Genomic DNA, 57239 nt, shown 5'->3' on the forward strand with positions numbered 1-57239 from the left:
ACGGGGAGCACGCGGCAGCCCCGCTCACCCTCGCCGGCTGGGTAACCGCCGGACACCCCCTAGGGCGGGCGCGCCGGGGCCGGCGCGACCGGGCCCGCGACCGGGCCGGGGAAACGTACCGACAACCCGTCGGCAAGATATTGCGCCGACGGAGTCGCACGTGGTGACATGGTACGAAGGGCTGGTTAGGCCTACCTAAGTACGGGCCGGCCCGGGCCAGGAGGCAGCCATGTCCGCAGCAGGAGTGCAGCGCGACCCCCGCCCGTCCGTCGTGTCCATGAGGGCGCTGCTCGCCGCGGGCGCGGCCGCCACCGCCGTCTCGACGCCGCCCGCGCGGGAGCACGCCCCGGACGCTCCCGGGGCCGACGCGACGGCCGCGGGGGACCTACGCGAGCAGGCCGCCCCGGAGTCCGAGGCGGCCTGAGAAACCCGTGTGCGCAGCAGTCCGGCTGCCCGGTGGCCCGCACGCCCGGTAGCCCGTTCGGGTGAATCCGTGGCGGGGTGCCGGTCAGAGGAGGCGGCCCCGGTCAGGGGAGGACGACGACCTTCGAGTTGATCGTCGCGAAGGCCCACATCGCATCGCCGTCGGCCCGCGTCATGCGGATGCCGCCGGTCTTCTTGTTCGGGTCGGGCTCCGGCATCTGGCCGTCCACCCGGGAGCTGAACCCGACCACGACACCGTCCGCCGTGCCGAACCGCACGACGTGCTCGATCGGCACCCCGTCCGAGCCGGTGACCGCGCCCGAGCGCGAGTTCACCAGGTACGTGCCCGGCCTCGGGTGCGCCGTGCTGGGCTTGACCGGGAACGACTTCGGCTCCTGCCCGTTCTCGCCGACCAGCCACACCCGCTTCAGGCCCACCGAGTACACGACGCGCGAGCCCGTGCCCGATTCGGGCGGCACGGCCACCGGCTTCGCCGGGTCGGCCGCGTGGGCGGTCGGGACGGGGGAGGGCGACGCCGTGGCCTGCGGGGCCGCCTGCGCGGGGTGCGCGGGCGCGGTCGCAGAGGCCTGGTAACCGAGGAAGCCGACGGCGGCGAGTGCCGCTACGGTGAGCCCGGCCACGATTCCCGAGCTGCTGCGTGCCACCTTGCTCCACCTCTCCCGTGCTTCCCCTGTGCCGTGGTGGCGACCGGGCACGCCGTGCCCCGGCCCGGACCTCGGCCGATACCTGGGTCGAAGGTAGCAGCCGGGGTGCCCCGCGACCGGCCGCGAGGGCCCGGGGTCCCGGAGTCGTAGGCTGTTCGCGTGCTCTTGCTCGCTGTAGATACCGCCACGCCCGCCGTCACCGTCGCCCTGCACGACGGCGAGTCCGTCCTCGCCGAGTCGAACCAGGTCGACGCCCGCCGCCACGGGGAGCTCCTGCTGCCCTCCGTCGACAAGGTCCTCGCCGAGGCCGGGCTGAAGCTCGACGCCCTCACCGGCATCGTCGTCGGGGTCGGCCCCGGCCCCTACACCGGGCTGCGCGTCGGCCTCGTCACCGCCTCCACCTTCGCCACCGTGCTCGGCATCCCCGTGCACGGCCTGTGCACCCTCGACGGCCTCGCGTACGCCGCGGGCGCCGCCGGGATCGAGGGCCCCTTCACCGTCGCCACCGACGCGCGGCGCAAGGAGGTCTACTGGGCCCGGTACGAGGACCCGCGCACGCGCGTCGGCGAGCCCGCCGTGGACCGCCCGGCCGACATCGCCGAGCAGGTCGCGGGCATGCCCGCCGTGGGCCAGGGCGCGCTGCTGTACCCGGACGTCTTCACCGACGCACGGGCCCCCGAGCACCTGAGCGCCGCCGCCCTCGCGTCCCTGGCCGTGGAACGGCTCGCGGCCGGGCAGGAGTTCCTGCCTCCGACGCCCCTCTACCTGCGCCGGCCCGACGCGCAGGTGCCCAAGAACTACAAGGTGGTCACCCCGCAGTGACCTCAGTGACCGCAGTCGTGCGCGAGATGCGCTGGTGGGACATCGAGCCAGTGCTGGAACTGGAGCACGAGCTGTTCCCCGAGGACGCCTGGTCCGCGGGCATGTTCTGGTCCGAGCTCGCCCACGCCCGCGGCCCCCACGCCACCCGCCGCTACGTCGTCGCCCACGACCCGTCCACCGGCCGCATCGTCGGCTACGCCGGGCTGGCCGCCGCCGGTGACCTGGGCGACGTACAGACCATCGCGGCCGCGCGCGACCAGTGGGGGACCGGGCTCGGCGCCCGGCTCCTCACCGACCTGCTGCGCGCCGCCACCGCATTCGAGTGCGCCGAGGTGCTGCTGGAGGTACGGGTGGACAACACCCGGGCCCAGAAGCTCTACGAGCGCTTCGGCTTCGAGCCGATCGGCTTCCGGCGGGGCTACTACCAGCCCGGCAACGTCGACGCGCTCGTGATGCGCCTTTCCGATCCCGCTAGCTCCGTCTCCGCAGACGGACCCGTACAAGGTGAGACCCATGGCTGACGAACCGCTCGTCCTCGGAATCGAGACCTCCTGCGACGAGACCGGCGTCGGCGTGGTCCGCGGCACCACCCTGCTGGCGGACGCGATCGCCTCCAGCGTCGACGAGCACGCGCGCTTCGGCGGCGTCGTGCCCGAGGTGGCCTCCCGGGCGCACCTGGAGGCGATGGTCCCCACCATCGAGCGCGCCCTGAAGGAGGCCGGGGTCAGCGCCCGCGACCTCGACGGCATCGCCGTCACCGCGGGGCCGGGCCTCGCGGGGGCCCTGCTGGTGGGCGTCTCGGCGGCCAAGGCGTACGCGTACGCGCTCGGCAAGCCGCTGTACGGGGTGAACCACCTGGCCTCGCACATCTGCGTGGACCAGCTGGAGCACGGGCCGCTGCCGGAGCCGACCATGGCGCTGCTGGTGTCCGGCGGGCACTCCTCGCTGCTGCTCGCCCCGGACATCACCTCCGACGTACGGCCGCTGGGCGCGACCATCGACGACGCGGCGGGCGAGGCCTTCGACAAGATCGCGCGCGTGCTGCAGCTGGGCTTCCCCGGCGGCCCGGTCATCGACCGGCTCGCGCGGGAGGGCGACCCGAAGGCGATCAACTTCCCGCGCGGGCTGACGGGGTCGCGCGACGCGGCGTACGACTTCTCCTTCTCCGGGCTCAAGACGGCGGTCGCCCGCTGGATCGAGGCGAAGCGGAACGCGGGCGAGGAGGTGCCGGTGCGCGATGTGGCGGCGTCCTTCCAGGAGGCCGTGGTGGACGTGCTGACCCGCAAGGCGATCCGCGCGTGCAAGGACGAGGGCGTCGACCACCTGATGATCGGCGGCGGTGTGGCGGCCAATTCCCGGCTGCGGTCGCTGGCGCAGGAGCGGTGCGACGACGCGGGGGTCATCCTGCGGGTGCCGCGGCCGAAGCTGTGCACGGACAACGGCGCGATGGTGGCGGCGCTGGGCGCGGAGATGGTCAAGCGGAACCGGCCGGCCTCGGACTGGGACCTGTCGGCGGACTCCTCGCTGCCGGTGACGGACCCGCACGTGCCGGGTGCCGGGCACTCGCATGCGCACACCCACGACCACGACCACGTACACGAGTTGAGCAAGGACAACCTGTACTGATGAGCACCGTCGCGCTGATGTGGGAGGCCCGGGCCGCCGCCGGGCGGGGCAACGAGCTGCTGGAGTGGGCCCGTTCGCAGGTACTGGCGCGCGAGCCGGTGCGCCGCGAGCTGCTGCGGGCCCCGCAGGACCGGGTGCTGGTCGTCACGTGGTGGGAGGCGGCCGAGGGCGTGGCGGCGGAGCTGCCCGAACTCCCCGAACCCGCCGCCGATTTGATCACCCGGCCGGTGCACCGCTGGCGGTTCGAGTCGGTGGAGACCACCGGCGGCTGACACGGCGAGCCCTTTCGAGCGCCTCCGGACCGGACCTGTGGCGCAGTGCCGATATCGTCATGCGCATGCCTCGTCGTGACCTGCCGCCCCCGCCGCCTCCCGCCCACATGCGCGCCTGGCTGGACGAGCGGGCCGTACGGGCCGACCGCGCGCGGTTCCTGGAGGAGCTGGGCCGGCGCAGCCTGGGTCTGGGGCGGTTGCTGCTGCTCTGGACCGTCGCCGCGGTCTTCGCGCTCGGCTGGTCCTTCGTCGGCATGGCCCTGATGTCCTTCGAGGCGCCCGGAGATCCGCTCGCGTACGTCTTCGGCCTCGTCTTCGCCCTGCTCGGCGCGGGCGTCCTGATCCCGGCCGGGTTCTGGTTCGCCCAGGGCGCCAAGCGGGACCGGAGGGTGCGCCAACTGCTGTGCGCGTGGGCGGAGTCGGACCGGGATCCGGCCGCCGACGCCCGGGTCCGCGCCCCCGGGCGGAGCCTGACCTGGCTGCTGACCTCCTTCGCGCTGGGCGCGTTCGGGCTGTACGTGACCTTCGGGTCCGCGGCGTCCGCCCGCCCGGGCAGCACGACCTACGGCGAGGTCACGTACTTCATGGGCCTCGGCATGATCCTGTGGATCACGGGCCTGCTGGGCCTCGGCAAGGCGGGCGCGCACTACCGGTGGGCGGTGCGCGCCTTCCGCGGCGGTCCTACCGCGGTGCGCTGACGGGCGAGCCGATCAGCATCGACGGGGCGCCCGCGACCCGGGTCAGGAAGACCGTCGCGGAGTGCGGTCCCTGCGGCTTGACCTTCTTGCGCAGCTCCTCGGGCTCGATGGCCGAACCGCGCTTCTTCACGGTCAGGATGCCCACCCCGCGCTCGCGCAGCAGCGCCTTCAGCTTCTTGAGGCCGAAGGGCAGCACGTCGGTGATCTCGTACGCGGTGGCGTACGGCGTCGCGCGCAGCTCGTCGGCGGTGACGTACGCGATGGTCGGGTCGATGAGCCGGCCGGCCAGCTGCTCGGCGACCTCGGCGACGAGGTGGGCGCGGATCACGGCGCCGTCGGGCTCGTAGAGGTAGCGGCCGACCGGCCCGGCCTCGGGATCGGGCAGCGGATCGACGGTGTGCAGGGTGCGCGGGCCGGGCAGCAGGGTGGCGCGGACGGTGCCGGGCGCGGTCCCGAACCACAGCACGGCCTCCTTCACGTCCCCCTGGTCCGAGATCCACTCGGCCTCGGCCTCCTGCGGCACGGCCTCGTGCGGGATCCCGGGGGCGATCTTGATGGCGGCGTACTTGGCCGTACGGGCGGCCTCGACGGCCCACGACAGCGGCGGCGAGTAGCTCTCGGGGTCGAAGATCCTCCCGCGGCCGCCGCGCCGGGCGGGGTCGAGGAAGACGGCGTCGTACCCGGAGGTGTCGACGCCGGTCACATCCGCCTCGCGGACCTCGACGAGCTCCGCCAGGCCCAAGGCCTCGGCGTTGGCGCGGGCGACGGCGACGGTCAGCGGGTCGCGGTCCACGGCCAGCACGCGGATGCCGAGCCGGGCCAGGGCCAGGGCGTCCCCGCCGATGCCGCAGCACAGGTCGGCGACGCTGCGCACGCCGAGTTCCGCGAGCCGCTCGGCGCGGTACGAGGCCACCGAGGCGCGCGTGGCCATCTCGCCGCCGCCGGGCGTGAAGTACATCCGGAACGCGTCCTCGGCGCCGAACTTCGCCACCGCGCGCTGCCGCAGCCGGGCCTGCCCGAGCGCGGCGGAGACCAGTCCGGCGGGGTGCTCGCGGCGCAGCCGGGTGGCGACGGCGAGCTCCTGGGCCGGGTCGTAGTCGCGGAGCGAGTCGAGGAGGGCGCGGCCTTCGGGGGTGAGGAGCGCGGCGAAGTCTTCGGGGGTCACCCGTTCATTGTCGGTCAGTGTGGGCCACTCGATGGAAGGTCGTCTTCCGTTCGCGGTGTCGGCGGGGCGGTGTGCGTGTCGGATGCCAGGATGCGCTGCTATGCAGCTAGTCAGACAAAAGGAACATAAGACGCTCCATGGTCACCGGTCCGCGGCGGTTTCGCGCGGCCGCGTCGGGGTGGCACTGGCCGCACTGCTGGTCGCCGCCCTCGGAACCGGCTGCGGCTCCTCCACGGGCTCCGAGGCGCCCTCCAAGACCAAGGCCGGCAAGGGCGCCGAGGCGGCGGGCGCAGCGGGCGCGGTCGCGGGCCCGGCCGAGCAGCAGAAAGCCGCCCAGCAGGCCCGGATCGCCGCGGCGAAGAGGTGGAAACTGGCCAAGCCGCCGCTGGCCGCGCCGGCCGCCCCCAAGACGAAGCCGGAGATCAGCACCCGCGAGGGGTTCGAGGTCGAGGGCGGCGAGGGCCTCCCGCCGGTCTTCACCACCGTCCCCACCGAGGACAAGGTCGTCTTCCTGACGATCGACGACGGCGCGGAGAAGGACCCCGAGTTCCTGAAGATGATGCAGGAGCTGAAGATCCCGTACACGGCGTTCCTCAGCGACTACCTCATCCGCGACAACTACCCGTACTTCAAGGAGATGCAGGCCGCCGGCGTCACCCTGAACAACCACACCCTCAACCACCGGTACATGCCGGCGCTCTCGTACGACGAGCAGCACGAGGAGATCTGCGGCCAGCAGGACACGATCCAGAAGCAGTTCGGCAAACGGCCGACACTCTTCCGGCCGCCGTACGGCAACTACAACGAGGACACGCTGCGCGCGGCGAAATCCTGCGGCATCAAGGCGGTCCCGCTGTGGAACGAGGAGGCCTTCCCGAACCGCATGGACTGGCGGGAATGGGACCGGGACCTCCATCCTGGAGACATCATCCTGACTCATTTCCGAGGCCGGGAGGACTGGAAGGGGTCCATGCCTGACATGATCCGTCATGTCATGAAGACCGTCACGGACAAGGGGTACGCCGTGGCTCGCCTGGAGGACTACTTGTGAGGTACGCGCGCCGGTTGGTGGCCGGAACGCTGGCGGCCGGCGCGCTCGCGCTGTCCCTGACGGGGTGCGGGAACAGCGCGGACCCCAGCGAACGACTGGGCCGCAAGGCGAAAGAGGAGCAGCAGCCGGCTCCGTCGCCGTCGCCGTCGCCGTCGGTTGGTGCGGCGGGGGACGAGGCGTACAGGAAATGGGGCCTGTCGGCCCCCCTCCAGTTCGCCCCGAAGCCGGCCCAGAAGCCCGTGATCGCACCGGCGGCCCCTGGCAAGGCCCAGGTCGTGGACCGAATACCCGTCCCGCCCACGGACAAGGTCGTCTTCCTGACCTTCGACGACGGCGCGGAGAAGGATCCCGAGTTCCTGAAGATGGCGGCGGACCTCAAACTGCCGATCAGCATGTTCCTGACGGACAACATCGCCTCGTCGGACTACGGGCACTTCGAGAAGCTCCGCGACAACGGCTCCGGCAGCACGATCAACAACCACACCCTGACGCACCCGAACCTCCGGACCCTGCCCTTCGCGGCGCAGAAGAAGGAGATATGCGGCCAGCAGGAACACCTGGAGAAGCGCTTCGGCACCAAGCCGACCCGGTTCCGCCCGCCGTACGGCAACTACAACGACGACACCCTCAGGGCCGCCGCCGAATGCGGCATCTCGCAGGTGATCCTGTGGCGCGTGTCGATGCAGATCAACAACTTCCAGTACGCCGAGGGCTCCGCCCTCAAACCGGGCGACATCATCCTGGCCCACTTCCGCGGCCCGTCGGAACTCAAGGGCTCGACGGAAATCCAGATGACGACCCGCATGCTCCAGCGCATCCAGGAGCAGGGCTACCGAATAGGCCACCTGGAGGACTACCTCTGACGACAGCGCCGCGAGGGGTCCGAGCACCGGTTGAACTGTGCACGCGCGGGCCACAACATGACGCCCCCGGCCACGAGCGGACGATGTACACGCTCATCGTGGAGGCGAGGCACGACTGACCACCTCTGCCTGCTGCCTGCGCCTGCCCAGCCCCAGACGGCTGCCGGACGCCAAGCCGGGCGGAGCGCGTAGCGATCTGGTGCGTCTGCGGGCCCAGGCCTACCGGCGTGGTCATCTAGCCGCTGTCTGGTGCAGGTTGACCCTGCCCGGACCCGGAAGGGGCAGGTATGGGCCCTTGAGGGGGCCCGGCCTCCCCGAGCCCCCATCGCCGGTCCGGCTCGGTGGTCCTGGCGGCCTGGGTGCGGAGAGGCGTGGGACCAAGGTCGGGCATCTCTGAACGGCCCGTGTGCCTACCGGGGCGGGCCGGTGGGCAGCCGCCCGGCTCCGCGAGGGGGCGCGAGCAGGCCCAGACCCCGCTTGCCGCGCGATCGCGTCAGCCGCCACTCCGCACCCCGGCCCCGGCCTCACCCCCCAGTCCCAGTCCCACTCCCCGTCCCCACCAGCGGTGTGATCGTTGTTTCCGCCGGGCCGCGGGCGTCCGCCTCGCGTTGGCGTTCCGCGCCGTCGCTGATGCGGAGGAGCAGGGCGATCATGATCCAGTTGGCCAGGAGGGACGAGCCGCCCTTCGCCAGGAACGGCAGTGCCTTGCCGGTCAGCGGGATCAGGCCCGTCACACCGCCCGCCACCACGAAGACCTGGAGCGCCAGCGCCGCCGACAGGCCCACCGCCAGCAGCTTCCCGAACGGGTCGCGGGCGCCCAGTGCCATCCGCAGTCCCCGCTGGACCAGCAGCGCGTACAGGATCAGTACCGCCATGACCCCGGCCAGCCCGAGCTCCTCGCCCACCGTGGTCAGGATGAAGTCGCTGCGGCCCGCGAACTTGATCAGCTCGGGGTGGCCCAACCCCAGCCCCGTGCCCGACATGCCGCCCGTGCCGAAGCTGAAGAGCGCCTGCGCGGACTGGTCCGAGGTGACCCCCGGCGGCCGGTCCTTCCAGTAGTACGACAGCGGTTCCAGCCAGGCGGCCACGCGCGCTTTGACGTGCGGTTCCGTCGAGCCCACCACGAAGGCGCCGAGCGAGGCCATGAGCAGCCCGCACACGATCCAGCTGGTGCGCTCGGTGGCGACGTACAGCATCACCACGAACACACCGAAGAAGATCAGCGACGTACCCAGGTCACGCTCGAAGACGAGCACCAGCAGCGACACGATCCACACCGTGACGATGGGCCCGAGCTGGCGCATCGGGGGCAACTGCATGCCCAGGAACTTGCGGCCGGTCAGGGACAGGGAGTCCCGGTGGATGACCAGGTAGCCCGCGAAGAAGACCGCGATCATGATCTTCACGAACTCGCCGGGCTGGAGCGAGAAGCCGAACAGGATGATCCAGCGCTTCGCGCCGTACGTGTCCGCGCCGAAGAACACCGGCGCGATCAGCAGCACCAGCGACACGGCCATCGTGCTGTAGATGAACCGCTGCAGCATCCGGTGGTCGCGCAGCAGCGCCAGCCCCAGCAGGCAGGCGGCGACCCCGACCACCGTCCACATCAACTGGTCGGGGGCGTTCGGATCGCCCCCGTACCGCTCGATGTAGCTCTGGTCGAGCCGGTGGATCAGTACCAGCCCGAGCCCCGTCAGCAGCATGGCGAGCGGGAAGATCAGCGGATCCGCGTACGCCGCGAACCGGCGTACGCCCAGGTGCCCCACCAGCGCCAGCAGCGTCATGCTGATCGTGAAACCGGTGAGGTTGGCGGGCAGCTCACCGTTCATCGCCAGGCCGGCGTTCGCGTGCCCGAAGACGGTGAGGGCGACGACGAAGACGAGGAGCAGCGCCTCGGTGCGGCGGCGCGCGCCCGCCGTCGTGAGGGGCCTCAGTCCACGCACGGGATGCCGCCACCGTCGATGGCGGGGCTGCCGCCCGCGCTCGCCGACGCGACCGGATCCGGAGCAGGGGCGGGGGCGGCGTCCGCCGGCCCCGGAGGCGTCCCCGGTGCGTCGCTCGGGCTCGGAGCGGCCGCAGAGGCGGAGGCCTCCGGTCCGATCTGCTCGGCAATGAGGCGCTTTATCTTCATATCGTCTACGACGTTCATGTCCTCCCCATGGTTCCTTCCGAACCGCTCGACGGGCAGTGTCGTGAACGCCACCTTGCCGCCGGACAGGTTCTTCGCCTGCTTCACGAACGACAGCAGGTCCCAGCCCTCGTCCGTCACCACGTCCTGTTTGGCGGCGTCGATCAGCTTCATCAGCTTGACCGGATGGGTGAAGGTCCCGGCCGAGTTCAGCTTCTGCGTGGCGCCCGCCAGGAAGGCCTGCTGCCGCTTCGTCCGGTCGAGATCGCCCATGTCCAGGCTGTACCGACGCCGGCGCGGCCGCGGTCCGCGTCGAGCCGCACGAACCGCTCGAACACCCGGTCCCGGTCCGCCTCCGGGATGCCCGGGCCGTCGTCCTCGACCTCCAGCACCGCCCAGCCGGTGCTCCCGGTGCTCGCGGCGCTCGCCGAGGACTCCGCGGGCTCGGTGGCTGCCCGTACGACGACCTCCGTACGGGCATGCCGCAGCGCGTTGTCCACCAGGTTGGCCAGCGCCCGCTCCAGCCGCGCCGGATCCCCGGCCGCCGGTACGGGCGCCTGCGCGTCCAGCCGGAGCGGAACCCGGGGGGCCGGGCGCCGGGCCAGGTCCTCCGCGGCCAGGACGCCGATCGGGCCGGCGCACCGCTGTTGTGGCCCGGCGCAGCGGCAGTCCCGGCCCGGCGGGAGCCGGATCGGCCCGGCCCGCCGGGTGGTGCAGCGGGTCCCCGGGGACCCCCGGATCCGGATGACCCAGCGGAGCGTGTTGGCACTCCGCTTGACCGAGTGCTAATCGCCGGAATAGTCTCGCACCTGGCACTCGCCCCCGGTGAGTGCCAACACAGCGACGGGCAGGTCCGGCACCCGCGACGACGGATCCACCTGGTCGCCACCTAGACAGTTAGCCCCGTGAGATCTCCGAAGGGGGAGGTCGGATCGTGACGACCACCAGCTCCAAGGTTGCCATCAAGCCGCTCGAGGACCGCATCGTGGTCCAGCCGCTCGACGCCGAGCAGACCACGGCTTCCGGCCTGGTCATCCCGGACACCGCGAAGGAGAAGCCCCAGGAGGGCGTCGTCCTCGCCGTGGGCCCGGGTCGCTTCGAGGACGGCCAGCGTCTCCCGCTGGACGTCAGCGTCGGCGACATCGTGCTGTACAGCAAGTACGGCGGCACCGAAGTGAAGTACAGCGGCGAAGAGTACCTCGTCCTCTCGGCTCGCGACGTGCTCGCGATCATCGAGAAGTAAACGAGAAGCAACTCGCTTTCGCTTCACCTGAATTGCTTTGAGCTGCGCCCCTGGTCACCCCGCTGATTGCCGGGCGGCAAGGGGCGCAGTTCGTTAAACCCGAGTTTTCGAGAGGGCTGAACCGCTCCCATGGCGAAGATCCTGAAGTTCGACGAGGACGCCCGTCGCGCCCTCGAGCGCGGCGTCAACAAGCTTGCCGACACGGTCAAGGTGACGATCGGCCCCAAGGGCCGCAACGTCGTCATCGACAAGAAGTTCGGCGCCCCCACCATCACCAACGACGGTGTCACCATCGCCCGCGAGGTCGAGCTGGACGACCCGTACGAGAACCTGGGCGCGCAGCTCGTGAAGGAGGTGGCGACCAAGACCAACGACATCGCGGGTGACGGCACCACCACCGCCACCGTGCTGGCCCAGGCGCTGGTCCGCGAGGGTCTGCGCAACGTCGCCGCCGGCGCTTCCCCGGCCGCCCTGAAGAAGGGCATCGACGCCGCGGTCAAGGCCGTGTCCGAGGAGCTCCTCGCGACCGCCCGCCCGATCGAGGACAAGTCCGACATCGCCGCCGTGGCCGCGCTCTCCGCGCAGGACCAGCAGGTCGGCGAGCTCATCGCCGAGGCGATGGACAAGGTCGGCAAGGACGGTGTCATCACCGTCGAGGAGTCCAACACCTTCGGCCTGGAGCTCGAGTTCACCGAGGGCATGGCCTTCGACAAGGGCTACCTCTCGCCGTACATGGTCACCGACCAGGAGCGTATGGAGGCCGTCCTCGACGACCCGTACATCCTGATCAACCAGGGCAAGATCTCCTCCATCCAGGACCTCCTGCCCCTGCTCGAGAAGGTCATCCAGGCCGGCGGCTCCCGCCCGCTGCTGATCATCGCCGAGGACGTCGAGGGCGAGGCGCTCTCCACCCTCGTCGTCAACAAGATCCGCGGCACCTTCAACGCGGTCGCCGTCAAGGCCCCCGGCTTCGGTGACCGCCGCAAGGCGATGCTCCAGGACATGGCCACCCTCACCGGTGCCACCGTCATCGCCGAGGAGGTCGGCCTCAAGCTCGACCAGGCCGGTCTGGACGTACTCGGTTCCGCGCGCCGCGTGACCATCTCCAAGGACGACACCACCGTCGTCGACGGCGGCGGCAGCGCCGACGAGGTCCTCGGCCGCGTCAACCAGATCAAGGCCGAGATCGAGTCCACGGACTCGGACTGGGACCGCGAGAAGCTGCAGGAGCGCCTGGCGAAGCTCGCCGGCGGCGTCTGCGTCATCAAGGTCGGCGCCGCCACCGAGGTGGAGCTCAAGGAGAAGAAGCACCGCCTCGAGGACGCCATCTCGGCGACCCGCGCCGCGGTCGAGGAGGGCATCGTCTCCGGCGGTGGCTCCGCGCTCGTCCACGCCGTCAAGGTCCTCGAGGACAACCTCGGCCTGACCGGCGACGAGGGCACGGGTGTCGCGGTCGTCCGCCGCGCCGCGGTCGAGCCGCTGCGCTGGATCGCCGAGAACGCCGGCCTCGAGGGCTACGTCATCACCTCGAAGGTGGCGGAGCTGGAGAAGGGCAACGGCTTCAACGCCGCCACCGGCGAGTACGGCGACCTGGTCAAGGCCGGCGTCATCGACCCGGTCAAGGTCACCCGCTCCGCGCTGGAGAACGCCGCTTCCATCGCCTCCCTGCTGCTCACGACCGAGACCCTGGTCGTCGAGAAGCCGGCCGAGGAAGAGGCCGACGGCCACGGTCACGGCGGTCACGGCCACAGCCACTGACCAGCCGGGCTGAACAGCTGAACGGCTGAACAGTTGAACGGAGAAAGGCCCCGGTCCCCGCTGCCAAGCGGCGGTGACCGGGGCCTTTCCCGTGGGGGCGAAAAGTGACTACATCGCGCCCAGTTCCCTCATCAGGCGCATGGCGTCGTAGTGCCACCAGGCTTCCTTGATCATTCCGTTCTCGCAGCGGAAGACCGTCGTGCCGGTCATCGTGCAGGTCTTGCCGGTCGGGGCGATCCCCATGAACTCGCCCTTGTGCTTGCCGGTCCAGGTCCACAGCGTGGTGACGTAGTCGTCCTGCGCCATCTGGGCGTCCCGCGTGAAGGTGAAGTCGAAGGCGCTCCGCCACATCTGCATGTCCTCGCGGATGCCTTCGCGGCCGATCTTGTCCACGGGGTTGCTGATGTCGTGGTCCCGGTAGTCCACCGCGAAGATCTCGTCCACGGCGGACATGTCGCCCTTCATCGCGATGTCGTCGTACACGCGGTTCACGAGCAGCGTGTTGAGGTGCTCGTCGCGGATGACGTCCAGGTTGGTGAACCGGGGCATCCCGTCGCAGAGGGCCACCATCTCCTGGAACATCTTGTCCGTTTCCGGGAGATGAGAGTTCCTCATGGCCTCTTCGTACGAGGGGAATTCGACGACGTCGACGAAGTGCGTGTCGGATTCCCGGTCCTTGCCGAGCACGCTGTGGGACACGGTGCGCTTGCCCTGCGTCTTCGCCAGGTACCGGTCGAAGACCTCGTTGACGGCCTCCGGCCTGCTGGTCTCGTAATCGACTATTTGTACGAATGTCATGGCGTTCTCCCGCGCTGGATGGGACACTTCCAGTTTAGGGAGATTTCACCCGTTCGGCCGGTTTTCGGGACCGGCCTACCCGCAGGTCACTTGAGCGATCCCCCGGTCTCGCCCCGGACTTCCACCGGGCGTGCCCCGGTCTTCCCCCGGGGCTTCACCCGGACTACTGGGGGCCGTACTTGCGGCCCGTGCGCGAGGACACCCCGCCCAGCAGCCCGCGCGGCGCCAGTTTCACCACGCCCATCAGCGCCTTGTACCGCGGATCCGGGATCGAGACCGTCTTGCCGCGCGCCAGGTCGGCCAGGGCCGCGGCCACCAGCTTGTCCGCGTCCAGCCACATCCAGTTGGGGATGTTGTCCGTCCCCATGCCGGCGCGCTGGTGGAACTCGGTCCGTACGAAGCCGGGGCACAGCGCCATCAGCCGTACGCCGGATCCCGCCAGGTCCTTCGCCGCGCCCTGGGTGAACTGCACGACCCAGGCCTTGCTCGCCCCGTACGTGCCGCGCGGCACGAAGGCCGCCACCGAGGCCACGTTGATGACGCCGCCGCGGCCGCGCGAGCGCATCGACCCGGTGGCCGCCGAGGTCAGCCGCAGGACGGCCTCGATGTGCACCTTCAGCATGGTCAGCTCGTCGGCCATGGAGACCTCGAGGTAGCGGCCCTTGTTGCCGAAGCCCGCGTTGTTGACCAGCAGGTCCACCGGGTGCGTACGGTCGCCGAGACGCTGCTCGACCGCCGCGATGCCCTCGTCGGTGGACAGGTCGGCGGTCAGCACCTCGGCCTCGATGCCGTGCCGGTCGTGCAGCTCGGTGGCCTGCTCGCCGAGCCGCTTCGTGTCGCGGGCCACCAGTACGAGGTTGTGGCCCTGGGCGGCGAGCCGCCGGGCGAATGCGGCGCCGATGCCCGCCGTGGATCCCGTAATCAACGCAGTCGTCATAGGCGCAACCTAGCCGCCCTTGGCGACAGCTCAAGGGGAGCCCGCCGTGCGGTACCCCTTCGTGACGGTTCCCGCCGCGCGCCGTCGCTTCCCGCTGCGGAACCACTACTTCCGGCTACATTCGCCCTGCTCCCGGGCCGCTTCCCGGGCTCACTTCCCGTACTGCTTCCCGTACTTCTCCATGTACGCGCGGACCGTCTCGTGGCCCTGCGGCTCCATCGCCCCGCCCGCCGCCAGCGTGCGCGGGAGCAGCGACCGGTCCGTGGTGAAGGCCCGGAACCAGAGTTCCACCGTCACGTCGTGATCCGGGCGGTGGATGACCTCGACGGTGTCACCGGGGGAGACCGGGCCCTCTTGGATCACGCGCAGGTACGCACCCGGCCGCGCGGCCTGGGTGTACCGCTTGACCCAGGCCTTCTCGCCGAGGGCGCCCTGGAAGGTCCGGCACGGGATGCGGGCCGAGGCCACCTCGAGGACGAGGCCCGCGCCGACCCGCCAGCGCTCCCCGAGCAGCGCACCGGTCAGGTCGATGCCGGAGGTGGTGAGGTTCTCGCCGAAGAGCCCGGCGGGCATTTCGCGGTCCAGCTCGCCCTCCCACCAGTCCAGGTCCTCGCGCGCGTAGGCGTACACGGCCTGGTGGTCCCCGCCGTGGTGGCGCAGGTCGCAGACGGCGTCGCCCTCGAGGCCGCTGGCGCCGACGCCCTTGGGTCCCGGGGCGAACACACGGACCGGGCCGGGGACGGGGCGCTTGCCGATGCCGGTCAGCCCGCCCTCCGTGTCGGTGTAGTCGACGACCGTCGCGCGGCCGAGGTTCACGGAGATGACGTGCAGGGGGGCGAGGGGAGACATGGGAACACGCTAGCCCAGCTTCCTCAAAGTGGCATGAGGATATTCGCGCCGCGATCAAAGGTGGGCTTATGCTCGGAGGATGATCGAGGCACGTCATCTCCGGGTGCTGCGCGCCGTGGCCGGCACCGGGTCCTTCTCCGCCGCCGCCCGCGAGCTCGGCTGCACCCAGCCCGCCGTCTCCCAGCAGATGAAGGCGCTGGAGCAGTCGGCGGGCACCCCGCTGCTCATCCGGGCCGGCCGCGAGATGCGGCTGACCCAGGCCGGTACGGCCCTGGTGCGGCACGCCGCCGGGATCCTCGCCGGGCTGACCGCCGCCGAGGAGGAGGTCGCGGCGATCGCCGGGCTGCGCGCGGGCCGGGTCCGGCTGGTGTCCTTCCCCAGCGGGAGCTCCACGCTGGTGCCGACCGCGCTGGCCGCGATGCGTGCCGAGCACCCCGGTACGCGCATCTCCCTCGTCGAGGCGGAGCCGCCGCGGTCGGTGGAGATGCTGCGCGAGGGCGACTGCGACCTGGCGCTGGCCTTCCGGTACGGCGGGGCCGCCGGCTCGGCCGCCGAGTGGGAGGACCTCGTGGTGCGGCCGCTGCTGACGGACCGGCTCGTCGGGCTGGTTCCGGACGGGCACCGGCTGGCCGGGGCCGAACGGGTGGGCATGGCGGAACTGGCCGACGAGCCCTGGATCGCGGGCTGTCCGCGCTGTCGCCGCCATCTGGTGGAGGTGTGCGAGGCGGCGGGCTTCACCCCCCGCATCGACTTCGCGACCGACGACTACCCGGCCGTGGTCGGCCTGGTCGGCGCCGGGCTGGGCGTCGCGGTGCTGCCGGAGCTCGCGGTGGAGTCCGTACGGGCCAAGGGCGTGAGCGCGGTGGCCGTGGAACCGGCCGTGGAGCGGGAGGTCGTGGCGCTGACCCTGCCCGATCTGGCCCGGGTGCCGGCCGTGGCGGCGACCCTGGCCGAGCTGGAGCGGGCCGCCGCACGCTGACGGGCCGCCGCACGCCGACGGGCCGCACGCCATGCCGACCGGCCGCACGCCACGCGATTGACCGTACGCGGTACGGCCAATCGCGTGGCGTTCCGGTCCGCGCGCGGGCGAGGAAACGTTCCTTCGTGCGTTTCGGTGCGTTTCGGCGAACCTGTGGATCAGTCCGGAGGGACGGGTCCGATCGTGCTCGACGCGGGGATCAGGCGATGGCGGGCGCGCCCCATCAGTTCTTCGCGCTCGTCCTCGGTGAGACCGCCCCACACCCCGTAGGGCTCGCGGACGGCCAGTGCGTGCGCGGCGCATTCCGAGCGCACCGGGCATCTCATGCAGACCTCTTTAGCCGAGGCCTCGCGCGCACTCCTCGCCGCACCCCGCTCGCCTTCCGGGTGGAAGAAGAGGGAGCTGTCGACCCCGCGGCAGGCGGCCAGCAACTGCCAGTCCCAGAGGTCGGCGTTCGGTCCGGGGAGGCGGGAGAAATCTGCCATGGGTAGTCCTCTTGGTGCCGGTACTGAGACGGATACGGTCCAAGTCTCCACACCTACTGTCGGAGTAGATGTAAATATGACTCATTGGGAATCTAGCCTCAGACACGTGCCAAACGGAAGAAAAGCCGCCAAATAGGGCATAGCTCTAGATGGAGGACACGCGGCGAGTGGTGCCCGCGCCGTGATCGCTTCCTCACGTAGAGTGCCGAAGGTGTCCGTCCGACCCGTAACTCTTTCGAGTGACCATCGTTGAGAGTGCGAAGGCGGTTGAACCAAGAAGTTCCCGGACAGGTGTCCGAGGGCATCGACCGCACAGGTGACGATACGTACCAGCCTGGAGGCTCAAGGTGACGCGCATCAGCAGCTGCGGAGGGCGGTCATGACTTCCGTCCTCGTCTGCGACGACTCCCCGCTTGCCCGAGAGGCGCTCCGTCGCGCGGTTGCCACCGTGCCCGGCGTCGAGCGTGTGACGACGGCTGCCAACGGCGAGGAAGTCCTCCGCCGCTGGGGTGCCGACCGCTCCGACCTGATTCTGATGGATGTACGGATGCCCGGGCTCGGCGGTGTGGAGACGGTGCGCCGGCTGCTCTCGGCCGATCCGGGCGCCCGCATCATCATGCTGACGGTCGCCGAAGACCTGGACGGCGTGGCCCTCGCGGTCGCCGCCGGCGCCCGGGGCTATCTGCACAAGGACGCCTCGCGCGCCGAACTGCGGGCCACGGTCACCCAGGCCCTCGCCGACCCGACCTGGCGACTGGCCCCCCGCCGGCTCCGCTCGGCCGAGATGGGCGCCGCGCCCACGCTCACCGCGCGCGAGATCCAGGTCCTGGAGGGCATGAGCCACGGCCGGTCGAACGCGGAGATCGGGCGCGAGCTCTTCCTGTCCGAGGACACGGTCAAGACGCACGCCCGCCGGCTGTTCAAGAAGCTGGGCGCCTCGGACCGGGCGCACGCCGTGGCGCTCGGGTTCCGCTGGGGCCTGGTCCGATGACCGCGAGCCCGCAGGCCGGACGCTGAGAGCGGTCCCGTCCGCCACCGGCGGGCGGGGCGGCACGGCGTGTGCCCGTCGATCGCGCTCCGGTCCCGTCCGGTCCGACGGGTCCACCGGGCCTCGTCCGTTCTCGCCTGTTCCCGTCCCGCCGTACCCGGTGCGTACCCGGGGATTGGCGGGGCACAATCCGGGGGACGTGTCGCTTCGCGCGCGATGCCGCATGCTTGAGGTGTGGCGCATTTTCTGGGATGGGGCCTCGGGGAGTACTCGGTCGAGCGGGAGGGGAGGGCGCAGTGATGGGTTCAGGCGCACCCGCTCATAACGCTTCGACGCACAACACGGGCCGTGGCGGCGCGAATGCTCCGGCGCCAAGGCACCATGGATTGATGCGCGACGACGAGGCCCTGGGGTCACCCGCGGCCACAGGCTCCACCGGCGCCGCCAAGGGCGGCAGCGCCGGGGCTGTCAGCGCGCTCGTACGCCGTGCGGTGGAGGGCGACGAGCAGGCGACGCACGACCTGCTCGCCTTCGTGCACCCGCTGGCCATCCGCTACTGCCGCACCCGGCTCTCGCGCCTTCCGGGCGACGCCCGCCACTTCGTGGAGGACCTGGCGCAGGAAGTGTGCGTCGCCGTCCTGATGGCGCTCCCGCGCTACCGGGACACCGGCCGCCCCTTCGAGGCCTTCGTCTTCGCCATCGCCGCGCACAAGGTCGCCGACCTGCAGCGGGCCGCCATGCGGCACCCGGGCAGCACGGCCGTGCCCTCCGACGAGATGCCCGAGCGGCCGGACGATTCGCTGGGTCCGGAGGAGCGGGCGCTGCTGAGCAGCGACGCCGCCTGGGCCAAGAAGCTGCTGGCCAACCTTCCGGAGAACCAGCGCGAGCTCCTCGTACTGCGGGTGGCCGTCGGGCTGACGGCCGAGGAGACCGGGCAGATGCTCGGGATGTCCCCCGGCGCGGTGCGGGTGGCCCAGCACCGTGCGCTCAGCCGGCTGCGCGCACTCGCCGAGCAATAGCCGGACACTGGCCGGAATTCCGTCGACGATCAATAGTAGGAAGCCACGAAACTTGGGCTTGACCCAGCTCGTGGAATGAGACGCGTCGCTATCCCGTTAGCATGGAGATCCGCGCTGAGCAAGACCATTGGGAAGGTGTCATGACTGTGAACGGCAGTGACGCGTCTGGAGCGCCCGACAAATTCGCCACACTCGGCCTCACCTATGACGACGTCCTGCTACTGCCGGGCGCGTCGGACATGGCGCCGGACGAGATCGATACCTCCTCCCTCATCTCCCGGAACGTACGGGTGAACGTTCCCCTGCTGTCCGCCGCCATGGACAAGGTCACCGAGGCCCGTATGGCCATCGCGATGGCCCGCCAGGGCGGCGTCGGCGTTCTGCACCGCAACCTGTCGATCGCCGACCAGGCGAACCAGGTCGACCTGGTCAAGCGCTCCGAGTCGGGCATGGTCACCGACCCGATCACGGTGCACCCCGACGCGACGCTGCGCGAGGCCGACGAGCTCTGCGCGAAGTTCCGCATCTCCGGCGTGCCGGTCACCGACTCCGCGGGCAAGCTGCTCGGCATCGTCACCAACCGCGACATGGCCTTCGAGTCGGACCGCAGCCGCCAGGTGCGCGAGGTCATGACCCCGATGCCGCTGGTCACGGGCAAGGTCGGCATCTCCGGCGTGGACGCCATGGAGCTGCTGCGCCGCCACAAGATCGAGAAGCTTCCGCTGGTCGACGAGTCGGGCCTCCTCAAGGGCCTCATCACCGTCAAGGACTTCGTCAAGGCCGAGAAGTACCCGAACGCCGCCAAGGACAAGGACGGCCGCCTCCTGGTCGGCGCCGCGGTCGGCGTCGCCGGCGACGCGTACGACCGCGCCCAGGCCCTGATCGAGGCGGGCGCCGACTTCATCGTCGTCGACACCGCCCACGGCCACTCCCGGCTGGTCGGCGACATGGTCGCCAAGATCAAGTCGAACTCCTCCGTCGACGTCATCGGCGGCAACGTGGCCACCCGCGACGGCGCCCAGTCGCTGATCGACGCCGGCTGCGACGGCATCAAGGTCGGCGTCGGCCCCGGCTCCATCTGCACCACCCGCGTCGTCGCCGGCATCGGCGTCCCGCAGGTCACCGCCATCTACGAGGCCTCCCTCGCCGCGAAGGCGGCCGGTGTCCCGGTCATCGGCGACGGCGGCCTGCAGTACTCCGGCGACATCGCCAAGGCGCTCGTCGCGGGCGCCGACACGGTGATGCTCGGCTCGCTGCTCGCGGGCTGCGAGGAGTCCCCGGGCGAGCTGCTCTTCATCAACGGCAAGCAGTTCAAGTCGTACCGCGGCATGGGCTCGCTCGGCGCGATGCAGTCCCGCGGCGACCAGCGCTCCTTCTCCAAGGACCGCTACTTCCAGGAGGGCGTGGGCGGCGACGACAAGCTCATCCCCGAGGGCATCGAGGGCCAGGTCCCGTACCGCGGCCCGCTCTCCGCGGTCGTGCACCAGCTCGTCGGCGGTCTGCGCCAGTCGATGTTCTACGTCGGCGGCCGTACGGTGCCGGAGCTGCAGGACCGCGGCCGCTTCGTCCGCATCACCTCGGCGGGACTCAAGGAGAGCCACCCGCACGACATCCAGATGACGGTCGAGGCGCCGAACTACTCCCGCAAGGGCTGAGCAGGACGCGAGCGACGGTGAAGGGCGGCCCCGGGTGACCGGGGCCGCCCTTCACCGTTCTGCGGAGCGACCCGCCGCCGGCGTCCGTACGGCGGTCACGGGAACGCGAGGCGCCGGGGTTCGGGGATACTGGACGGGCAGACCCAGAGGAAAGGCCACCACACGTGACTGAGATCGAGATCGGGCGCGGCAAGCGCGGCCGCAGGGCGTACGCGTTCGACGACATCGCCATCGTCCCGAGCCGGCGTACGCGGGACCCGAAGGAGGTCTCGATCGCCTGGCAGATCGACGCCTACCGCTTCGAGCTCCCGTTCCTGGCCGCCCCCATGGACTCGGTCGTCTCCCCGCAGACCGCCATCCGCATCGGCGAGCTCGGCGGCCTCGGCGTGCTGAACCTCGAAGGCCTGTGGACCCGGTACGAGGACCCGCAGCCGCTGCTCGACGAGATCACGGGGCTGGACGAGGAGTCCGCCACCCGTCGTCTCCAGGAGATCTACTCCGCCCCGATCCAGGCGGACCTGATCCGGCAGCGCATCAAGGAGGTCCGCGACTCCGGTGTCGTCACCGCCGCCGCGCTCTCCCCGCAGCGCACCGCCGAGTTCTCCAAGGCCGTCGTCGAGGCGGGCGTGGACATCTTCGTGATCCGCGGCACCACCGTGTCGGCGGAACACGTCTCCGGCGCAGCCGAGCCGCTGAACCTGAAGCAGTTCATCTACGAGCTCGACGTCCCGGTCATCGTCGGCGGCTGCGCCACGTACACCGCGGCCCTGCACCTGATGCGCACCGGCGCCGCGGGTGTCCTGGTCGGCTTCGGCGGCGGCGCCGCGCACACCACGCGCAACGTGCTCGGCATCCAGGTCCCGATGGCCACCGCCGTCGCGGACGTGGCCGCGGCCCGTCGCGACTACATGGACGAGTCCGGCGGCCGCTACGTGCACGTCATCGCCGACGGCGGCGTGGGCTGGTCCGGCGACATCCCGAAGGCCGTCGCCTGCGGCGCCGACGCCGTGATGATGGGCTCCCCGCTGGCCCGTGCCACCGACGCGCCCGGCAAGGGCCACCACTGGGGCATGGAGGCCGTCCACGAGGACGTGCCGCGCGGCAAGAAGGTCGACCTGGGCACGGTCGGCACCACCGAGGAGATCCTCACCGGCCCGTCGCACACCCCGGACGGATCGATGAACATCTTCGGCGCGCTGCGCCGCTCGATGGCCACCACGGGCTACAGCGAGCTCAAGGAGTTCCAGCGGGTCGAGGTCACGGTCGCGGACTCCCAGCACCGCCGCTGATCCACACGCGTGCGAAGGGCCGGCACCCCGGAGGGGGCGCCGGCCCTTCGGCGTTCGGCCGGTCGGCCCTTCGGCCGGTCCCTTCCTGCCCTTGATCCGGGGTCGAGGCAGATGTCCCAAGGGATCAGGAAGACGCCCGCGACGACCAGCCACGTGAGCAGGTCCTGCGCGATGCCCTGGGGTGGGTGTCGGTGGAGCCGTCGTGTCCGACCAGGTGGCGGGCACCGTCCGGCTCAGCGCCCTGCGGTCAGGCGCTGCTCTTCTTGGCCGTGGCGAAGGCGACGAAGGCGCCGATGCCGAGGAAGACGTAGTCCATCGCGTCCACGCCCTCCTGCCAGATGTCGTTCAGGCCGCCGACGCCCGCCTTGGAGAGGACCTCGCCGAGGCCGACGTTGCCGTAGTCGGCCAGCGCCAGCGCGATGTAGAACAGCTGGCCGAGGTAGACGGCGGCGAGCGAGAGGACCGCGCCGGCCACCGGGAGCACGGGGTTCTTGCCGCCGAGCTTTCCGGCGGCGAAGCCGACCAGGATGCCGACGCCGACCGCCGCGTAGCCGACCTGGCGGTCGATCGCGTTCATGATCCCGCCGTACGCGGCGGCCGCGGCCAGCGCGGCGACCACGGCCGCGGCGATGCCCAGGCCGATGCTGCCGGCGCGGGCGGGCTCGGCCGGGTACGGGACGGCCGGGGTCGCGGAATCGGGCGCGGGCGGCTGGATGTGCTGGTTCATGGAGAAATCCCCCCCAGGGATTCGTGCATACGTGTGTGCGTGCGCAGGACGCGGTGGACGCGGTGGACGCGGTGGACGCCGAAGACGCCGAAGACGCAGTGGACGCCGAAGACGCGCAGAACGCGCGGGACGTATGTGCGAGACAAGTCGCCGCAGGCTAGCAGTCGGCTCCGATATCCGGGGAGGGATTTCCGGCGTGGTCAGAGCCGGTGTGCCGCGCCCACCGGGCTCGCGCCGCGGGTGTCCAGCAGCAACTGCGCCTTCACCGCCAGACCTTGGAGGTCGTACGTGCGGTGGTGCTGGAGCAGGATCGTCAGATCGGCGTTCGCGGCGGCCTCGTACAACGATTCGGCGCGGGGGACCGGCTGGTCCCTGACGCGCCATCCGGCGATGTACGGGTCGTGGTAGCTGATCAGTGCCCCGAGGTCGAGGAGACGGCTGGCGATCTCGCGGGCCGGCGAACCCTCCTGGTCCCCCAGGTCGGGCTTGTACGTGACGCCGAGCAGCAGGACCCGGGCCCCGCGGGCCGATTTCCCGTGCTCGTTCAGCAGGGTGGCGGAGCGCTGGATGACGTACTGGGGCATCCGGCTGTTGATCTCCTGCGCCAGGCCGACCATGCGCAGCGGGTGGCCCGGGGTGCGGGTGGTGTGGGGGAGGTAGTTGGGGTCGAGGGGAACGCTGTGGCCGCCGACCCCCGGGCCGGGCCGGAAGGCCTGGAATCCGTACGGCTTGGTCTCGGCGCAGCGGATGACGTCCCACAGGTCGACGCCGAGGTCGTGGCAGAGCACCGCCATCTCGTTCATGAGGGCGATGTTGACGTGCCGGTAGTTGGTCTCCAGGAGCTGTACGGTCTCGGCCTCGCGCAGGCCGCGCGCCCGGACCACCTTCTCGGTGAGGCGCGCGTAGAAGGCGTGCGCGGACTCGGTGCAGGCGGGGGTGAGGCCGCCGATCACCTTGGGGGTGTTGGCGATGCCGTGGGTCCGGTTGCCCGGGTCGAGGCGGCTGGGGGAGTAGGCCAGGTGGAAGTCCCGGCCGGCGCGAAGTCCGGAGCCGGCCTCGAGGACGGGGCGCAGGTAGTCCTCGGTGACGCCCGGGTGGGCGGCGGATTCGAGGATGACGGTGGTGTGCGGGCGCAGCCGGGCGGCGAGCGTGCGGCCCGCCTCGCCGACGGCGGAGAGGTCGAGCGCGCGGTCGGCGCCGAGCTGGGTGGGGGCGCAGATGACGGCGGTGCGGACCCTGCCGAGTTCGGCGGGGTTGGTGGTGACCCGGAAGCCCGCGGCCGACATGCGGCGGACCTCGGCGGCGGTGAGGGTGGAGTCCGTGGCCGGACCGCTGTCGTAGCCGACCGTCTCGATTCCGGCGGCGACGGCCGCCTGGGCCAGCGGGAGGCCGAGGTGGCCGAGTCCGATGACGGCGAGATCTGCGGGCATGGGGTGCCGTCCCTTCCCTGGCATGCATGAGGAGGCTGGGTGCGCAAGTCCTGTGGACCGTGCGGGTCCGGGTGTGGAGCTGGCGCGATGTCAGACTAGGCGTATATATGACCGATCTGCCGTATTACGGGGCGATGGTCACCGTTGTGTTGTCGATAGGCGGTGGCTGATGTGGGTGCGGCGGGTCAGAATCGAGGGCGGGGGATGTGAGCGGGATCACTCGCACCGAGCGGGGATTGCCCGCATCGACGGGAGGCAGCCGTGAGGACAGCGACACTGGGGCCGGTCCAGCGCGAAGAGGCGCTCGCCCGGATGGCCGAGCGGGAACTGGACGTGCTGGTGGTGGGCGCGGGCGTGGTCGGCGCGGGCACCGCGCTCGACGCCGCGACCAGAGGCCTCTCGACGGGGCTGGTGGAGGCGCGGGACTGGGCGTCCGGCACTTCCAGCCGGTCGAGCAAGCTGATCCACGGCGGGCTGCGGTACCTGGAGATGCTCGACTTCGCCCTCGTCCGGGAGGCCCTGAAGGAACGCGGCCTGCTGCTGGAGCGACTGGCCCCGCACCTGGTGAAGCCCGTGCCGTTCCTGTACCCGCTGCAGCACAAGGGCTGGGAGCGGGTCTACGCCGGATCGGGCGTCGCCCTGTACGACGCGATGTCGGTGTCCAGCGGGCACGGGCGGGGGCTGCCGGTGCACCGGCACCTGTCACGGGCGCGCGCACTGCGCGTCGCGCCGGCGCTGCGCAAGGACGCGCTGGTGGGGGCCCTGCAGTACTACGACGCCCAGATGGACGATGCGCGGTACGTGGCCACGCTGGTCCGGACGGCCGCGGCGTACGGGGCGCAGTGCGCCAACCGGGCGAGGGTGGTCGGCTTCCTGCGCGAGGGCGAGCGGGTCGTCGGGGCGCGGGTGCAGGACGTGGAGGGCGGCGGGGAGTACGAGATCCGCGCGCGGCAGGTGGTGAACGCGACGGGGGTGTGGACGGACGACACGCAGGCGCTGATCGGGGAGCGGGGGCAGTTCCACGTCCGGGCGTCGAAGGGCATCCACCTGGTCGTCCCGAAGGACCGGATCCACTCCAGCACCGGGCTGATCCTGCGCACGGAGAAGTCGGTGCTGTTCGTCATCCCGTGGGGCCGGCACTGGATCGTGGGCACGACCGATACCGACTGGGACCTGGACAAGGCGCATCCGGCGGCCTCCAGCGCGGACATCGACTACCTGCTGGAGCACGTGAACTCGGTGCTCGCGGTGCCGCTGACGCGCGACGACGTACAGGGGGTGTACGCGGGCCTGCGGCCGCTGCTGGCCGGGGAGTCGGACGCGACGAGCAAGCTCTCGCGCGAGCACACGGTGGCACATCCCGTACCGGGGCTGGTGGTGGTCGCGGGCGGCAAGTACACGACGTACCGGGTCATGGCGAAGGACGCGGTCGACGAGGCGGTGCACGGGCTGGACCAGCGGGTCGCGGAGTGCGTGACGGAGGACGTGCCGCTGGTGGGGGCGGAGGGGTACCGGGCGCTGTGGAACGGGCGGGCCCGGATCGCGGCCCGGACGGGCCTTCATGTGGTGCGGGTGGAGCACCTGTTGAACCGGTACGGCTCGATGACGGACGAACTGCTGGACCTGATCGCGGCGGACCCCGGGCTGGCGCAGCCGTTGGGCGGGGCGGAGGACTATCTGCGGGCGGAAGTGGTGTACGCGGCCTCGCACGAGGGGGCGCGGCACCTGGACGACGTACTGACGCGGCGGACGCGGATCTCCATCGAGACGTTCGACCGGGGGATGCGGTCGGCGAGGGAGTGCGCGGAGCTGATGGCTCCGGTCCTGGGGTGGGACAAGCAGCAGATCGAGAAGGAAGTGGAACACTACGAGAAGCGGGTGCAGGCGGAACGGGAATCGCAGCGTCAGCCGGACGACCAGACGGCGGATGCGGCGCGGCTGGGGGCTCCCGACATCGTTCCGTTGTAACTCCGGGATGCGGAGGGGGGAACCGCGGACCCGGGGCGTCCGTCCGTTGCGGAGTGAGGAACAATGAGGGTTCTGCCGGGGCGGGTTACCGCGCGGGTTCTCCCGGGGCGGGCCACCGGGAATCCCGGAGGCTGCCGGAGCAGCCGGAGCAGGCGGCACGATCGCAGAGGGGACGCATGTCGAAGCCGGAGCACACCGAGTCGCCCGCCGAGTCGCCTGCGGCGAAGCAGGACCGGGCGAAGCCTGTGTCGGCGGAGCCGGAGTCGTCTGCGGTGCCGCCTGCGGCCAAGCAGGACGGGCCGCCGAAGCCTGACGCCGCGAAGCCTGCAGTACCGCCCGTGGCGAAGCCGGACCCGGGCAAGCCGGCATCCGCCGGTTCGGCGAAGGCCGCGGCTGGTGGCGACGCGTCCGAGGGCGCGAAGCCTGCCGGTTCGCCCGCGGCGAAGGCCGACCTGCGCAAGCCCGCGGCCGGGGCTGCCGAGTCGGCGAAGGCCGCTGACGGCGCCGCCGAGGGCGGTAAGCCGGCCCCTGGCACGGCCGGTGACGGTGCGCCCGAGGGCGCGAAGCCGGACCTGGGCAAGGCTGTGGCGTCCGCCAAGCCGGCGGAGCCGGAGGACAAGGAGCCTGCTGCGGCGAAGGCCGACCTGAGCAAGTCCGCGGCCGGGGCTGCCGAGTCGGCGAAGCCGGCCGCCGAGGACAAGAAGAATCCCGTGGTCGAGAAGGCCGATGCCGTCGCTGCTGCCGTCAAGGCCGCCGCCGCCAAGGCCGCCGAGGACGGGCAGGACGAGGGGCGGTTGCTCGCGCGGCGCTACCGGCTGCGCGAAGTGCTCGGCAAGGGCGGCATGGGCACCGTCTGGCGTGCCGAGGACGAGACCCTCGGCCGGACGGTCGCCGTCAAGGAACTCCGCTTCAGCACCGGCGTCGACGAGGACGAGAAGCGCCGGCTCATCACCCGTACGCTGCGCGAAGCCAAGGCCATTGCCCGGATCCGCAGCGGGGGCGCGGTCACCGTCTTCGACGTCGTGGACGAGGACGGGCGCCCGTGGATCGTCATGGAGCTCATCGAGGGCCCCTCGCTCGCCGAGTTCATCCGCGAACAGGGCCCGCTGACCCCGCACCGCGCCGCCGAGGTCGGCCTCGCCGTGCTCGACGTGCTCCGCGCCGCGCACGGCCAGGGCATCCTGCACCGGGACGTGAAGCCGTCCAACGTGCTCATCGCCCGCACCGGCCGCGTCGTCCTCACCGACTTCGGCATCGCCCAGGTCGAGGGAGACCCCTCCGTCACCTCCACCGGCATGCTCGTCGGCGCCCCCTCGTACATCTCCCCCGAGCGCGCCCGCGGCCAGAAGCCCGGCCCGCCGGCCGACATGTGGTCCCTCGGCGGGCTGCTCTACGCCGCCGTCGAAGGCGTCCCCCCGTACGACAAGGGGTCCGCGCTCGCCACCCTCACCGCCGTGATGACCGAGCCGGTGGATCCGCCCAAGAACGCGGGTCCGCTGACGGAGGTCATCTACGGCCTGCTGGCCAAGGACCCGGCCCGCCGCCTCGACGAAGAGCGCGCGCGGGCGATGCTCACCGCCGTCGTCAACGCGCCGGAGCCGGTACCCGTCCCGGTCCTCCCCGCGGCCGTAGAGGAGACCCGGCAGATCTCGCTGGCGGACGCCAAGGAGGCGGTGGCCGCGGCCGCCGCCGAAAAGGCCGCCGAGAAGGCGGAGAAGAAGGAGCGCGAGCGGCTCGAGCGCGAGCAGCGCGAACGGGCCCGCGCAGCGCTGAAGGCGGCCCGCAAGGCCGCGGCAGCCGCAGCGGCGACGAAGGCGGCCTCGGCGGCCGAGTCCCCGGCGGCGGCCAAGCCCTCGCCGGTCGCGGCGCCGCTCACCGACGTCATGTCCCGCCGCACCATCGCCCTCGCGATAGCGGGCGTGGTCGTCGTGCTCGCCGCCATCGGTTCCCTGATCGCGTACGCGTTCAGCGGTGACGACCAGTCCGGCAAGAAGGACGAGGGCAAGGGCGGTCCGGGTACGACGGTTTCCGCCGCGCCGAAGCCCAGCGCGTCCGCCAAGGCCGGCGAGACCAATGCCACCGCCGGCAAGGGCAGCGGCAGCGGCGACACCGGCACCGGCACGGGCACCGGCACCGGCGGCACCGAGCCGAGCCAGGGGCAGTCCCCGGGCGGGCAGCAGAGCCAGGGACAGGGGCAGAGCCAGGGTCAGGGCGCCGCGCCGGGCGGTCCCGCGGCCGGACTCCCCGAGGGCTACGCGAAGGTGACGGACCCGGGGTTCCACTTCTCCATGGTGATGCCGTCGGGCTTCAAGGTGACGGGCATAGCCGGCGAGAACTCCGGCGCGATATACAGCCGCGACGGCGGCTTCCCGCGCATCCAGGTCGACTACACCTCCAGCCCCGGCAACGACGCCCGCGCCGCGTGGGCCGAGTCGGTCGCGGGGGTGGCGGGCTCCAGCACGAACTACCGGACGATCCGGATCGACGCGACGGAGTACAACGGCTACCCGACCGTCGCCGACTGGGAGTTCGAGCGGGAGCAGAAGGGCATCAAGGTCCGGGTGCTCAACCGCGGCTTCAAGGTGGACGCGAAGCACGGCTACGCCATCATGATCAGCTGCGCGGCGGACCAGTGGGACGGCCCGGAGTGCACGACGATGCGCAACACGGCGTTCCAGACCTTCCAGCCGCTCGGCTGACGGGCGTCTCCGATCGGTTGCGTGATCCTCGGGCAGAGCCGGTGTCCGGGATCGTTTGCCACCGCGGGTGGGGAGGCGTGCCCCCGAGGTGAATCGTGGGCCTCGTCAGGTCCGGGACGCGGGCGCCCTGCGCGACGTATCGTGGCAGCGGGGCCATGGGGGACGTGCGCCCCCAGCTCTCGGGGGAGGCGAAGTGGAGGACTACGCGGGCCGGATCCTGGCCGACCGTTACCGTCTGCCGCTGCCGCCGTCGGACGAGTACGAGCTGGTCGAGACCCGCGCCTTCGACACGCGCAGCGGGCAGGAAGTCCTGGTACGGCAGGTGCCGTTGCCGGAGCTCGTGGATGCCGAGCTGCTGGACGGGGATGCGGTCGGGGACGGGTCGCGGCCCCCGATGGCCACGGGCCGCCGGGCGGCGGGGGATCTCCCGGCCGTGCGCAGGGCCATCGCCGCCGCGCAGGCGGCCGCGTCCGTGCCGGACCATCCGCGGCTGGACCAGGTCTTCGACGTGTTCGCCGAGGGCGGGTCGCTGTGGATAGTGAGCGAGTTGGTGCCGGCGCGTCCGCTGGCCGCGCTGATCGCCGATGAACCGCTGAGCCCGTACCGGGCGGCGGAGGTCGCCGCGGACGTGCTGACTGCGCTGCGGGTGCTGCACGCGCACGGCTGGACGCACCGGAACATCACGGTCCGGACCGTGTTGATATGCGATGACGGGCGGGTCGTGCTCACGGGGCTGGCGGCGGGTGCCGCCGAGGACGCCCTGTGCGGCTATGACCCGGTCCCGGCGGAGTCCGCTCCCGCCTCCGGCGGCGGGCCGGACCGGGGCGTGCCGAACCCCGGCGGGGCCGGGGGCTGGGGTACACCGCCCGCGGCGTCGCCGGATCCGGGTACGCACGCCTTGGCCGGCGGTCCGGGTGGGGGCACACCGCCCGGTGCGGGGCCGGACCCCGGCGGGGCCCAGAGCCGGGGCGCGCCGCGCAGTGCCGGGCCGGACCACGGCGAGGGCCTGGTGCCGGGTGCGGCGGGTGTGGCGCGGGGCGCCGGGCCGGACCACGGCGAGGGCCTGGTGCCGGGTGCGGCGGGTGTGGCGCGGGGCGCCGGGCCGGACCACGGCGAGGGCCCTCCCGGTGCGGGGCTTGCCTTACGGGGGCCCCAGGGCGGGGGCCAGGACGAGTCGGCGGGCACCGGGCCGGATGCCGGTCCGGGCGCGGGCGGCTATGCGCCCCTCGTGGCGCCCGGCTACGACACCGGGCCGCGATACTCCGACCACATCACCCCCGGGGCGGCGGAGCGGCCCGACCTCAAGGCCGCCGCGCGGGCCGGGGCCATCGCCGCGTACCGGGCGGGGGCACAGGCCGCCGCCGCGCGGGTCACCGAGCAGCGCAAGGGCGGGTCCGAGCCCGCGCCGGAGCCGAGGCCGCAGGGGTCGAACCTCCCGCAGGGGTACTCGTACCCGTACGGCGGCCCGGAGACCGGGACGAGTTCGCCGTGGCACGGGGCCACCCCGCGTCGGCAGGCGGCCCTTCCGCCCGCCGAGGAGTCGGAGCCGGAGCCGGAGCCGGAGCCGGAACCCGAGTCGCGGCCCGACCCGGCGCCGGTCCGCCCCGCGCTGCCCGCGCAACTCGCCCTGCCCCAGGGCTACCGCCAGGCCGAGGACCCGGATCCCACCTCGTCCCTGCGCCCCGGGCAGACCCCGCCGCACGGGTCCGAGGGCCCGGATGCGGGCGCGTACCCGCTTTCGGGGGCGTCGCAGTCCGGGCGGTCCCGGTCGGGTGATGAGGGCGCGAGCATGGCCTCGTACGTGCCCTCGGGTGAGCCCGGCCCGCTCGGGCCGCACGGGTCCGAGGGCCCGGATGCGGGCGCGTACCCGCTTTCGGGGGCGTCGCAGTCCGGGCGGTCCCGGTCGGGTGGGGAGGGCGCGAGCATGGCCTCGTACGTGCCCTCGGGTGAGCCCGGCCCGCTCGGGCCGCACGGGTCCGGGGGCCCGGATGCGGGCGCGGACCCGCTCCCCGGGCAGTCGGCCGCCCAACTCCCGCCCGGCCAGGCCCGGCCGCAGGGCGCCGGGGGCCCGAAGCCGGCCCCGTACTCGCTCCCCGGCCGGCCCGGCCCCTCCGGGTCGCAGCCGCGGGCGGCGGGCACAACCCCCGGTGGAGGCTGGGGCGGTGGAGCGATCCGGAGCGGGCTGGATGCCGAACGGGCGCGGCAGACGCGGATGGCCGTCGTCGGGGCCGTCACCGAGCGGTGGGCCCCCGAGCAGGCCGGGCCCGTCGCGGGGCCCTGGCAGCTGGCCGCCCCCGTCGGGCCCGCCACCGACCTCTGGGGGCTCGGCGCGCTGCTGTACCGCGCCGTCCAGGGCCATGCCCCGTACCCCGAGGACAGCGTCACCGAGCTCGTCGAGATGGTCTGCGCCGAGTCCCCGGCCTTCGCGGAGGAGTGCGGTCCGCTACGCCCGATCGTGGAGTCGCTGCTGCGCCAGGACCCCACCGAGCGCCCCGACTTCGAGGAACTCCGCGGCTGGCTGCGCTCGCTCGTACGGTCCGCCCCCGAGCCGGACGGCGGCCTCGGCGCCCTCCCGATGCCGGAGCCGGATCCCGCGCGGCTGCCCGTCGTACGCCGGCGAGGCGACCTGCACGGCCGGCACCGCAGTCCCGCCGCCTCCCGCAAGCCGCGCTCCCTCGGGCGGACCCTGCTCGTCGGTGTCCTCGCCCTGCTCGCCGGGGCGGTGGCGTACGCGATGCTCTTCCTGCCCCGGTCCGCCGACCAGGAGGATGCCGCTGCCAGGACCCCGGCGGCGCAGGAGTCCCCGGCGGCGTCGCCGAAGCCGTCGCCGAAGCAGAGCCGGACGCCCACCGGCACATCCGAGTCCAAGCCCGCGCCCCAGACGGCGGCCCCCGCCCCGCCCGGCTACACCACCCAGCAGGACCCGGAGCACTTCGAGATCGCCGTCCCGGGCGGCTGGGAGCGGCGCGGCATCAACGAGGCCGGGCAGGTCCGCTACACCGACGGGGAGTACGTCCTGACGGTCGTCCCCGGGCGGGACAAGGTCGACGGCAATCCGGATCCGGCGACGTACCAGAAGGACAAGGAGCCGGAGCTGGCCCCGTACCGGTCCTCCACCTGGGCCAGCGGCGGCGATGTGAAGACCACGAAGGTCGGCCAGCAGCTCCGGGTCACCGGCCGGTACACGTGGATCGACGGCAACGGCCGCAGCGTCGTTGCCCGGAATTTCGTCGTGGCGCTCGGCGGCAGCTACCACGTCGTCATGGTCACCGGTCCGCAGGACGGGGAAGGCAAGGTCACCGAAGTCTTCGAAAAGGCCACGGGCAGTTACAAATCGGGTGGCTGAGGCCGACTGACGGTGACTCAGTACGGCGATTGCGTCACAGTGCTGCCGGAACCGCGCCTTCACGGTTCCGGCAGCCCCGAGCGCTCCGTAATCTGGCCCGAAGTGCACAGAGTGGCGGGGTTTCGTGGAACAGCAGACAGGTGCGGGCGCGGTGCTCGCTGGCCGGTACCGGCTCGTGGAGCCGATCGGCAGCGGCGGCATGGGCAAGGTGTGGCGCGCGCATGACGAGCTGCTGCACAGGACCGTCGCCGTCAAGGAACTGACGGCGGGTCTGTACGTCGCCCAGGCCGACCGGGAGGTCCTGCACGCCCGGACCCAGAAGGAGGCCCGGGCCGCGGCCAGGATCCAGCACCCGGCGGTCGTCGTCGTCCACGACGTGCTGGAGCACGACGACCGGCCGTGGATCGTCATGGAGTACATCGACGGGCCCTCCCTCGCGGAAGCGGCCAAGGCGGCCGGCCGGATCGAGCCCGCCGAGGCGGCCCGGATCGGGCTGCACGTCCTGGGCGCGCTGCGTGCCGCGCACGCCGTCGGCGTCCTGCACCGGGACGTGAAGCCCGGCAACGTGCTGCTCGCCAAGGACGGGCGGGTCCTGCTCACGGACTTCGGGATCGCCGCGATCGAGGGCGACTCCTCCATCACGCGGACCGGCGAGATCGTCGGCTCCATCGACTACCTGGCCCCGGAGCGGGTCACCGGCGGGACTCCCGGTACGGCCTCCGACCTGTGGTCGCTGGGCGCGACCCTGTACACGGCGGTCGAGGCCCGTTCGCCGTTCCGCCGCACCTCTCCCATCTCCAGCCTGCAGGCCGTGGTCAACGACGAGCCGCCGGCGCCGCGGCAGTCGGGGGCCCTGGGGCCGGTCATCACCGCCCTGCTGCGCAAGGATCCGGCCGAGCGGCCCTCGGCTCAGGAGACCGAGCGGATGCTGATCGAGGCGATGGAGGGCCGGGAGCCGAAGGCGGCGCAGGCGTACGTGCCCACGCGCGCGGTGACTCCGGAGGAACTCGCCGACCTCCAGGAACCCGAGACCGGCAACGGCACCGAGACCGAGCGCGCCCTGCCGGCCGCCCCGGCGCCCGATCAGGGGCGTACGTCGGCCCTGCCCGAGCAGGCCGGGCCCGCTCCCGCACCGGGGAGCCCGGCCGCGGGCCGGATCAAGCGGGCCGCCGCCGTCGCCCTCGTGGCGGCGCTGGTCGGCGGCGGCGCCGTGTTCGGCGTGCTGAAGTTCACCGGGGACGCGGATGCGGGCGGCGGCTCCGACAAGAACGCGAGCGCCCCCGACCAGCAGGGCAGCGACGACGAGGACGCCCCTCCGGAGGGCTACGGCGAGGTCACCGACCCGGCGGGCTTCACGCTGTTCGTGCCGAACGGCTGGAAGCGCCAGATGGACGGCGACCAGATCGACTACACCCCGGACAACGGGAAGCACTTCATCCGGATCGCCTCCGACACGACGCCGGACTACGACAACCCGTACATGCACCTGCTCGACCTGGAGAAGCAGCTCAAGCAGCGGACGGACTACAAGCGGCAGAAGCTGAACCAGAACACCTTCCAGGACAGCACCCGCTCCGCCCTGTGGGACTTCACCTGGACCGAGAAGGGGACGCACGCCGGGCCGCGCCGGGCCATCGAGCAGATGTACATCGCCCCGGACGGCACCGAGTATGCGGTGTACATGTCGGGCCCGGCCACCGACTGGCAGACCACCCGCACGCAGTTCGACACCGTGCTGAGCGGCTGGGCGCCACCCGCCAAGAAGGGCTGAGGGCCCCGCACCGGCCATCCTGCCAGCGATCGCTGGCGGAAATGACAAAATCCGGTTACCCACGGGTACCCAAAGGCCCGCGGGCGGAATACGCTCACCGCCATGACGGACTCGCAGGCCCCGGCCCCCCTCCGCAGCGCACCGCAGCCCACCAACCCGGTCGCCCCCGCCCCGGCCGGTGCCCGTACCGCCGCCGACGTGGTGACCCCCGACCTGGTCGCCCGGCTCACCCGCGGAGTGATCGGCTCCGGCCGGACCGCCAACCACACCCCGTTCACCGGGGCCAAGCTGGCGGACCTCCCCGAGGCCACCCCCGAGGACGTGGCCGAGGCCTTCGACCGGGCCCGCGCGGCCCAGAGCGCCTGGGCCGCCGCCCCCGTACGCAAGCGGGCCGCCGTACTGCTCCGCTTCCACGACCTGGTCCTGGCGCGTCAGGCCGAGGTGCTCGACCTCATCCAGCTGGAGACCGGCAAGGCCCGCCTGCACGCCCACGAGGAGGTCCAGGCCGTCGCCGTCGCCTCCCGCCACTACGGCCGCAAGGCCCCCGCGTACCTGCGCCCCAAGGGCCACACGGGCGCCATGCCCACCCTCACCAAGGTCACCGAGCTGCGCCAGCCGCGCGGGGTCGTCGGCCAGATCGCCCCCTGGAACTACCCCCTCGAACTGTCGGTCGGCGACGCGCTGCCCGCCTTCGTCTCCGGCAACGCCGTCGTCATGAAGCCCGACACCGAGACCGCGCTCACCGCCCTGTGGGCCCGCGACCTGTTGATCGAGGCCGGACTGCCCGCCGAGGTCTTCCAGATCGTCCTCGGCGACGGGCCCGTCGTCGGCCCCGAGGTGGTCCGGCACGCCGACTACGTCTCCTTCACCGGCTCCACCCGCACCGGCCGCGAGGTCGCCCAGGGCGCGGCCGCCCGCCTGGTCGGGGTCTCCCTCGAGCTCGGCGGCAAGAACGCCATGCTCGTGCTGCACGACGCCGACATCGAGAAGGCCGCGGCGGGCGCCGTCCGCGCCTGCTTCTCCTCCGCCGGCCAGCTCTGCATCTCCATCGAGCGGCTGTACGTCCACGCCTCGGTCGCCGACGCGTTCGTCGAGCGCTTCGCCGCCCGTACGAAGGCCATGCGGCTCGGCGCCTCCCTCGCGTACGGCGCGGACATGGGCTCGCTGGTCGGCGAGCGCCAGCTGGAGACCGTCCAGCGGCACGTCGACGAGGCCGTCGCCAAGGGCGCCACCCTCGTCGCGGGCGGGACCGCCCGCCCCGACATCGGCCCGCTCTTCTACGAGCCCACCATCCTCGACGGCGTCGAGGCGCCGATGGCGGTGTGCGGCGAGGAGACCTTCGGCCCGGTCGTCTCCCTCTACCGGTTCACCGACGAGGACGAAGCCGTCGCGCAGGCCAACTCCACCGCGTACGGGCTCAACTCCAGCGTCTGGACCAAGGACGCCCGCCGCGGCCACGCCGTCGCCGCCCGCCTGCGCACCGGCACGGTCAACATCAACGAGGGCTACGCCCCCGCCTACGGCAGCGCCCAGGCACCCATGGGCGGCATGAAGGACTCCGGCCTCGGCCGCCGGCACGGCTCCGAGGGCATTCTCAAGTACACCGAGGCCCAGACCGTCGCCCACCAGCGGCTGCTCCCGATGGCGCCCTCGCTGGGCATGGACGACGAGAAGTACGCGGCGTTCATGACCCGCAGCCTCAAGGTCATGAAGGCCCTCCGACTCCGCTAAGGGGCAGCACCGTGTCTGAGTCGTACGACTACGACGTCATCGTCATCGGATCGGGCTTCGGAGGGTCGGTCTCGGCGCTGCGGCTGACCGAGAAGGGGTACCGGGTCGGCGTCCTGGAGGCGGGGCGGCGGTTCACCCGTGAGAGCCTGCCACGCAACAGCTGGGACCTGCGGAACTACCTGTGGGCCCCGGCCCTCGGGCTGTACGGGATCCAGCGGATCCACCTGCTCGGCAATGTGATGGTGCTCGCGGGCGCCGGGGTCGGCGGCGGCTCGCTCAACTACGCCAACACCCTGTACGTGCCTCCCACCGCCTTCTTCGAGGACCGGCAGTGGGCGTCCATCACCGACTGGCACGAGGAACTCGCCCCCTACTACGACCAGGCCAAGCGCATGCTCGGCGTACGCCTCAACCCGACGATGACCCCCTCCGACGTCCACCTGAAGGCCGCCGCCGAGAAGATGGGCGTCGGGGACTCCTTCCACATGGCCCCCGTCGGCGTCTTCTTCGGCGACGGCGCGGACGCCGGGGGCGGCTGCGAGGCCCGCCCCGGCCAGGAGGTCCCCGACCCGTACTTCGGCGGCGCCGGCCCCGCCCGCAAGGCATGCACCGAGTGCGGCGAGTGCATGACCGGCTGCCGGCACGGCGCGAAGAACACCCTGAACGAGAACTACCTCCACCTCGCCGAGCGCGCCGGCGCCGTCATCCACCCGATGACCACCGTCACCGCGCTCGCCGAACACCCCGAAGGCGGCTACCGGATCCGCACCGTCCCCACCGACGCCCGCCGCCGGGGCATCGCCAAGGAGCTGCGCGCCCGGTACGTGGTCGTCGCGGCGGGCACGTACGGCACCCAGACCCTGCTGCACGCGATGAAGGACAACGGGCTGCTCCCGCGGATCTCGGACCGGCTCGGCGAGCTGACCCGGACCAACTCGGAGGGCCTGGTCGGCGCGCAGACCGACGACCGCCGCTACCGCAGGCGCCGCGGCGCGGGTCCCGGCAAGGAGCAGCGCGCGGACTTCACCCGGGGCGTTGCGATCACCTCGTCCGTGCACCCCGACGCCGACACCCACATCGAGCCCGTCCGCTACGGCAAGGGCTCCAACGCCATGGGGTTCATGACCGTCCTCCAAGTCCCGTACAGCGGGCACCGGGTCAGGGCCTGGTTCGCCCGGACCGCGAAGCACCCGGTGCAGCTGGCGCGCTCGCTGTCCAACCGGCGCTGGTCGGAGCGGACGATCATCGGGCTCGTCATGCAGTCGCTGGACAACTCGCTGACGACGTACCGCAAGCCCGGCGGCCTCGGGAAGGGCCTGCTCACCGCCCGCCAGGGGCACGGCGCCCCGAATCCGGTGCAGATCAAGGAGGCCACCGAGGCGGCCACCCTGCTGGCCGAGGAGATCAACGGCTTCCCGGGCAGCAACATCGGCGAGCTGATGGGCACCCCGCTGACCGCGCACTTCCTCGGCGGCTGCCCGATCGGCGCCTCCGCCGAGGAGGGCGTGGTGGACCCGTACCACCGGCTGTACGGGCACCCGGGCATCTCGGTGGTCGACGGCTCGGCGGTCTCCGCGAACCTCGGGGTGAACCCGTCGCTGACGATCACGGCGCAGGCGGAGCGCGCGATGTCGTACTGGCCGAACAAGGGCGAGCAGGACCCGCGGCCGGAGCAGGGCGGGACCTACACCCGCCTGGCGGCGGTGGAGCCGGCGCGTCCGGCGGTCCCGGAGGAGGCGTTCGGCGCGCTGCGGCTGCCTTTGCTGCTGCCGGTGCCGGAGGTGCCGAAGAAGGCGTGACACGTGTACCGGCGGCGGGGTCTGCGCTCCCCCTCCGAGGGCAGAACCCGCCGCCGCGTACATAAGTGACAGGTGATCAGTCCGGATGGTTGCATGTGATGCCCGTCACCCCGTGAGGGGGGCAACCGTGACCCGTACTCAGCGGTCTCGATCATCATGGACAAGCGCATCTCCCTATTGGCAGCTACGGGGTTGGCGACGCTGAGCCTCGGCGTGGCCGCCCCCGCGCTCGCCGCGGAACCGGCCTTCCCGCTCGGCGGTCCCTCCGTCAATGTGCTCCAGCCGTACCCGGACACGGGCGCACCGAAGGAGAGGAGTCTTCGCTACCACCTGGATTACGTGGGTACCGGGAACGGCTTCCCGGGCGAGTTCACCGTCACCGTCGACCTGACCAAGGTCGCCGGGGTGGCATCGGTGCGGCTCGACCCGGCCAAGCCCAGGCCGAACTGCACCGCGAGCGCCACCGCGATCGTCTGCAAGCAGCAGGGCCTGTCGGTCGGGCCCGGCGGCAACACCTTCGACCTGCTCGTCTCCGCCGCCCAGGGCAGCAAGAACGGCGCGAGCGGCGAGATCGCGGTCACCGGCAAGGTGGCCGGCGCCACCGTCACGCCCGTCACCACCAAGATGACCGTCGGCGGCCCCGACCTGCTCGTGGGGGAGCTGAAGCTCAAGACCGACGTGACGGCCGGCGAGCAGCAGGACCTGCCGCTCGCCTTCGCGAACCGGGGCACCCTGCCCGCCAAGTCGGTGGCGCTGGAGCTGGGCACCTCGTTCGGCCTGGAGCCGGCGGAGGCCTATGACAACTGCCTGAAGCAGGACACGGGCGGCCTGGCCGACACCACGGTGTGCCGCGTCGAGGGCGAGTTCCTGCCGGGGGAGAGCTACCAGCTCTCCCCCGACTCGCCGCTGCACCTCAAGACGACCGAGCGGGCCTACCAGGACACGCTGAGGTACGGGGTCATCCCCGACCCGGCGCCGGGCAAGGACGCGCCTTCGGGCAAGCCGGCCACCGGCAAGAAGCTGATGCTGGTCAAGGCGTCGGCCGCCGTGCCGGTCACGGAGTCCAACCTGGACCCGCGGACCGCCACGCGGGCCGAGGACACCGACCTGAACCCGCGCGACAACGAGCGCTCGTTCGACTTCACCGCCAAGGGCGCCAAGGCCGACTTCGAGGCGGTCACCGCCTCGCCCTCCGGCAAGGTGGGCGACACGGTCGTGGCCGAGCTCGGCTTCCGCAACAAGGGCCCGGCCGTGATCAGCCACCTGCGCTCGGGCGAGAGCGTGGCCCGCACCGACATCGTGATGCCGGCCGGAGTGCAGGTCACGGACGCGCCCCGGAACTGCCGCGCGGTCAACGCCGACGGCAGCGATCGCGCAGAGCAGCTGGGCGCCCCGCGCTACTTCTGCGACGGCGGGATCCTCGCGGAGGCCAAGGGCCCGTACACCCACCATTTCGCGATGAAGATCGAGAAGGCCGTCGCGAACGCCAAGGGCTCGGTCACCGTGGGTGAGCCGGTCCCGGGCGGCACCAAGGTGCACGCCTTCGACCCGGTCGCGGGGAACACCACGGCCGCCTTCGTGGTCGAGGTCAAGGCCGGCGCCAGCGCGAGCCCGTCCACCTCGGCCTCCGCCTCGCCGTCCCCGTCGGCCTCGGCTTCGGCGTCGGTCTCGCCGACCGCGTCCTCCGTCGTGTCCGCCGCCGGTGGTACGGGCGGCAACCTCGCCTCGACCGGCAGCTCCGTCGGCCCGATCGCGCTGGGCGCGCTGGGCGCCGTGGCCGTCGGCGGTGCGCTGTACGTGGGGGTGCGCCGCCGCTCCGGCAAGCACGCGTAAGCACGTAGGGGCAGAACACAGAACGGCCGGCCCGGGGCGTCCCCCGGGCCGGCCGTTCTTTTCTGGGGTGACCGGGCTGCTGTCCCCTGCCGTCCGGTCACGCGAAGGAGCGAGGTCCCACGACGCACGTTCCGGAGGGCCGTACGTCTCATCGCTCCGGCGGAGCCACGCGTGGTGCTGCGGTTCCGCGCCTGGCTGACGCGGCCATCCACACCAACGAAGGGCATCGGGGCCGGTCACGGTCCGGACGAGTGACGAACAGGCGTAAGAGGCGGAGGAAGGGCGAGCGGTGCCCTCTGCCTCAGACGCGGCCGCGGCACAGCTCCAGCAGGGTCATGGCGAGAGCGGTCCCGGGCTTTCCGAGGGCGTCGCTCCAGTGCGCGAGCACCTCCATCTCCCGCGAGAGGTTCACGCGGCGGCCGCCCGAGGAGATCCGGGCCTCCTGGATGACGGTCGAGACGGCCATCCGCTCCTGGATCAGGCCGATGATCCGGTCGTCGATGGCGTCGATGCGCTCGCGGGACTCGGCGATCAGCTGCGCGGGGGTGGTGGTCACGGTCATGTTCTTACTCCTGTGGGTTGTGCCGGCAGGAGCGGAAACGCCAGAGCGCCCCGGTCCTGTCGGACCGGGGCGCTCTGGGAAGTCAGCGGCTCAAGCGAGCATCACGAGGACCCATGGCGACCGGACCGGCCGGTGCCATAGGTAAAGAGGAAGCTCAGCTGCTTGCGCATGGAGTGGATTATGTCCGCCCACCGCCCTCCGGGGCCAACCAGGCCCGGATCGTGAGACGGCTCGGCCGTGCGCGTGACGCGGGCGTGGTCGGTGAACACCCGTCGGAACAGGTCGTGGCCGGTCCGCCCGGTGTGCCGCAGGGCCCAGTCCTGCGCCGCGTCCTGTGCGTCGTGCGGGCCCGACTCGGCCCCGCACCGGCAGGAGGTGCAGAACGCCTCGTAGGTGATCCCGCCCTCCGGCGCGTGCCGGAGGGTGTGCGCGACGTACCGGAACACCCCGCGCGGGCTCAGCACCGGTCCCGCCCGCGGTGGGCGACGATCTCGACGTTGCAGTCCGACACCGCCGAGTGGTCACCCTGCCGGTGCGCCTGCGAGCGCTGCTCCGCCAGCGCCGCGCACACATCACAGCCGGCGGCCGGTCTCACTGCCCGCGCGGGCAGTGAGCGAGCGGCTGGTGATCGTGGAGGACTGGCACGCCGAGCTGTGGCTCGATGACGCCGACAGCATCGCGACGTACGACCGGGTGTGGAACGCGCTCCGAGACGCTGCCGTCTACGGGGCCGAGGCCCAGCGGGTGATCGGGGAGGCGCGGCGGGCGCTGTGGCAGGGGGGTCGCGGGGCGTCACGGTGACGTGGGCCTCGGATGGTGCGACAAACCGGCGGCCGGCGCCACCGGTAGAATCGACAAAACAGCCACCTCTTCCGCCGGAAGGCCGCCCCGTGCCAGAAGCACCCTCCGCCGCCCACGACAGCGCCCCGGACACGGTTCTCGTCGTCGACTTCGGCGCCCAGTACGCCCAGCTCATCGCCCGCCGCGTCCGCGAGGCACGGGTCTACAGCGAGATCGTGCCCAGCACGATGCCCGTGGCCGAGATGCTGGCCAAGAACCCCAAGGCGATCATCCTCTCCGGCGGACCGTCCTCCGTGTACGAAGAGGGCGCCCCGCGCCTGGACGACGCCCGTGGCCTTTTCGAGGCCGGGGTCCCCGTCTTCGGCATGTGCTACGGCTTCCAGCTGATGGCGACCACCCTCGGCGGCACCGTCGACAACACCGGCGCCCGCGAGTACGGCCGTACGCCGCTCGCCGTCTCCAAGGCCGGCTCCACCCTCTTCGAGGGCACCCCCGAGAACCAGTCGGTGTGGATGTCCCACGGCGACGCCTGCTCCGCCGCCCCCGAGGGCTTCACCGTCACCGCGTCGACGAACGTCGTCCCGGTCGCGGCCTTCGAGAACGACGAGAAGAAGCTGTACGGCGTGCAGTACCACCCCGAGGTGATGCACTCCACGCACGGCCAGCAGGTGCTGGAGCACTTCCTCTACCGCGGCGCCGGCCTGGAGCCCACCTGGACCACCGGCAACATCGTCGAGGAGCAGATCGCGGCCATCCGCGAGCAGGTCGGCGACAAGCGCGCCATCTGCGGCCTCTCCGGCGGCGTGGACTCCGCGGTCGCCGCGGCCCTCGTCCAGAAGGCCATCGGCTCCCAGCTGACCTGCGTGTACGTCGACCACGGCCTGATGCGCAAGGGTGAGACCGAGCAGGTCGAGAAGGACTTCGTCGCCGCCACCGGCGTACAGCTGAAGGTCGTCGACGCGCAGGAGCGCTTCCTGAGCGCGCTCGCCGGCGTCTCCGACCCGGAGACCAAGCGGAAGATCATCGGCCGCGAGTTCATCCGCGTCTTCGAGCAGGCCCAGCTGGAGATCCTCCAGGAGGACGGCCCCGCGGTCGCCTTCCTCGTCCAGGGCACCCTGTACCCGGACGTCGTCGAGTCCGGCGGCGGCACCGGCACCGCCAACATCAAGTCCCACCACAACGTCGGCGGCCTCCCCGACGACATCGAGTTCGAGCTCGTCGAGCCGCTGCGCCAGCTGTTCAAGGACGAGGTCCGGATGGTCGGCCAGGAGCTCGGCCTGCCCGACGAGATCGTCCAGCGCCAGCCCTTCCCGGGCCCCGGCCTCGGCATCCGCATCGTCGGCGAGGTCACCAAGGAGCGCCTGGACCTGCTCCGCGAGGCCGACGCCATCGCCCGCCACGAGCTGACCTCGGCCGGCCTGGACCGCGAGATCTGGCAGTGCCCGGTCGTCCTGCTCGCGGACGTCCGCAGCGTCGGCGTCCAGGGCGACGGCCGCACGTACGGCCACCCGATCGTGCTGCGCCCCGTCTCGTCCGAGGACGCGATGACCGCGGACTGGACGCGCATGCCGTACGAGGTGCTCGCGCGGATCTCCACCCGCATCACCAACGAGGTGCCGGACGTGAACCGCGTGGTCCTCGACTGCACGAGCAAGCCCCCGGGCACCATCGAGTGGGAGTAGTCCCCGCCCGCCGCCCGTGACGAAGCCGCCGTTCCCCCAGGGGAGCGGCGGCTTCGCCGTTGGTATGGCCAGGTGCGGGAGCCGCCGGTACCTTGCGCCGCGGACCGAGCCGTCGTGAGCAAGGAGCGCCCGTGGCCGAGCAGCCTGCCCCCGTACCCGTGGACCGGCTGCGGTTCCCGATGCCGCCCGTTCACGCCGACCCGGACGCGGAGCGCGCGTACCGCAAGAGGCGGCTGGCCGGGGCGCTGCGGCTGTTCGGACGGCTCGGGTACGAGGACGGGGTGGCCGGGCACGCCAGCGCGCGCGACCCGGAGTTCGAGGACTGCTACTGGGTGAACCCCTTCGGGCGGGCCCTGGCCACGCTGACCGCCGACGACCTGATGCTCGTCGACGGGGACGGACGCGTGCGCCAGGGGGGCCTGCGGGTCAACGAGCTGGCCTTCTCGGTGCACGCGGCCGTGCACCGGGCCCGGCCCGGGGCGGTGGCCGTGGTGCACACGCACGCCCCGTACGGCAGGGCGCTGGCGGCGCTCGGGGAGCTGCTCGCCCCGATCACCGAGGAGGCCTGCGCCTTCTACGAGGACCACGCACTGCTCGACGGGTTCGCCGGGCCGCAGGACGCCGGGCGGATCGCCCGCGCCCTGGGCCCGTACAAGGCGCTGGTCCTGCGCAACCGCGGGCTGCTGACGGTCGGGGACTCCGTGGACGCGGCGGCCTGGTGGTTCATCGCGGCGGAGCGCGCGGCGCAGGTACAGCTGATCGCGCGGGCCGCCGGGAAGCCGGTGCCGATCGACCACCGCAGCGCGCTCGCCGCGCGGGAGCGGTTCGGCACGGATCTCGCCGCCTGGGTCAGCTACCAGCCCCTCTGGCAGACCGTCGGCCCCTGAAGGGACCGGGCCGGGCGGGTGGCGTCAACATCATGAACGGTTAATCACCTGCTCTGACATCGTGCGCAATCCGGAACACTGCCGCAGTGGTGCACAATTCGCTGGCATTGCACCGTAGTTCAGAGAGGCGGCACGCGCGTGGCTGTCCAAGAGATGTCCCGAAGCACCCACGGCGGCGCCTGCACCTGCGACGACTGTCCGCACGGAGCCCAGGAGGGGCACCGGCGCGCCGTCGCCGCGTTCACCGAGAAGAGGGACGAGTTCGCCGCGGGCCAGGGGCTGCCGGCGGCGGTGGCCCGGTCCGCCGGGGCGTCCCGGCAGTGGGTCTCCGACGAACTGACCCTGTCGGCCCGTACGGTCGCCGACCGGAGCCGGGAGGCCGGCAACTCCTGGCTGTACCTGTTCTCGCGGCGGGCCGTGCTCGCCGTGTGGATCGCCGCCGGGGTGCTGCTGCTGGTGCAGGTCGGCACCGCGCTCGGCACCGGCTGGTCCACGGCGCGCACCGCCGGGCTACTCGCGGCGGTGGTCCTGGCCGGGCTGCTCACGGTCGCGGCCCGCGCCCAGTCGGTGCGCGGCGGGCTGCTCGCCCCGCTGGTCGGGGAGGACAACCGGCTGTCCACCTCGAAGGCGGTGCCGAGCGCGTGGGTGGTGCTGACGGCGTTCGCCGCGCTGCTCCCCGCGCTGCGGCTGGCGGCCTCGTCACCCGGGCCGGAGCGGCAGTCGCTGTACGCGGGGCTCGCGCTCGGGCGGGCGCTGCCGCTGCTGGCGGTGGTCGCGCTGACCTCGGCCGTGGCGGTGCTGGTGCGCCGGGTGGTCACCGTACGGATCATGGGCCAGCGGCTGCAGAAGCTGCCGGCGGACCGGCCGCGCGGGGCGGACCTGCTGACGGACGACGCGGGCCGCGGGAGCTTCCCGGACGCACAGTACGTGCTGGTCTCCACGGTGGTGCTGGCCTTCGCGGCGGTGTCGATGGCCCGGTTCCCGGACCGGCTGCCGCGGCTGCCGTGGGCGCTGGCCATGCTGGTGGCCCTGTCGGCGACGGTGTACCTGGCGGCGAAGTACGCGGAGGTGACCCGTCCGCTGGTGCTGTCGGTGGTCCGCAGACGGGAGCCGGGCGACCTCGACGCGGCCATCCGGCCGGGCGACGACATCGAGATCCGCGGCGTGGGATTCGTGCCGCCGGGGGCGCAGACGCCGGAGATGCTGGCCCGGCTGGTCGTACGGGTCGGGGCGGTGCACGTGCACGTGCCGCTGGTGCCGGTCGCGGGCGGGTTCACCAACCCCTCGGACTCGGTGCTGACGGTGCCGGTCCCGGCGGAAGTGGAACCCGGGCGCATCGAGGTCCAGGTGGTCACGGCCGCCGGAGTGGAATCCAACCGATGCACGATCGACGTGGCCGAGTGAACCGGGTACACATGGGACGTGACCCGAACTGACGTCCCTTCCGCCGTCTCCACCGCCCCTTACGGACTGCGGGAACAGGCCGCCCGGTACGCGCTGCTGCCGCTGCGGATCTTCCTCGGCGTGACCTTCGTCTACGCGGGCCTGGACAAGCTGACCGACTCCGCGTTCCTGTCCGCCTCCGGCACCGGCTCCATCGGCGAGCTCCTGCACGGCGTGCGCGACACCTCCGCGATCCCCGCCCTGGTGGACCGGGCCCTGCTGTCGCCCGTCGGCTTCGCCGTGGCGCTGGCCATCGGGGAGCTCCTGGTGGGCCTCGGCGTCCTGGCCGGCCTGCTGACCCGGATCGCGGCCACCGGCGGAGCGCTGATCTCGCTCAGCCTGTGGCTCACGGTGTCCTGGCAGGTGTCCCCGTACTACTACGGCAACGACCTGATCTACCTGATGGCATGGATCCCGATGATCCTGGCCGGAGCGCCCTATCTGTCGCTGGACTCGCTGATCCGGTCCCGCCGGTCCCGGCGTACCGCGTAGGTCACCGTCCCCACCAGCGCGGCGAGGCAGAGCCCGCCCATGGCCATCGGGATGACCAGGAACCAGGGCAGGTCGGCCTCGCCGGTCGCGTCGAGCAGGTACAGCACGCCCGCGGCCACCAGGACCAGGCCGGCCAGCAGCCGTCCGGGCTGGAACTCATGACGCCGCACGGGCCACCTCCACCTGTCCCACACCCGCGTTCAGGTGCAGCTCGATCGTTCCCCCGGCCTCGGTGCCGGCGGGCGGCTTCAGGGTCGCCTGCTGGGTTTCGCCGCCGCTCTTGATGCGTACGTCCTGGCTGGTGTCCCCGGGCAGCCTGATGTCGCCCAGCTTGACCGAGACATCGGCCTGCGCCGTGACCTCGCGGGGCACGATCACCTTGAGGCGGCCCGCCTCCACGGCGGCACGGACGGACAGCGTGGTGCCCTTCGGCACGTCCAGCCGGCTCAGGTCCAGCGTGGCCAGCCCGGTGCCCGCCGTGTAGACGGGCCGTACGTCGGCCACCGCGGCCGGCCGCCATTCCACGGCCTTCCAGTCGGTGCCGATCTCGCGAGGCAGCGCGGAGGCACCGGCCAGCAGCCCGGCGGTGATCACCGCCAGCAGGATGGTGCCGAAGCCGGTGCGGCCCTTGACCGAGCTGACCGCGAGGCCGAGACCGAACACGGCCAGGGCCGAGGCGAGCCCGATCTGCAGCGCGTGCGAGAGGGTGCTGCCCTGCCAGACCGAGGCGGTGGCGGCGCCCCCGGCCAGTACGGCCAGCACGAACACCCGGCCGCCGATGCCGCCGTTCGGGACCGCCGGGGCGGCGGCCCGCCGGGGCGCGGCCGGGGCCCCGCCCACCGCCGTGCTCCGGTCCGCCGCGGGGGAGTCGTCCGGCCCCCACAGGTATCCGGTGGCCCCGACGGGGCCGGTGGTGCCGTCCTTGACCAGCGGGTCCCGCCACCAGGAGGGGCCGCCGGGCGCCGGCGGAGCCTGGGTCTCCGGGGGGCCCGGGCGGTGGGCCGCCTGGGGCTCCGCCTCGGGGGCGGCGGCGGCGCGGCGGCGCTGCGACCAGTACGAGGCCCCGCCGAGGGCCAGGATGACCAGTACGGAGAAGACGGCCAGTCCGCCGTTGTCCAGCATCGACAGGAACAGCGCGCAGCCGACCAGGGCCGCGAACACCGCGGCGAGGGTGGCGCCCTCGACCCGGCCGGTCAGCAGCTTCTTCGCCTCGCTGTCGTCCTCGCCCTCCACGGGCAGCAGCAGCCACGCGAAGCCGTAGAAGATCAGGCCGACACCGCCGGTGATCGCGAGGACGCCGAGCACGATCCGGAAGATCACCGGGTCCAGGTCGAAATACCGGCCGAGGCCGCCGCACACGCCCGCGAGGACCTTGTCGCGCTTGCTGCGGCGCAGGGGCGGCCGGTCGGCGGCGTGGTCGGCGGCGTGGTCGGCGGCACGGTCCGACGGCCGGTCCGCGGAACGGTCTGCGGAGCGGTCGCCCGGCGGCGGTGCCGCGCCGGCAGCGGCCGGCGACGGCGGGGAGTCGTGCTTGGTCATGGCTCCATGGTGACGGGCCGCCGCGCCCAGCGGCACCGGGCCCGACCCTGGCACAACCCTGATATCCCCCCGACAGAACTGGGGGGCTGCCCTGATGCCCCGCGTGCCTCGCGCGTGTGACCATCGGTGACATGCCCGTTTCCGCCGCCCTCCGCCCCCCGCACGCAGCAGATGCCGACGAACCGGCGCAGCGCAGGCTCTACCGCAGCGCCGACGGCCGGATGCTCGGCGGTGTCGCGCGCGGTCTCGCCGGGCACCTCGGGCTGCCGGTCATCTGGGTCCGGCTCGCCTTCCTCGGCCTGTTCATGTGGGGCGACGGGCTGGGCGTGCTGCTGTACGCCGCGTTCTGGGTCTTCGTACCGCTGGGTGTGGGCGGCCGCACCGGCCACCGCTCCTTCTTCGAGACCCTCCCCGACGGCAGCCGGCGCCTGCGCAAGCCCGAGAAGGGGCAGATCACCGCGCTCATCGCGCTGTGCATCGGCGCCGGGATCTTCATCGGCAAGGTCCAGGTCGGCGGCGCGTCCGGGCGGTACGTATGGCCGACGCTGCTGGTCGGCGCCGGCGTGGTCCTCGTCTGGCGGCAGGCCGACAACGCACGCCGCGCCCACTGGGGCGCCTCGGCCGGGCGCAACGCGCGCCTCCTCCAGATGGCCCGCGGGTTCGCCGGGGTCGCGCTGGTCGGCGTGGGCCTGACCGTCTTCATCGTCGTACGCGGCTCCGCGGCGCAGCTCGGCAACGTGCTGACCGCAGCCCTCGCCGTCCTCGTCGGCATCGCCCTGCTGGCCGGGCCCTGGCTGATCCGGATGACCCAGGACCTCTCCGAGGAGCGCCTGATGCGCATCCGCGCCCAGGAGCGCGCCGAGGTCGCCGCCCACGTGCACGACTCGGTGCTGCACACGCTCACCCTGATCCAGCGCAACGCGGAGGACGTGGGCGAGGTGCGCCGCCTCGCCCGCGCCCAGGAGCGGGAGCTGCGGAACTGGCTGTACAAGCCGGAGGGCACCGGCAAGGACGAGGCCGAGGAGCCGGCCACCCTCGCGGAGGCCGTGAAGAAGACGGCGGCCGAGGTGGAGGACCATCACGGGGTCCCGATCGAGGTCGTGGTGGTCGGTGACTGCCCGCTCGACGAGAAGCTGGCCGCACAGATCCAGGCCGCGCGCGAGGCGATGGTCAACGCCGCCAAGTACGGTGGCGAGGGCGGGCCGGTGCAGGTGTACGCCGAGGTGGAGGGGCAGACGGTGTTCGTGTCCGTACGGGACCGGGGGCCGGGCTTCGACATCGACGCGGTACCGGACGACCGCATGGGCGTACGAGAATCGATCATCGGCCGGATGCAGCGCAACGGCGGGACCGCACGGCTGCGGTCCGCGCCCGACGGCGGCACGGAAGTCGAGCTGGAGATGGAGAGGGCGGCGAACGCAGCATGACCGAAGAGACCGGCAGCGGGGGCGTGACCGGGGGTACCTCCGGCGGTGGCGGGGGGCAGGTCCGTGTGGTGCTCGTCGACGACCACCGGATGTTCCGTACGGGCGTGCAGGCCGAGATCGGCGAGACCGCCCGGACCGGCGTCGAGGTCGTCGGCGAGGCGGCCGACGTCGACCAGGCCGTCACGGTCATCACCGCGACCCGGCCCGAGGTGGTCCTCCTCGACGTGCACCTGCCCGGCGGCGGCGGGGTCGAGGTGCTGCGGCGCTGCGCCCCGCTGATGGCGGCGGCAGAGGACCCGGTGCGGTTCCTGGCCCTGTCCGTGTCGGACGCGGCCGAGGACGTCATCGGGGTCATCCGGGGCGGCGCGCGCGGGTACGTCACCAAGACCATCACCGGGACCGACCTCGTGGACTCGATCTTCCGGGTGCAGGAGGGGGACGCGGTGTTCTCGCCGCGGCTGGCGGGCTTCGTGCTCGACGCGTTCGCCTCGACGGACGCGCCGCCGGTCGACGAGGACCTGGACCGCCTCACGCAGCGCGAGCGGGAGGTGCTGCGGCTGATCGCGCGCGGGTACGCGTACAAGGAGATCGCCAAGCAGCTCTTCATCTCGGTGAAGACGGTGGAGTCGCACGTCTCGGCGGTCCTGCGCAAGCTCCAGCTGTCCAACCGGCACGAGCTGACCCGCTGGGCGACGGCACGCCGCCTGGTCTGAGCATGCGCGGGTCCGGGCACGTGCGGGTCCGGGCACGTGTGATCCACGCCGCAGGGGGCGGGGGCAACCGCGCGGCGCCACGCGGCCCTCTTGGGTGGCGTGATGAGCTTGACGGGGATCCCCCTCTTCGCGACGGCGATCGCCCTCACGGCGATCGCCGTCATCCTGCCGCTGGCCGTGTGGAGCAAGGTGCGCGGCCCCTCCGCCGTACGGGTGTCGACCCGGGCCCTGATGGTGCTGTTCGCCCAGGTCACCGCCGTTGCGCTGGTGTTCATCGCGGTGAACCGGCAGGAGACCTTCTACAACTCCTGGGGCGATCTGCTCGGTACCGGCAAGTACGTCACCGCCGCCCCCGACCTGGGCCCGGACGGGCTCGGCGGGAAGAAGGCCACCGAGGTCAAGGCGGAGCCGAAGGTGCACCAGGAGTTCCAGCCGGTCGAGGGTCTGGGCGGCCGGGTCAAGAAGACCGAGCTCGACGGCAAGATCTCCGGGGTCAAGGGCGACGTCATGGTGTGGCTCCCGCCGCAGTACGACGACCCGGCGTTCAAGGACAAGAAGTTCCCCGTGGTCGAGCTGATCCCGGGCATACCGGGGACGGGCAAGTCCTGGTTCCAGGGGCTCAAGGCGCACGAGGTGCTGGAGCCGCTGATGAAGAGCGGCAAGGTGCAGCCGTTCATCCTCGTCTCGCCGCGCGCCATGCTGCTGGGCAACGGCGACACCGGCTGCGCGAACATCCCCGGCAAGGTCAACGCGGACAGCTGGTTCAGCGTCGACGTCCGCAAGATGGTCGTCGACAACTTCCGGGCGTCGGACGAGGCCCGCACCTGGGGCGTGGCCGGGTACTCGGCGGGCGCGTACTGCTCCGCCAAGCTGGGGATCCTCCACCCTGACCGCTACAGCGCGGCCGTCTCCCTGTCCGGCTACAACGACCCGGGCCAGGAGCCCACCTCGCTGGTCGCCAAGGACCCGGAGCTGCGGCGCACCCACAACCTGAAGGCCCTGCTCAAGGCCGCGCCCGCGCCGCCGGCGGTCGCGCTGTGGCTGTCGGGGGCCGATCAGGACGGCTACCTGTCCGGCACGGACCTCAAGGCGATCGCGCAGAACCCGACCACGGTGCACGTGGAGAAGGTGGTCGGCGGCCACAACCTCGATTCGTGGTCGAAGCAGATCCCGCAGACCTTCGGCTGGCTGAGCACGCAGGTCAAAGCGCCGTAGGGCACCTCATGCCGGGCGGGAGGCGCCGGCCCAGGGCATGGAGTCGATCGGGGCCACGCGGACCGTCGCGCCGGGGTGGGGGGCGTGGATCATCTGGCCGTTGCCGATGTACAGGCCGACATGGGTGACGCCGGAGTAGAAGAACACCAGGTCGCCGGGGGCCAGCTGGTCGCGGGAGACGCGCTGTCCCGTGTTGATCTGGGTGTAGGTGGTGCGGGGGAGGGAGACCCCGGCCGAGCGCCAGGCCGCCTGGGTCAGGCCGGAGCAGTCGAACGATCCCGGTCCCGTCGCGCCCCAGACGTACGGCTTGCCGATCGCCCCGTACGCGAAGGCCACCGCACGGGCGGCGCGCGACCCGTCGGAGGCCGGTGGCGGGGCCGTGCTGCGCGGGCCGGCCGGGGCCGCGCCGGCCGACTGGGCCTCGTACGCGGCGCGCTCCTCGGCGGTGAGCTTGGCCAGCAGCCGCTTGGCGGCGCTCAGCTTGCCCTCGACGGTGGCCTTGTACTCGGCGAGTTCGCCCTCGCGGGCGCGCAGGTCGCAGAGCCGGTCGGCGGCCTTGTCCTTGAGCTGTCCGATCTCGTCGAGCTGCCGCCGTACGGAGGAGATCTCGGCGGCGTTGCGGTCGCCGGTCCGGGTCAGGAACGCGGCCCGGTCCAGGTACTCCTGCGGGTCCTCGGCCAGCGCCAGCTGCACGGCGGGTCCCAGGCCGCCGCTGCGGTACTGGCCGGCGGCCAGGGAACCGAGCGTCCTGCGGGCCGTGTTGAGCCGGTCGGTCCTGCGGGCGGTCTCGTCGCGCAGCCCGTCGAGGGCGCGCTGGGCCTCGTCGGCCTTCTCCTTCGCCCCGTTGTACCGCTCGGATGCCGCCTCGGCCTCCTCGTAGAGCCGGTCCACCTCCGCCCTCACCTGGGAGGGCGTCTGCTGGGGGTCGGCCTGGGAGGTGCCTTCGAAGGCGGTGGCGGTGGCAGCGCCCGCGAGGGCGAGCGTGGCGGCGGTCCGTAGGGTGCCGCGGGAGAGCGGGCGCTGCCTGGGCTTTCGGTGACTGGCCACGAGGGCCTCACGTCCTTCCTCGCTCGGGAGCTCTGTGCTTGGAGGAGGACGCTAGACGTGAAGGTAACGACCGGATGACGAGATGGCCGTAAGTGGCCTGACGTGACCGGATGTGGCGGCCCGCGGATCAGTGCCAGAGGACGGCTATGAAGATATTGACCACGGTCAGCCCGCCGACCGCGCCGAACAGCGCCTTCTCCACCCGCTCCTCGTCCCGCTTCACGTAGACGAGGGCGAGGACCACGAAGAGGACGGCGAGCTTCACGCCGATCTTGACCTGGTTGACGCTGCCGCCGTCCATCTCGTGGAAGCCGACCAGCAGGACGCCGGTGACGAGCATCGTCAGCGCGCCGTGCAGCATCCCGGGCACGAAGCGGGCGGTGCCTGCACTCATCGCCTTCATCTGGGTCAGGAACCCGCCGAGGAGAGCGGCGATCCCGATGATGTGCAGGCCCACGAAAGCATTGATGAGTACGTCCATGGCGTCGAGCGTACGGGGGCTCCCGGCCCGCCCCGGAAGCGGGTCGGCTCGTCGTCGACCGCCTCCGGCCGCTCCTCCGGAGGTGGTGGCGTGGCCGCTGCCGTCGGGGCGTACCGCGCGGACCGCGCGGGTGCCCGGTCCGGCCATGTCCGTACGAGATCTGCGTACAGTGAGGGCATGGCTGCCGCAGCTGAGCTGACCCACCCCTGCGCCGAGCACCTCGAGCTGGCCGAGGTGCTCGCCGCCCTCGGGCATCCCGTCCGCCTCGAGATCGTCCGCAAGCTCGCCTCCGCCGAGGAGACGTTCTGCGGCGAGGTGGTGCCCGGCCTGCCCAGGTCGAGCGTCACGCACCATCTCAGGACGCTCCGCGAGGGCGGGGTGATCCGCCAGCGCCCGCAGGGCCGCAAGCTCTACCTCACGCTGCGCCGGGCCGACCTGGAGCTGCGCTTCCCGGGCCTGCTGGAGCTCGTCCTCCGCTGAGGTGAGCGGGGCCACAGGGGCGGGTGCGGCCGATTTTCCGCGGTCGGGGCCGGGTGTCCGTCCCGACCCCTAGACTCGGAAAGCGATGAGCAGCCTCTTTGACGACAGTTTCCTGGCGGACCTCACCCCCTCCGACGAGGTCCCTCCGCCGCCCGAGGAGCACGCCGCCCCGGAGCCGGGTGCGGACGATCTCTTCGGGGGCCGGTTCGACATGGCCTTCGGCGGTGGGGGGAGTGGTGACGCGTACTACCGGGACGGCGCCCCCAAGCCCGTCATCGACCCGGCGACGCTCCTGGACGGCCTGAACGAGCAGCAGGCCGCGGCCGTGGTGCACGCCGGCTCCCCGCTGCTCATCGTGGCCGGCGCCGGATCCGGCAAGACCCGGGTGCTGACCCACCGCATCGGCCACCTGCTGGCCGCGCGGAACGTCCACCCCGGCCAGATCCTGGCGATCACCTTCACCAACAAGGCCGCCGGCGAGATGAAGGAGCGCGTCGAAGGCCTGGTCGGACCGCGCGCCAACGCCATGTGGGTGTCCACCTTCCACAGCGCGTGCGTGCGCATCCTGCGCCGCGAGTCGAAGCGGCTGGGCTTCACCTCGTCCTTCTCGATCTACGACGCGGCCGACTCGAAGCGCCTGATGGCGCTCGTCTGCCGCGACCTGGACCTGGACCCGAAGAAGTTCCCGCCCAAGGCCTTCAACGCCAAGATCTCGAACCTCAAGAACGAGCTCATCGACGAGGACGCGTTCGCCGGGCAGGCCGCCGACGGGTTCGAGAAGACCCTCGCCCAGGCCTACGCGATGTACCAGGGGCGGCTGCGCGAGGCCAACGCGCTCGACTTCGACGACATCATCATGACCACGGTGCACCTGCTCCAGGCGTTCCCGGACGTCGCCGAGCACTACCGGCGCCGCTTCCGCCACGTCCTGGTCGACGAGTACCAGGACACCAACCACGCCCAGTACACGCTGGTGCGCGAGCTCGTCGGCACCGGTTATCCGGACCTGCCGCCGGCCGAGCTGTGCGTGGTGGGTGACGCCGACCAGTCGATCTACGCCTTCCGCGGCGCGACCATCCGCAACATCCTCCAGTTCGAGGAGGACTACAAGGACGCGACGACGATCCTGCTGGAGCAGAACTACCGCTCCACGCAGACGATCCTCTCCGCCGCCAACGCGGTCATCGAGCGCAACGAGAACCGCCGCGCCAAGAACCTGTGGACCGAGGCCGGCAGCGGCGCCGTCATCACCGGCTACGTCGCGGACACCGAGCACGACGAGGCGCAGTTCGTCGCCGACGAGATCGACCGGCTGACGGACGCGGGCGACGCCAAGGCGGGCGACGTGGCGATCTTCTACCGGACGAACGCACAGTCGCGCGTGTTCGAGGAGATCTTCATCCGGGTCGGACTGCCCTACAAGGTCGTCGGCGGCGTCCGCTTCTACGAGCGCAAGGAGGTCCGGGACGTCCTCGCGTACCTGCGCGTCCTGGCGAACCCGGAGGACAACGTCCCGCTGCGCCGGATCCTGAACGTGCCCAAGCGCGGCATCGGCGAGCGCGCGGAAGCGATGATCGACGCGCTCGCGATGCGCGAGAAGATCACCTTCCCGCAGGCGCTGCGGCGCGTGGACGAGGCGTTCGGCATGGCCGCACGCTCGACCAACGCCGTGAAGCGGTTCAACGTGCTGATGGAGGAACTCCGCACGATCGTCGACTCGGGCGCGGGCCCGGCGGTGGTGCTGGAGGCGGTGCTGGAGCGTACCGGCTACCTCGCCGAGCTCCAGGCCTCGACCGACCCGCAGGACGAGACGCGGATCGAGAACCTCCAGGAACTCGCGGCCGTGGCCCTGGAGTTCGAGCAGGCCCGGGACGAGACGAACCCGGGCACGCTCGCGGAGTTCCTGGAGCAGGTCGCGCTCGTCGCCGACTCCGACCAGATCCCGGACGAGGACGAGGACGGCTCGGGCGTCATCACGCTGATGACCCTGCACACCGCCAAGGGCCTCGAGTTCCCGGTGGTCTTCCTGACCGGCATGGAGGACGGGGTCTTCCCGCACATGCGGGCGCTGGGCCAGACCAAGGAGCTGGAGGAGGAGCGCCGCCTCGCGTACGTCGGCATCACGCGTGCGCGCGAGCGGCTGTACCTGACCCGTTCCTCGATGCGCAGCGCATGGGGCACCCCCTCGTACAACCCGCCGTCGCGGTTCCTCGAGGAGATCCCGGCGGAGTACCTGCAATGGAAGCGCACGGGCGCCGCGCAGAAGCCGGCGGGCCCGATGCGGAGTTCCGGCTCGGGTTCGGGCTACGGGTCGGGCTACGGGTCCGGGAAGGCGACCTTCGGCACCTCGCCGGAGGCTTTCCTGTCGTCGTCGCGTACGAAGTCGGGGCCGTCCGGGTTCGCGACGCGCCGGGCCGCCGACAAGCCCGTCATCGCGCTGGTGGTCGGGGACCGGGTCACGCACGACCAGTTCGGGCTGGGCACGGTCATGGAGGTCAGGGGCGCCGGCGCGGACGCGCAGGCCACCATCGACTTCGGGGACGACAAGCCGAAGCGCCTGCTGCTGCGCTACGCGCCGGTGCAGAAGCTGTAGCGGCTCCGGCCGGGTCCGGCCGGGTTGCGATCCGGGCCGGGTTGCGATCCGGCCGGTCCGGGCTGGGCCGGGTGCGATCCGGGCCGGGCCAGGCTGGGCCGGGGCTTAGGTCGGGTCCAGGCCGTGGCTGCGGAGCCAGGGCAGAGGGTCGATCGCCGCGCCGGCACCGGGCCGTACCTCGAAGTGGAGGTGCGGGCCGGTGGAGTTGCCGGAATTGCCCGAGTAGGCGATGACGTCGCCCGCCTTGACCTTTCCGGACCGGATCTTGGTGCTGCTGAGGTGGCAGTACCAGGTCTCGGTGCCGTCGGGCGAGGTCACTATGGCCATGTTGCCGTAGGCGCTGTTCCACTGGGTGCGCACGGTGCCGTCGGTGGCGGCCATGACCGGGGTGCCGTAGGAGACCGGGAAGTCGATGCCGGTGTGCACGGACATCCACATGCCGCCGGCCTGGCCGAAGGTGGCGCTGAGGCCGTGCTGCTCGACCGGGATCGCGAACTTGGGGCGGGCCGCCTCCTTGGCCGCCTCCTCCTCCGCCTTCTTCTTCTTTTCGTCGTCCTGGCGCTGGCGCAGGTCGATGCGCTCCTGCGTACGGCTCGCGCGGTCCGCGAAGTCGCCCGCGTCGGCGCTGAGCGCCGTCAGCTGGGTGTCGAGCTTGCTGTTCGCCGCGACGGGCTTCACCGAAGCCGGGTCGGGCGCGGCCATCGTGGTGGTGCCCTCGGCGGGCTTGTCCGCGGCGGTGAGTCCGCCGACGGAGGCGGCCGCGACACCGGCGACGCCCATCACGCAGGCGGAGGGCACGGCCACGGTCAGCAGGGCGGAACGCTTCGCCGGGGTGCGGCGCCGGCTGCTGCTGCCGCCTCCGGACGGGGAATCGGACGCGGCCGTCGCCTTGGTCTTGGCGCCGGCACGGCGCGAGGCGCGGGGCACGGGCGCGGCGGCCGGGGTGACCGGCATGGCCTGGGTGGGCAGGTCGTGCACCGGGGCGTCCGCGAGGTCGGCATCGGGGTCGAGGCCGAAGTCGTGGCCGAAGTCGAGGTCAAGGTCGAGCTCGTGGTCGAGCTCCGGCTCGGGGTCTTCGTTGCCGAGGACTTCGAAGACGGCGGTCTCGCTGTAGGCGTCGGCGGCCGGTGCCTCGTAGGAGTAGGCCGTGTCCTGGTGCGACTGCGACTGCGACTGCGGCTGTTGCTGCTGGTACTCGTACGCGTAGTCGTACGAGAAGGTCTGGGTCTGCTGCTCGTGCTGCGGGACGGTGTTCCAGGCGGTTGCGTCGTACGCGCCGGTCTCGGTGCCCGTGGTGCCGTAACCCGGCACCGCCCACTGCCCGGTCTGCCCGGTTTGCTCGTAGTCGAAGGCGGTGGCCTGATAGTCCGTGCTGCTCGGCTGGTTCCAGCCGCTCGTATCCGTCCCCCAGCTACCGCTGGGAGGTGCCCCCAGTCCGGTGTCGGTGCCGGTGTCCTCGGGGACGCCGCCCTGGGCGGGGATGGTCGACAGGTAGCCGCCGTCCTGCGCGTAACTTCCCTGAGCGGACCAGGCGGTGGAGTCGTACGCGCCGGTCTCGTAGGACTCGTAGGAGGCGTAAGAGGCGTAGTCGTACCCCTGGCCCTGCGTTTCATAGGGGACGTAGGGCGAGTCGCCAGCGAAAGTGGTGTGGGAAAGGCCGTCGTACCCGGAATCGGGGTACTGGCCCGACGAGGGGCGGTCGTTCACCAACTTCTCTTTCGCCTCGGCAGTGGGGGCCTGGGTGGCCAGGGAACTCGAGGTTCCCTGGGGAGAGCAGTGGCGTGACTGTACCCGGCGGTTACTGGCAACGACAATCTTCGAGTGGTTTCCGGCTTTCCGGAACCGGGCATTCGGCCGCCTTTCGGTCGCGGCAAGGCCGAGCCTTGGCCTTGAGTTCGAAATCCGTTCGAGTCTCGGTGGGTTGGTGTTCACGCGACGGAAGCGGCGTCTCCCAGGCCTTCGACGACGGCCGGACCGGACCCGTCGAGGGCGCGCCGGACCGCCGCCGTCACGGCGGGGTGGGCGGGCAGGGCGAGGTGTCCGATACCAGTGACCTGCACGTTCTCCACGCGCAGATCCGGATGCTCGATGCGGGCCGTCTCGGTCGGATCCATCAGTTCGTCGAACTCGCTCCAGAACGCCACGCATCGGGTCCGGCAGCCGGGCGCGGGTGCCCGCAGCTCGGCCATCACCTCGGAATCCGGGCGCATCTGCCGGACCAGCGGGTGGGCGTCCATGAACGGGGCGACCCGCGTGCCGGAATGCGGGGTGCCGAGCGTGACGAGCGTGCGGACGCGGGCCTCGCCGCCGAGGCGCTGGACGTAGTACCGCCCGACCAGCCCGCCCAGGCTGTGCCCGACCAGGTCCACCTGCTCCTGTCCCGTGCGCTCGCACAGCTCCTCGACGCGCCGGGCGAGGTGGCGGGCGGTGACGCGCAGGTCGCGGGTGAAGGGGGAGTAGTTGTACGTCTCCACCTGCCGCCGTCCGCCCGCGGCGAGGGTGCGGCGCAGCAGGACGAACACGGACCGGTTGTCGGTGAACCCGTGCAGCAGGAGTGCGGGCGTCTGCCCGAGGTGCTTTTTTCCTGTTTCGGCGGGTTTTTCCTGGCGTATCCCGGTCGGGTACAGCAGCAGGTGGCCGCCGAGGACCACCGCCTCGAGCACACCGGCCCGCAGCGCGGCCCCGGACGCGGGTACGGATACGGGTATGGACAGCCCCATCGACGGCCTCCCCTAAGCCTTTTGGGACTGCGGCCGGCCGCGCCACCGTGCCGTGCGGCTGTCGGTACGGTGGCGCGGCGCCCCCGGTGCGGCTCCCCCTGTCGGTGAATCAACGCCGTCCCACGTGTGATTTCCCCCTC

The 57239-nt window shown here is 72.1% G+C and carries 49 protein-coding genes and 2 pseudogenes; 32 read left to right on the forward strand and 19 right to left on the reverse strand.

Annotation, left to right across the window (positions count from 1 at the left end):
- Positions 1-229 precede the first annotated feature (229 nt).
- Complete coding sequence (locus tag AB0I68_RS14330) at positions 230-424, forward strand: hypothetical protein (RefSeq protein WP_363177571.1); 195 nt, start codon at positions 230-232, stop codon at positions 422-424.
- Positions 425-527: 103 nt separating this feature from the next.
- Here AB0I68_RS14330 and AB0I68_RS14335 read toward each other — a convergent pair whose 3' ends face one another.
- Complete coding sequence (locus AB0I68_RS14335) at positions 528-1088, reverse strand: hypothetical protein (protein ID WP_363177572.1); 561 nt, start codon at positions 1086-1088, stop codon at positions 528-530.
- A gap of 159 nt (positions 1089-1247) precedes the next feature.
- On the opposite strand from AB0I68_RS14335, the gene tsaB reads away from it, so the two are divergent.
- From tsaB to AB0I68_RS14360, 5 genes are all read left to right on the forward strand, one after another.
- On the forward strand, positions 1248-1910 hold the full coding sequence (gene tsaB / locus AB0I68_RS14340; RefSeq protein WP_363177574.1) for a tRNA (adenosine(37)-N6)-threonylcarbamoyltransferase complex dimerization subunit type 1 TsaB: 663 nt from the start codon (positions 1248-1250) through the stop codon (positions 1908-1910).
- The gene (rimI, locus tag AB0I68_RS14345) at positions 1907-2431 is read left to right on the forward strand and encodes a ribosomal protein S18-alanine N-acetyltransferase (RefSeq protein WP_363177575.1); all 525 of its coding nucleotides are present in this window, start codon (positions 1907-1909) and stop codon (positions 2429-2431) included. Before tsaB ends, rimI begins: the two co-directional genes overlap by 4 nt.
- The gene (gene tsaD / locus AB0I68_RS14350) at positions 2424-3536 is read left to right on the forward strand and encodes a tRNA (adenosine(37)-N6)-threonylcarbamoyltransferase complex transferase subunit TsaD (RefSeq protein WP_363177576.1); all 1113 of its coding nucleotides are present in this window, start codon (positions 2424-2426) and stop codon (positions 3534-3536) included. The genes rimI and tsaD overlap by 8 nt, the downstream gene beginning before the upstream one ends.
- Positions 3536-3808, forward strand: coding sequence for a hypothetical protein (locus AB0I68_RS14355; RefSeq protein WP_363177577.1), 273 nt, complete (start codon positions 3536-3538; stop codon positions 3806-3808). Before tsaD ends, AB0I68_RS14355 begins: the two co-directional genes overlap by 1 nt.
- A 65-nt stretch (positions 3809-3873) precedes the next feature.
- A complete protein-coding gene (locus AB0I68_RS14360; RefSeq protein ID WP_363177578.1) occupies positions 3874-4506 on the forward strand; it encodes a hypothetical protein in 633 nt (210 codons plus the stop codon).
- On the opposite strand, the gene AB0I68_RS14365 is transcribed toward AB0I68_RS14360, so the two are convergent.
- Positions 4490-5671 (reverse strand): methyltransferase domain-containing protein, encoded by a 1182-nt coding sequence (locus AB0I68_RS14365; RefSeq protein WP_363177579.1) that lies wholly within the window; start codon positions 5669-5671, stop codon positions 4490-4492. The two genes, AB0I68_RS14360 and AB0I68_RS14365, sit on opposite strands and share 17 nt — an antisense overlap.
- A gap of 178 nt (positions 5672-5849) precedes the next feature.
- On the opposite strand from AB0I68_RS14365, the gene AB0I68_RS14370 reads away from it, so the two are divergent.
- On the forward strand, positions 5850-6722 hold the full coding sequence (locus AB0I68_RS14370; RefSeq protein WP_363177580.1) for a polysaccharide deacetylase family protein: 873 nt from the start codon (positions 5850-5852) through the stop codon (positions 6720-6722).
- Positions 6719-7585 (forward strand): polysaccharide deacetylase family protein, encoded by an 867-nt coding sequence (locus AB0I68_RS14375; RefSeq protein ID WP_363177581.1) that lies wholly within the window; start codon positions 6719-6721, stop codon positions 7583-7585. Before AB0I68_RS14370 ends, AB0I68_RS14375 begins: the two co-directional genes overlap by 4 nt.
- Positions 7586-8109: 524 nt before the next feature.
- On the opposite strand, the gene AB0I68_RS14380 is transcribed toward AB0I68_RS14375, so the two are convergent.
- Genes AB0I68_RS14380 through AB0I68_RS14390 form a run of 3 tightly spaced genes read right to left on the reverse strand, consistent with a single transcriptional unit; the run spans position 8110 to position 10213 of the window.
- Positions 8110-9528, reverse strand: coding sequence for an FtsW/RodA/SpoVE family cell cycle protein (locus AB0I68_RS14380; protein WP_363177582.1), 1419 nt, complete (start codon positions 9526-9528; stop codon positions 8110-8112).
- Positions 9516-9986, reverse strand: a complete 471-nt coding sequence (locus AB0I68_RS14385; RefSeq protein ID WP_363177583.1) for a hypothetical protein — start codon at positions 9984-9986, stop codon at positions 9516-9518. Before AB0I68_RS14385 ends, AB0I68_RS14380 begins: the two co-directional genes overlap by 13 nt.
- Positions 9923-10213, reverse strand: a complete 291-nt coding sequence (locus AB0I68_RS14390) for an ATP-binding protein (RefSeq protein WP_363177584.1) — start codon at positions 10211-10213, stop codon at positions 9923-9925. The genes AB0I68_RS14385 and AB0I68_RS14390 overlap by 64 nt, the downstream gene beginning before the upstream one ends.
- 434 nt (positions 10214-10647) lie before the next feature.
- Here AB0I68_RS14390 and groES point away from each other — a divergent pair, with 434 nt between their 5' ends.
- On the forward strand, positions 10648-10956 hold the full coding sequence (groES, locus tag AB0I68_RS14395) for a co-chaperone GroES (RefSeq protein WP_030154760.1): 309 nt from the start codon (positions 10648-10650) through the stop codon (positions 10954-10956).
- 129 nt (positions 10957-11085) lie between these two features.
- On the forward strand, positions 11086-12714 hold the full coding sequence (gene groL / locus AB0I68_RS14400) for a chaperonin GroEL (protein WP_363177585.1): 1629 nt from the start codon (positions 11086-11088) through the stop codon (positions 12712-12714).
- A gap of 108 nt (positions 12715-12822) precedes the next feature.
- Here groL and AB0I68_RS14405 read toward each other — a convergent pair whose 3' ends face one another.
- From AB0I68_RS14405 to AB0I68_RS14415, 3 genes are all read right to left on the reverse strand, one after another.
- Positions 12823-13512 carry an ester cyclase gene (locus AB0I68_RS14405; protein ID WP_363177586.1) on the reverse strand — a complete coding sequence of 230 codons (690 nt, stop codon included), beginning with the start codon at positions 13510-13512 and terminating at the stop codon, positions 12823-12825.
- A gap of 163 nt (positions 13513-13675) precedes the next feature.
- Positions 13676-14449, reverse strand: coding sequence for an SDR family oxidoreductase (locus tag AB0I68_RS14410; RefSeq protein ID WP_363177587.1), 774 nt, complete (start codon positions 14447-14449; stop codon positions 13676-13678).
- Positions 14450-14599: 150 nt separating this feature from the next.
- Positions 14600-15298, reverse strand: a complete 699-nt coding sequence (locus AB0I68_RS14415; RefSeq protein ID WP_363177588.1) for an MOSC domain-containing protein — start codon at positions 15296-15298, stop codon at positions 14600-14602.
- Positions 15299-15377: 79 nt separating this feature from the next.
- Here AB0I68_RS14415 and AB0I68_RS14420 point away from each other — a divergent pair, with 79 nt between their 5' ends.
- A complete protein-coding gene (locus AB0I68_RS14420) occupies positions 15378-16277 on the forward strand; it encodes a LysR family transcriptional regulator (protein ID WP_363177589.1) in 900 nt (299 codons plus the stop codon).
- 158 nt (positions 16278-16435) lie between these two features.
- On the opposite strand, the gene AB0I68_RS14425 is transcribed toward AB0I68_RS14420, so the two are convergent.
- Entirely contained in the window at positions 16436-16762 is a 327-nt protein-coding gene (locus AB0I68_RS14425; protein WP_363177590.1) for a WhiB family transcriptional regulator, read from the reverse strand.
- A gap of 379 nt (positions 16763-17141) precedes the next feature.
- On the opposite strand from AB0I68_RS14425, the gene AB0I68_RS14430 reads away from it, so the two are divergent.
- The 4 genes from AB0I68_RS14430 (at position 17142) to AB0I68_RS14445 (ending at position 21713) form a co-directional block, all read left to right on the forward strand.
- Complete coding sequence (locus AB0I68_RS14430; protein ID WP_003948568.1) at positions 17142-17753, forward strand: response regulator transcription factor; 612 nt, start codon at positions 17142-17144, stop codon at positions 17751-17753.
- 386 nt (positions 17754-18139) lie between these two features.
- Positions 18140-18769, forward strand: coding sequence for a sigma-70 family RNA polymerase sigma factor (locus AB0I68_RS14435; RefSeq protein WP_363177591.1), 630 nt, complete (start codon positions 18140-18142; stop codon positions 18767-18769).
- A gap of 140 nt (positions 18770-18909) precedes the next feature.
- Positions 18910-20424 carry an IMP dehydrogenase gene (gene guaB, locus AB0I68_RS14440; RefSeq protein WP_363177592.1) on the forward strand — a complete coding sequence of 505 codons (1515 nt, stop codon included), beginning with the start codon at positions 18910-18912 and terminating at the stop codon, positions 20422-20424.
- A 164-nt stretch (positions 20425-20588) separates the two neighbouring features.
- Positions 20589-21713: a GuaB3 family IMP dehydrogenase-related protein gene (locus tag AB0I68_RS14445; protein ID WP_363177593.1), complete on the forward strand. Its 1125-nt coding sequence runs from the start codon at positions 20589-20591 to the stop codon at positions 21711-21713.
- A gap of 247 nt (positions 21714-21960) precedes the next feature.
- On the opposite strand, the gene AB0I68_RS14450 is transcribed toward AB0I68_RS14445, so the two are convergent.
- Positions 21961-22440 (reverse strand): hypothetical protein, encoded by a 480-nt coding sequence (locus AB0I68_RS14450; RefSeq protein WP_363177594.1) that lies wholly within the window; start codon positions 22438-22440, stop codon positions 21961-21963.
- Between the two features lie 200 nt (positions 22441-22640).
- Positions 22641-23870 (reverse strand): nucleotide sugar dehydrogenase, encoded by a 1230-nt coding sequence (locus AB0I68_RS14455; RefSeq protein ID WP_363177595.1) that lies wholly within the window; start codon positions 23868-23870, stop codon positions 22641-22643.
- A gap of 261 nt (positions 23871-24131) precedes the next feature.
- Here AB0I68_RS14455 and AB0I68_RS14460 point away from each other — a divergent pair, with 261 nt between their 5' ends.
- The 7 genes from AB0I68_RS14460 (at position 24132) to AB0I68_RS14490 (ending at position 39017) form a co-directional block, all read left to right on the forward strand.
- Positions 24132-25838: a glycerol-3-phosphate dehydrogenase/oxidase gene (locus AB0I68_RS14460; RefSeq protein ID WP_363177596.1), complete on the forward strand. Its 1707-nt coding sequence runs from the start codon at positions 24132-24134 to the stop codon at positions 25836-25838.
- A gap of 176 nt (positions 25839-26014) precedes the next feature.
- Positions 26015-28537, forward strand: a complete 2523-nt coding sequence (locus AB0I68_RS14465; protein ID WP_363177597.1) for a protein kinase — start codon at positions 26015-26017, stop codon at positions 28535-28537.
- A gap of 193 nt (positions 28538-28730) precedes the next feature.
- On the forward strand, positions 28731-31883 hold the full coding sequence (locus AB0I68_RS14470) for a hypothetical protein (RefSeq protein WP_363177598.1): 3153 nt from the start codon (positions 28731-28733) through the stop codon (positions 31881-31883).
- Between the two features lie 124 nt (positions 31884-32007).
- The gene (locus AB0I68_RS14475; protein ID WP_363177599.1) at positions 32008-33654 is read left to right on the forward strand and encodes a serine/threonine-protein kinase; all 1647 of its coding nucleotides are present in this window, start codon (positions 32008-32010) and stop codon (positions 33652-33654) included.
- A gap of 102 nt (positions 33655-33756) precedes the next feature.
- Positions 33757-35385, forward strand: a complete 1629-nt coding sequence (locus tag AB0I68_RS14480) for a succinic semialdehyde dehydrogenase (protein ID WP_363177600.1) — start codon at positions 33757-33759, stop codon at positions 35383-35385.
- Positions 35386-35396: 11 nt separating this feature from the next.
- Complete coding sequence (locus tag AB0I68_RS14485) at positions 35397-37184, forward strand: GMC family oxidoreductase (protein ID WP_363177601.1); 1788 nt, start codon at positions 35397-35399, stop codon at positions 37182-37184.
- A gap of 192 nt (positions 37185-37376) precedes the next feature.
- The gene (locus AB0I68_RS14490; RefSeq protein WP_363177602.1) at positions 37377-39017 is read left to right on the forward strand and encodes a peptidase; all 1641 of its coding nucleotides are present in this window, start codon (positions 37377-37379) and stop codon (positions 39015-39017) included.
- A 301-nt stretch (positions 39018-39318) separates the two neighbouring features.
- Here AB0I68_RS14490 and AB0I68_RS14495 read toward each other — a convergent pair.
- Together AB0I68_RS14495 and AB0I68_RS14500 are read right to left on the reverse strand one after the other, a co-directional pair.
- Positions 39319-39615 (reverse strand): annotated as a pseudogene (locus tag AB0I68_RS14495) (chorismate mutase); the annotation flags it as partial.
- A gap of 65 nt (positions 39616-39680) precedes the next feature.
- The gene (locus AB0I68_RS14500; RefSeq protein WP_363177603.1) at positions 39681-40043 is read right to left on the reverse strand and encodes a hypothetical protein; all 363 of its coding nucleotides are present in this window, start codon (positions 40041-40043) and stop codon (positions 39681-39683) included.
- 151 nt (positions 40044-40194) lie between these two features.
- Here AB0I68_RS14500 and AB0I68_RS14505 point away from each other — a divergent pair.
- The 5 genes and pseudogenes from AB0I68_RS14505 to AB0I68_RS14525 form a co-directional block, all read left to right on the forward strand.
- Positions 40195-40380, forward strand: a pseudogene (locus tag AB0I68_RS14505) (Scr1 family TA system antitoxin-like transcriptional regulator); the annotation flags it as partial.
- An 89-nt stretch (positions 40381-40469) separates the two neighbouring features.
- Complete coding sequence (gene guaA / locus AB0I68_RS14510) at positions 40470-42062, forward strand: glutamine-hydrolyzing GMP synthase (protein WP_363177604.1); 1593 nt, start codon at positions 40470-40472, stop codon at positions 42060-42062.
- A 131-nt stretch (positions 42063-42193) separates the two neighbouring features.
- Positions 42194-42949, forward strand: a complete 756-nt coding sequence (locus AB0I68_RS14515) for a class II aldolase/adducin family protein (protein ID WP_363177605.1) — start codon at positions 42194-42196, stop codon at positions 42947-42949.
- A gap of 138 nt (positions 42950-43087) precedes the next feature.
- Positions 43088-44353 (forward strand): hypothetical protein, encoded by a 1266-nt coding sequence (locus tag AB0I68_RS14520; protein ID WP_363177606.1) that lies wholly within the window; start codon positions 43088-43090, stop codon positions 44351-44353.
- 18 nt (positions 44354-44371) lie between these two features.
- Positions 44372-44884: a TQO small subunit DoxD gene (locus AB0I68_RS14525; RefSeq protein ID WP_363177607.1), complete on the forward strand. Its 513-nt coding sequence runs from the start codon at positions 44372-44374 to the stop codon at positions 44882-44884.
- Here the strand turns inward: AB0I68_RS14525 and AB0I68_RS14530 are convergent.
- The gene (locus AB0I68_RS14530; protein WP_363177609.1) at positions 44830-45054 is read right to left on the reverse strand and encodes a hypothetical protein; all 225 of its coding nucleotides are present in this window, start codon (positions 45052-45054) and stop codon (positions 44830-44832) included. The two genes, AB0I68_RS14525 and AB0I68_RS14530, sit on opposite strands and share 55 nt — an antisense overlap.
- On the reverse strand, positions 45041-46423 hold the full coding sequence (locus tag AB0I68_RS14535) for a PspC domain-containing protein (protein ID WP_363177610.1): 1383 nt from the start codon (positions 46421-46423) through the stop codon (positions 45041-45043). Before AB0I68_RS14535 ends, AB0I68_RS14530 begins: the two co-directional genes overlap by 14 nt.
- Positions 46424-46554: 131 nt before the next feature.
- Here AB0I68_RS14535 and AB0I68_RS14540 point away from each other — a divergent pair, with 131 nt between their 5' ends.
- The 3 genes from AB0I68_RS14540 (at position 46555) to AB0I68_RS14550 (ending at position 49778) form a co-directional block, all read left to right on the forward strand.
- Positions 46555-47850 carry a PspC domain-containing protein gene (locus AB0I68_RS14540; protein WP_363177611.1) on the forward strand — a complete coding sequence of 432 codons (1296 nt, stop codon included), beginning with the start codon at positions 46555-46557 and terminating at the stop codon, positions 47848-47850.
- Positions 47847-48563, forward strand: a complete 717-nt coding sequence (locus AB0I68_RS14545) for a response regulator transcription factor (protein WP_363177612.1) — start codon at positions 47847-47849, stop codon at positions 48561-48563. Before AB0I68_RS14540 ends, AB0I68_RS14545 begins: the two co-directional genes overlap by 4 nt.
- 102 nt (positions 48564-48665) lie before the next feature.
- Entirely contained in the window at positions 48666-49778 is a 1113-nt protein-coding gene (locus AB0I68_RS14550) for an alpha/beta hydrolase-fold protein (protein ID WP_363177613.1), read from the forward strand.
- Positions 49779-49784: 6 nt separating this feature from the next.
- On the opposite strand, the gene AB0I68_RS14555 is transcribed toward AB0I68_RS14550, so the two are convergent.
- Both AB0I68_RS14555 and AB0I68_RS14560 read right to left on the reverse strand, forming a co-directional pair.
- Positions 49785-50825 (reverse strand): NlpC/P60 family protein, encoded by a 1041-nt coding sequence (locus tag AB0I68_RS14555; RefSeq protein ID WP_363177614.1) that lies wholly within the window; start codon positions 50823-50825, stop codon positions 49785-49787.
- A 127-nt stretch (positions 50826-50952) separates the two neighbouring features.
- Complete coding sequence (locus AB0I68_RS14560) at positions 50953-51306, reverse strand: hypothetical protein (protein WP_363177615.1); 354 nt, start codon at positions 51304-51306, stop codon at positions 50953-50955.
- Positions 51307-51483: 177 nt separating this feature from the next.
- On the opposite strand from AB0I68_RS14560, the gene AB0I68_RS14565 reads away from it, so the two are divergent.
- Positions 51484-51786, forward strand: coding sequence for a helix-turn-helix domain-containing protein (locus AB0I68_RS14565; RefSeq protein WP_363177616.1), 303 nt, complete (start codon positions 51484-51486; stop codon positions 51784-51786).
- Between the two features lie 85 nt (positions 51787-51871).
- The gene (pcrA, locus tag AB0I68_RS14570; protein WP_363177617.1) at positions 51872-54379 is read left to right on the forward strand and encodes a DNA helicase PcrA; all 2508 of its coding nucleotides are present in this window, start codon (positions 51872-51874) and stop codon (positions 54377-54379) included.
- A gap of 105 nt (positions 54380-54484) precedes the next feature.
- Here the strand turns inward: pcrA and AB0I68_RS14575 are convergent, their stop codons facing one another.
- The gene (locus AB0I68_RS14575) at positions 54485-56086 is read right to left on the reverse strand and encodes a M23 family metallopeptidase (RefSeq protein ID WP_363177618.1); all 1602 of its coding nucleotides are present in this window, start codon (positions 56084-56086) and stop codon (positions 54485-54487) included.
- A 221-nt stretch (positions 56087-56307) separates the two neighbouring features.
- Positions 56308-57099, reverse strand: a complete 792-nt coding sequence (locus tag AB0I68_RS14580) for an alpha/beta fold hydrolase (protein WP_363177619.1) — start codon at positions 57097-57099, stop codon at positions 56308-56310.
- Positions 57100-57239: the final 140 nt, after the last annotated feature.

Origin of the sequence: Streptomyces sp. NPDC050448 (assembly GCF_040655295.1) — a bacterium.
In the GTDB taxonomy this organism is placed as follows: domain Bacteria; phylum Actinomycetota; class Actinomycetes; order Streptomycetales; family Streptomycetaceae; genus Streptomyces.

Bases quoted from the DNA above. Each gene is read 5' to 3' on its own strand.
- AB0I68_RS14330 (WP_363177571.1), top strand. From the start codon at position 230: ATGTCCGCAGCAGGAGTGCAGCGCGACCCCCGCCCGTCCGTCGTGTCC.
- tsaD (WP_363177576.1), top strand. From the start codon at position 2,424: ATGGCTGACGAACCGCTCGTCCTCGGAATCGAGACCTCCTGCGACGAG.
- AB0I68_RS14355 (WP_363177577.1), top strand. From the start codon at position 3,536: ATGAGCACCGTCGCGCTGATGTGGGAGGCCCGGGCCGCCGCCGGGCGG.
- AB0I68_RS14360 (WP_363177578.1), top strand. From the start codon at position 3,874: ATGCCTCGTCGTGACCTGCCGCCCCCGCCGCCTCCCGCCCACATGCGC.
- AB0I68_RS14385 (WP_363177583.1), bottom strand. From the start codon at position 9,986: ATGGGCGATCTCGACCGGACGAAGCGGCAGCAGGCCTTCCTGGCGGGC.
- groL (WP_363177585.1), top strand. From the start codon at position 11,086: ATGGCGAAGATCCTGAAGTTCGACGAGGACGCCCGTCGCGCCCTCGAG.
- AB0I68_RS14405 (WP_363177586.1), bottom strand. From the start codon at position 13,512: ATGACATTCGTACAAATAGTCGATTACGAGACCAGCAGGCCGGAGGCC.
- AB0I68_RS14410 (WP_363177587.1), bottom strand. From the start codon at position 14,449: ATGACGACTGCGTTGATTACGGGATCCACGGCGGGCATCGGCGCCGCA.
- AB0I68_RS14415 (WP_363177588.1), bottom strand. From the start codon at position 15,298: ATGTCTCCCCTCGCCCCCCTGCACGTCATCTCCGTGAACCTCGGCCGC.
- AB0I68_RS14420 (WP_363177589.1), top strand. From the start codon at position 15,378: ATGATCGAGGCACGTCATCTCCGGGTGCTGCGCGCCGTGGCCGGCACC.
- AB0I68_RS14425 (WP_363177590.1), bottom strand. From the start codon at position 16,762: ATGGCAGATTTCTCCCGCCTCCCCGGACCGAACGCCGACCTCTGGGAC.
- AB0I68_RS14430 (WP_003948568.1), top strand. From the start codon at position 17,142: ATGACTTCCGTCCTCGTCTGCGACGACTCCCCGCTTGCCCGAGAGGCG.
- AB0I68_RS14435 (WP_363177591.1), top strand. From the start codon at position 18,140: ATGCGCGACGACGAGGCCCTGGGGTCACCCGCGGCCACAGGCTCCACC.
- guaB (WP_363177592.1), top strand. From the start codon at position 18,910: ATGACTGTGAACGGCAGTGACGCGTCTGGAGCGCCCGACAAATTCGCC.
- AB0I68_RS14450 (WP_363177594.1), bottom strand. From the start codon at position 22,440: ATGAACCAGCACATCCAGCCGCCCGCGCCCGATTCCGCGACCCCGGCC.
- AB0I68_RS14455 (WP_363177595.1), bottom strand. From the start codon at position 23,870: ATGCCCGCAGATCTCGCCGTCATCGGACTCGGCCACCTCGGCCTCCCG.
- AB0I68_RS14465 (WP_363177597.1), top strand. From the start codon at position 26,015: ATGTCGAAGCCGGAGCACACCGAGTCGCCCGCCGAGTCGCCTGCGGCG.
- AB0I68_RS14480 (WP_363177600.1), top strand. From the start codon at position 33,757: ATGACGGACTCGCAGGCCCCGGCCCCCCTCCGCAGCGCACCGCAGCCC.
- AB0I68_RS14535 (WP_363177610.1), bottom strand. From the start codon at position 46,423: ATGACCAAGCACGACTCCCCGCCGTCGCCGGCCGCTGCCGGCGCGGCA.
- AB0I68_RS14540 (WP_363177611.1), top strand. From the start codon at position 46,555: ATGCCCGTTTCCGCCGCCCTCCGCCCCCCGCACGCAGCAGATGCCGAC.
- AB0I68_RS14545 (WP_363177612.1), top strand. From the start codon at position 47,847: ATGACCGAAGAGACCGGCAGCGGGGGCGTGACCGGGGGTACCTCCGGC.
- AB0I68_RS14550 (WP_363177613.1), top strand. From the start codon at position 48,666: ATGAGCTTGACGGGGATCCCCCTCTTCGCGACGGCGATCGCCCTCACG.
- AB0I68_RS14560 (WP_363177615.1), bottom strand. From the start codon at position 51,306: ATGGACGTACTCATCAATGCTTTCGTGGGCCTGCACATCATCGGGATC.
- AB0I68_RS14565 (WP_363177616.1), top strand. From the start codon at position 51,484: ATGGCTGCCGCAGCTGAGCTGACCCACCCCTGCGCCGAGCACCTCGAG.
- pcrA (WP_363177617.1), top strand. From the start codon at position 51,872: ATGAGCAGCCTCTTTGACGACAGTTTCCTGGCGGACCTCACCCCCTCC.
- AB0I68_RS14580 (WP_363177619.1), bottom strand. From the start codon at position 57,099: ATGGGGCTGTCCATACCCGTATCCGTACCCGCGTCCGGGGCCGCGCTG.